We start from the raw sequence: 42726 nt of genomic DNA, 5'->3' as shown, positions 1-42726 counted from the left end.
CGTTCAATCCATGCTTGACGACGTTGTTCTCTCGTGGTCATGTGGCAACCTCCTTCATTGGGTTGCCTTCATTTTCTCATGAATGGTTTGGACGTTGAAGGTGGGCTGGATTTGACGCTTACTTTTGTTCGGTATTTTGGGAACGACAGTCATTGCGATTCTAATTGGCCATGTTGACGTGAAGGCAGCCTTTACGAATCAAACATGGGTGCCTGATTTTACGAAAATGAACTTCTGGCATTTTGATTTTGCGGGATTGTTCGAGGTTGGTCTCGTAACTGTCATTCTAACATTCACTTTCGTTGAGATGTTCGACACGTTCGGTACGCTTGTTGGTACCGCAAACCGTGCTGGTTACATGAAGGATGCGGAAAAGGGCAAAAAACGCGTTGGTAAAGCGATGTTCGTGGATGCCATTGGCGTCAGCGGCGGTGCGGTACTAGGTACAAGCACAGTGACTGCATTCGTAGAGAGCTCAGCAGGTATTGCACAAGGTGGTCGTACGGGCCTAACGGCAGTAACGACAGGCATTTGCTTTCTGCTCGCGATCTTCTTGTCGCCGATCGTTGCGCTTGTTCCAGGTGCGGCTACGGCTGCTGCGCTTATTATCGTAGGCGTACTCATGATGCAATCGGTAAAAGATATCGACTTCTCGGATATGGTTTATGCGATTCCTTCCTTCTTGACGCTGGCATTCATGCCGCTTACGTACAACATTGCAAACGGTATTTCGTTCGGTATCGTATCGTACGTGCTTCTTGCAACGGTTGCTAACTTGTCAGGCAAAGGCAAGTACAAAATACACTGGCTCATGTGGATTCTAGCAGTGCTGATCATTGGCCGTTATGTATTCATGGGCGGAGAATAGACGATATTGAAGAAGCAGTGCTGGACCGGCGCCGCTTCTTTTTTTTTGCATGTGAAGCGGCGGGAAGTCCTTTTTACGGCAGTCATTTGCTATACTTTTGAAAAAAGAATGCTGCGGCAGGAGGAAGGGTGAGCAATATGCATCGCATAGATTTGAATTGCGATATGGGAGAAGGCTTCGGCGTTTATCGAACAAGCTCAGACAGCGAGCTGATGAAATATATTACTTCTGCGAATATTGCATGCGGATTTCATGCGGGAGACGCTGCGACTATTCGCCATACGGTTAAGCTGGCGCTTTCACATGGCGTAGCGATTGGCGCGCATCCAGGGCTGCCTGATTTGGCTGGCTTTGGCAGACGCGCGATGGATATTACGCAAGAGGAGGCATACGAGCTGACGGTTTATCAGCTTGGCGCGATCTATGCTTTTGCCAAATCCGAAGGAGGCGCCGTCGCGCACGTGAAGCCGCATGGCGCTTTGTATAATATGGCTGCCAAAAGCAGGCCGCTTGCCGATGCGATAGCGGAGGCGATCTATAAGGTTGAGCCCAGTCTGCTGTTATTCGGTCTAGCAGGAAGCGAGCTCATTCGTGCAGGTGACGCGATTGGTCTGCAAACGATCAGCGAAGTATTTGCAGACCGATCCTATGAATCGGATGGATCGCTTACGCCGCGGGGAACAGAAGGGGCTGTCATTGCTGATCCTGCTCGCTCGGCAGAGCAAGCGGTAAGGATGGTTAAAGATGGCGAGGTTCGTACGCGGCAGCAGAGCAGCTTTATTTTGCATGCAGACTCGGTGTGTGTTCACGGAGATACGCCAGGTGCAGTAGAGCATGTTATGCAGCTGCGGGCGGCATTAGAGGCAGAAGGCATTGCCGTGAAGAAGGCGGGTAGATGAGTGTGGAGAAAGGGAGATCAGTGTTGAATGCTTCTTATGAAATGGTGCCGCTTGGCGATTCTGCCTTAATCATTCGTTTGGGCAGCGGCATTGACACGGAAACCAATCGGATCGTCATGAATTTAAGCCGTGCATTAGAGGAGCGGCCATTTGCCGGATTAATCGAATGCGTGCCGTCCTTCGTATCGGTAACCATTCACTATGACCCGCTGCTTGTGAAGAGAAGCAGGGCAGGAGGAGAGCGCCAGCATGCTGCGATTTTCGAAACCGTATGCGATAGAGTACAGACTTACCTTTCCAAAGAGCAGCTGTGCCCAACCGATCAACAGGCTAGAACGATTGAAATCCCTGTTTGCTACGGCGGGGAATATGGTCCCGATCTTAGTCTTGTAGCTGAGCTGAACGGACTTTCGGAGGAAGAGGTGATCGCTATTCATGCGGATGGACGCTATTTGGTGCATATGCTCGGTTTTGCGCCAGGCTTTCCTTACTTAGGCGGGATGTCGGAGCGAATTGCCGCTCCAAGACATCAGACGCCGAGAACGATCATACCGGAGGGCAGCGTTGGCATAGCGGGCAAGCAAACTGGCGTTTATTCAGTAGCAACGCCGGGCGGCTGGCAGTTGATCGGGAGAACGCCGCTTGCTTTATTTCGACCTCAGGACGAGATTCCGAGCCTGCTTAGACCGGGGGATGCGGTTAGATTCAAGCCAGTAACGGAGCAGCAATATAAGCTTTATATAGAAGGTGAATTATGAGTATACAAGTGATTCGTCCCGGCCTGCTCGTTACCGTGCAGGATCTTGGGAGGCATGGTTTTCAAAAATATGGCGTAGTCGCAGGCGGGGCTATGGATACGGGAGCGGCGCGAGCAGCCAATCTGTTGGTCGGCAACGAGGGGCATGAAGCGGTGCTTGAAATTACGCTTACCGGAACGGCGCTGGTTTTGGAGAAGGATATGCTGCTTGCGATTTGCGGTGCACGAATGTTCGTCACTGCAGGTGGCGAGGAGCTGCCTCTATGGCGACCAGCGCTCATTCGCGCGGGAACCATCATCAGATTTGGTGCCTGCGAATCCGGCTGCCGCTCTTATTTGGCGGTTGCGGGCGGACTGGATGTACCGGAGGTAATGGGCAGCAAAAGCACCTACCTGCGCGGCGCTATCGGAGGTTATCAGGGAAGGGCATTAAAGGCAGGAGATGCGCTGACTGCCAAAGCTCCCGGCTTGCTGTCAGAGCGATTGAAGCATGCTTTGAGCCGAGGCTGGGGGGGCAGCTTTGCGGTGCCGCTTTGGCATGCAAGTCATTTCGCCATAGCGGATAATCTGGCTGACCCGATTATTCGTGCGATGCCGGGTACCCATTACGAGTTGTTTACACAGGAGAGCCGGACGAGCCTATTTCGCCAAACCTTTCAAATATCTCCTCAGTCAGATCGGATGGGGTACCGACTCGAGGGCGCACAGAAGCTTATGCTCGCTGCCCCGCAAGACTTGCTATCGGAGGCAGTCGCAAATGGAACCGTACAAGTGCCTACTGATGGAAATCCGATTGTGCTGCTAGCCGATAGACAGACAACGGGCGGTTATCCCCGAATCGCGCAGGTTGCAACGGTCGACATTCCTGTTTTCGCCCAGTTGAAGCCGGGCGACCGCTTTCGCTTCGAATGGATTACGCAGCAGGAGGCCGAGGAGCTTTATTTGGACAGTGAACGGGATTTGAGCATGCTAAAAGAAGCGATAGCGTTAAAAGTTAACTCAGCTAAATAAAGCTGACTCAAGAAGAGTACTAGCTAGTTATAGTATAAGAGCAAATACGTGCTTACAGGGCCATTTCGAGCAATCTCACATACCGAATTTTCTCTATAGGCACGTATGGGTGCTTAATGATCACAAACACAAGCTACTTTTTCGCTGTAAGAACAAATACGTGCTTAAAGTGCCATTTCGAGCAATCTCACACGCCGAATTCTCTATATAAGCACGTATGGGTGCTTAATGATCACAAACACAAGCTACTTTTTCGCTATAAGAACAAATACGTGCTTACAGCTCCTATCCGAACTCTTTTAAGTTTATATACGAAATGAAAGAAAGCGCTGAAGCCGCCATAGGGGCAGCTCAGCGCTTAAGTACAGACATGTTTTTAAGAACCATCATAAGGTTGGCGGGCTTCTCGGCGAGCCGGCGGGTGAAGTAGGGGTACCACATGACGCCGTATGGAACATAGCAGCGGATTCGATAACCTTCCTTGGCTAGCTTGGCTTGCTCACTCATGCGTAGACCGTACAGCATTTGAAACTCGAAAGCATGTTTCGGAATTCGATGCGTGCGCGCGTAAGCCTTCACCCAACTGATAATCGCATCGTCATGCGAGGCGATTGCCGCATAGACGCCTCTGTCCAAATGCAGCTTGATCATGCTTTTAAAGCTTGCAATGACCTCGTCAGGCTTCTGAAATGCGACTTCATCCGATTCTTTATAGGCGCCTTTCACAAGGCGTAGGTTAATGCGCGCTTGCAGCATATCCTTAGCGTCCTGCTCCGTTCGGAACAGGTAAGCCTGCAGCACGGTTCCCACATTCGTTAAGCCTTCGGCATGCAGCCGCTTCACGATGTCGATCGTCGCCTGCGTATAAGGCGTATTTTCCATGTCGATCCGAACAAAATTGCGATGGCGGCGTGCATGCTTCACCACATCGCGAATGTTGGCATAGCAGGCGGCTTGGTCCAGAGCGAGACCCATTTGGGATGGCTTCAACGATACGTTGGAGCTTGCCTTGCAGGCAGCAATGCCTTCAATAAGCTTTAAATATTGCTCCTTATATACGGAAGCCTCGCTTAAATCTCGGATGCCTTCGCCAAGATGATCGAGCGTAGTCATAATGCCGAGCTTGCCAAGCAACTCGATTTCCTTCAAAGCTTCCTCAAGCGTTTCACCCGCAATAAACTTGCTGGCCAGCCTCTTGCCATAGGTCGTTGACAGCTTCTCTACAAGCGGAATGCCCGTGATCGTCAATAATGTTTTGCGATACCATGTTGCTCCGATGCCCATCACTGCTGCTCCTTTCCCAAAAAAAGCGTTAGCAGGAGTCTGATTCAGGGAGTTCGGTACTAGTATATTCACAAGTCAGCGCTATCGCGCTATCCGAGCCTAATTATTTAAAAAACAGAAAATGGGTCGGCAGCTTGCGAAGCTGACTATCAGAAGGCTTATTGATGACGCGCCCGTTAAAAATGAGCGAGGAAGAGCCGCCGCCATCCAAATTATAGCCGTCGACCGCACCGTAGCGCTGAAGCAGCAGCTGCATTTCGCCAAGCGTAGCGCCGGAGCTGCCGGATTCGTTATACCCATCAGCGACAAGAAATAGCAGCTGGTCATCCTTGTAGTTGGCTATAATGGTTCGCGGAGCGCGCTTCGGACTCGTTTGCCATTTAACCGGAATCGGCTGTGGAGAACCGCCGCGAAGCAGGACAGGCACAAAGGATGCGCCGAACTTCGGATTTTGAGCATCAAGCTGCTGCTTAGTCGCGAACTTCCCGCCAATCAGCTCATTCTTATCATTTAATCCGACAAAAAACAAATCCGCATGCGGCGGCTCGAAGCCGGTCGCATAGCTGCCGTCAACGATAGTCGTGCTTAGCGGATATCGCTTCCCGCGGCCATCGGCGAAGCCCCCTGCATTAATGCCGGCTACAGCCTGATGACGTTTAACGGCAGCCAGCGTAGTCTCAGCCTTGCCGAGCTCATCGCCGCCAAGCGTCATCGTCATCGCGTCTTTGCTCTTTAGCTTCACTTTGAGCGCATAGGCAGTAAAGTTTTCTGCTTTTATGTAGAATAGCTGAGCTCTCAGCTTGTCCGATTCGATTGTGGCGGAAGTATTGCCCAGCTTCCTCGTTATATTGCGATCGTAAATTTGGAGCGGCCTCATTGCTTGCGAGGCTGCCATCGATGTAATTTTTGCCATATCGGCATTCGTTTGTTTATACAGCTTTATTTGCCTTTGTATCGATTCACGAGTTTGTGACGCCGTTTCCTGGGCAAGATCAAGACCAGTCGCGGCAGGCTTAATATCCGTTTCCGGGAGCCTTATTTGTTCGGTTATAGGCTTCGGAAACGCTTCTGCAGGCAATTGAATAACGATATCGGATAATAACAGCCATATCATAATGCCGAGAAAAGGCGCGCAAGCGAGCAAGGCTGTGCGGTTCAACGCTTTGACGGTCAGATTCATTTGAGCACATCCAAGCTCTTCTGCAGCTCGTTCAGCTGCTTCTTCACTTCATTCAATTGCGTATACAGCTTATTGCTGTTGTCGGTCTTGGAAGCGGCGTTATCCTTCGTGAACGTAAGCAGCTCATTCAGCGCATCGACCTTGGCCTTTAGCTCGGAAAGATCTGTCGTGTAATTCGTTTCGAGCTGAAGCATGCGAGCCTCGTAGGCTTGCTGCATCGCCGAAATTTGACTGGCGGTTTGACGCTCCAGATCAGCGGACAGTGTCTGCTGAATCCGTTCGGTATACCATTTGGCGCCTAGTATGCCGGAGCATATAATAATGAGCCAAACGCAAACGAAAAGGAGGAAGGGACGGTTCCCTTTCTTTTTGCGCGTCTTCTTGTCGGATTGGCTAGCAGTGCGTTGTTCCAAAATCAAATCACTCATTCTATTCATTCACCTCTCTTGTTAGTCACTTGCACGAAAGAACGGATGAACGAACTGCAAGCATTGGGACTCATCGTTTTAGACATCTATTGCTGCTAAATAGTTGCGGATGTCATCTTATTGTAACAAAGAGAGATATAGATGTCCTCCGTGTCAGGTGGGAATTTTATGTAAATTTGATTTTTCACCGGAACATTCTACCCCTTACCTGCGTCTAATCATTCGGGATGCGGCAGTCGATGCCGCAAATCGGAAGGAGATCAGGATGAATAGAGAGAATTGGATCAAGCGATTTGCTAAGCGAGCAATCGTAGCCAGCTTGCTAGTAGCGCTTGTAGGCACAGGTTTTGGAGCAAAGGAACAAGCAGATGCAGCAGAGCGTCAGCCAATCAAGCTGGTGTTTGTGCACGGGTCGAAGCAAATGACGTTGAATGGCAAGGCGCAGCAAATGGCGACGCCGCTGCCGGTAGTAAAAGGAGTCACCATGATTCCGGTTCGTACGATGGCCGCCTCAGTAGGGGCAAGCGTATATAACGATAGCAAGGGCACTCATATCGATACTTATCTCAACAAAGTGACGTTAAACGTCAACATGCGCGGCGCGGTCCGCAACGGAAAATATATGGTTATGCCAAATGCGGCAATGCGCATTAATGGTACGATGCATGTGCCATTGTCCTCCGTTAAGCTGCTGTGGAACGCAGCATATGTGTACAATGCACAGCTCAAACAAATTACAATAACGATTCAGCCAGATCCGAACATCGCTCCGGTAGCGAATTTTAAGGCTCCGGTTCAAGTGAAGCTTGGCGAGCCGGTAGAATTTGAGGATCTTAGCTATGATCCTGATGGAAAGATTCTGAAAACGGAATGGACGGGTCGCAAAAGCGCGTACTTTGAGCCGGGGGTTTATGCGGTTACGCAATCCGTTTATGATAACGATGGCACTTGGAGTCCACAAGCGGTGCAGGATATTACGGTTACTGACGAAGTCATGTACACGCCTTATGAATACTACATGCGCTATGGTAATCCCGGCGATAAATTCGGCGTGGATGCAAAGCTGATGAATAGCTTTGAGGATGTTCCTACTTTTGAAACAAAAGGCTATACGACATTGTATATGTCCAACGCGCCGGAGCGGTTTTTTGGCGAAGGACTGCTGTATGAGGATGTACTGGATGGTCCAAGCCGCATGTTCATTCATCATCGGAACGGCGCTGAAGAACGGATGAAATTAGCAGTTGTGGTTACGAATATGCAAAGCGAAGCGATTACATTGACGTTAGGCAACCGAGGCTTAGCGGGTCCAAGCGTGAATGCGATGCAATTTGGATCTGCCGCAGTGACAAGATACCTGACGGGCAGCTTGCCTCGCGAGATGATTATTGAACCTGGTACATCGGCTGTGCTGCTGCCGGAGCTGGAGAAAATCATTATGAATCCAGGAGAAGGCTTCTCTGGTTTGCTGGACGTTGACTCGGATGGACCATTGACGTTCTCGACGATGGCTCTGAGAGAATGGTCGGACGCTTTAAGCTCGGTGTTCAATCTGGAGCAGCTAGAGAAGGTAGGCAATCGGGGAAGATTTTTGGATACGGATCAGTTGATTGAAGTAAATGAGACTATTGGCCTTAAAGAGGGCAAGCTCCGTCTAGGCAGCCGCGGCACCAGCATGGTTGGTGTAGATGCGCTGACTGGCGAATCGACATTCAACGGCGGGGAATATGGGGCAGTGACGACAATCAAGCTTAAGGATGTCACCTACGGAACCCGCATTATCCTCAATCCGCGCGCAGGCATCTTTCAAGGCGCGGTTTCTGTAAATGGCAATGTTGTATCTGTCCCGACAGGCGGGCACTTGAACTTGGGAGAAGGCGTATTGATTTATACGCAGAAGAAACCGGAGGATGGGCAATCGGCTCCTAAGCTGCCGCCGGAAGTTACCATTACGTATACATCACCGGGGGCTAGTTCGTTGCCGATCTTATTCGTATTTTTACCGGGTTACGATTTTGAATAATTGACTTCAGGAGGATATGCCGTTTAACAGCGGCAGTCCTCTTTTTTTGTGATTAGCAGCAGTCGTCATGTATAATAGAGGTGCTAGTTATGATTTGAACCAATTAGGAGGGTGATCAGCATGGATCAACCAATCACAAATAACGGCGCGAGCCGAGTTCAGGCGAAAGCCATGTTCGCAGGAGGCTGCTTCTGGTGCATGGTTTCACCATTCGAGGAAATGCCAGGCATTATAAAGGTCGATTCCGGATACACGGGCGGGCATACCGTAAACCCAACCTATCAGGAGGTTTGCTCGGAGACGACAGGTCATGCGGAAGCGGTGCAAATTACGTATGATCCGCAAATTTTCCCGTACGAGAAGCTGCTTGATTTATTCTGGAGACAAATTGATCCGACTGATGCAGGCGGGCAGTTCCATGATCGCGGCGAATCGTATAGAACCGGCATTTATTATTATGATGAGCAGCAGCATGCGCTTGCGGAAGCTTCCAAGCAGGAGCTTGAGGCTAGCGGCCGCTTTGATCGTCCAATCGTGACGGAGATCGAGCCTGCGCAAGCCTTCTATCCGGCAGAGGACTATCATCAGGGCTATCACAAATCGAATCCTTACCGCTATAAAATGTACCGTAAAGGCTCCGGCCGCGACGCGTTTATTTCGCAGAACTGGACCGTTAAGAAGGACCAAGCCGAGCTTAAGCAGCAGCTCACTCCAATCCAGTACGAAGTGACGCAAAACAGCGGAACAGAGCGTCCGTTCACCGGCGAATACTGGGATCACACCGAGGATGGCATCTATGTGGATATCGTCTCGGGTGAGCCGCTGTTCAGCTCCCGCGACAAATACGATGCGGGCTGCGGCTGGCCGAGCTTCACGAAGCCGCTGCAGGCTGCTGCGGTTTCCGAACACACAGACACTACGCATCATATGGTGAGAGTCGAGGTTCGAAGCAAAGAGGGGGATTCCCATCTTGGCCATGTGTTCGATGATGGACCTCATCCGACAGGACTCCGGTACTGCATTAACTCCGCATCGCTGCGGTTCGTCGGCAAAGATAAGCTGGAGCAGGAAGGGTACGGCGAGTACCTGCATCTGTTCGAGCAATAGAATCAGAAGACCCGTTAAAGTCATTTGATCGAAGGAGATTCGGAAGATGAACATTGAGGAAGCGATTCGCACGCGAAGAACGATAGGCAGAGTGAAGAAGGACCCCGTTGAGCGTGCGTTAATTGAAAGGCTGCTGGACGCAGCAGCGTGGGCGCCTAGTCATTTTAATACACAGCCATGGTCATTTATTGTTATGACAGGTGACGGAAGAGAGCGGCTTGCTGAAGGCTACGCACGTGTATCTGCTGCCGCAGTTCCTGAGCTGGTCGGGGAGCAGCTTGAAGAGCGATTGGCTAAGGAACGTACGAAAGCCTACCGATCGCCTGTCGTAATTGCAGCCATATGCTCGCCATCAGACGATCCGCGCGCGGTGCTGGCAGAAGAGCTTGCGGCTGCTCAGGCAGCCGTGCAAAATCTGCTGCTGGCTGCCCATGCAAATGGACTTGGAGCGATTTGGCGTTCCGGTGATCCGATGTATCATCCACTTATGAAAGAAACGTTTGGGCTTGCGGAGAAAGACCAAATCGTCGGTTTTTTATACTTGGGGTATCCTGACATGGTTGCGCCAGAGCCAAAGCGAATTCCTGCTACGGCGAAGACCGTATGGCTGGTGTAGCAGCTATGAAAAAAACCGCAGTGTTCGTCATTAACGAACGCTGCGGTCTTTTTTTGTCAAACGAGACTGGGCGCTAAACAAGCTTTTTAATCGTAAAGTTGGCTTGAAGCACATACCAATTTTGCGGGAACGGAACGCCAAGCACCCAGTAGCTGACGCCGCGCAGTTTATAGGTTTTGACCAGATTGAATTTGGCCTGTACGCTGCGCGCATCCTCAAACCAGACGATATGCTCGCGCCCTTCCTCATCATAATAGCTGTAGTAAGGCGATTGACCTTCATCGTCATATTTGATTTCAGCGCCATATTTGCCTGCACGCTCTACCGCTTCCTTCGGACTGACGGTTGGGGCCCATTTTGCTCCTTGAACATAAGGAAGCGTCCAGTCATAGCCGTATAACGGCATGCCCATTACGATTTTTTCAGCTGGAATGACGGTCAGGGCGTAGCTAAGCACCTTATTAACCTCGTTCAGCGGTGCGACGGCACGCGGGGGACCGCCAGACCAGCCCCATTCATAGGTCATTAATATGACAAAATCAACGATACGTCCATGAGCGGGATAATCATGTGCTTCATAAAGCGTGCCGGTCTGGGCGGCGCTTATTTTAGGAGCGAGGCAGGTGGATACGAGATAGTTTTCCGGATGAAGACTGTCGACAAGTCTTTGCAGAAATGCGTTGTAAAGCTCGCGGTCAGCGGGAAAGATGTACTCGAAATCTACATTTAGCGCTAGATAACCCTTTTGATTCATCGTTGCGAGAATGTTAGTGATAAGCTTCTGTTGAAGATCGGGATTGGCCAAAATCGTATGTGCGATATCCGAGCTGAACGTGCCGTTCTCGAAATTTGTAATTACCATCATTGGAGCGGCACGCTTGCTGTAGGCGGCGTTAATTATAGCTGAATCGTCTAACGTCGTTAAAGTGCCATCGGTCTGTACGCGGTAGCTGAACGGACTCAGGTAGGTTAAATATTCACCGATTTCCTCAACGATTTCGACGCCTGCGGGTCCAAATTTCTCCGTATAAGCATTGACTTCAATCGTTGGCCGAGCTGGCTGCGGAATGACGATCGTTTGGCCGGGATAAATAAGTGCAGGATTAGTAATCTGGTTGGCAGCCGCCAGCTCCTGCAGCGAAACGCCGTATCGCTGGGCAATTTGCCACAGTGTTTCGGAAGCACGTACCCTGTGACTGGCTGCTTCGGTTGGAATGATTAGCGATTGTCCAACGATGAGCACCGTTTGATTACTCAATCCGTTGGCTGCTGCAATATCATCTACGGAAACGTCATGGTTCTGTGCCAGCTTATAAAGCGAGTCACCTTTTTGCACGACATGGATCAGCACCTTCGCCGAACCTCCTTTTCAAAATCAATCTGCATGCTCAAGCGACCGCCCTTGCCTGCCGCTTCTTATTCCAAAAAACTCGCCGTTATAACTCTATTCAAAGAGAGCTATTCCTAGTCTGCTTATTACAAAGTATGAATGTATAAACGAACAGCTTTTTTTGCTGTAAAATTCTGAAAAATCATAGCCAATCGCGGAAGGAATACGGAGGATTGGGAATAATAAGCAAGCAGAGTGGAAAAACGGCGAAAAATGCCTTTTTTTCTTACGGTTGATTCTGTTCATTGTAATTGATGATCGACACTTTGCTGATGCTGCTGATTGCGGCAGTGAGGCTCAATGGGGATAAATACGGCGCGCTGCAGCAGGTAATCCCCTTTTTTTGGTTAAGCAGTTCTGAATTTCCGGTTCTTTTCTTCAAAAAAACGAACCTTTATAAAACATTCTCTTTTAATGTTCGTATTTCATTGACAGTAGTTTGGGGATTAGATAAACTAGAATAGGTTTGAGGCAGAGATACTGCCGAAGCGAAAACGGCTGTCGAATTTCCTCGAATGGAGGCGGCGGCGTTGCGCGTAAATTTATAACTGGAACATAAGGATGAATCTGATTATTTTCTTCCTATTTTATTTAAAGTCACCCTCGTATATATTTGGGATTAGGCCTGAATGTTTCTACCCGGAAACCTTAATTTTCGGACTACGAGCAAGATGAATGGATAAGCGAATCAAGCGAGCTGCATCAATTGAAACCAACAGGATCTCGGCTTGGATCGCCATATAGCAAGTTCGCAGCTCATATATGCCCTTTTAAGTTGGACATAGGTTGCCTCTCTTATGGGGCAGCCTTCTGTTGTCTCTCAGGCATATTGGCCCGGCTTGCTCGTCCTCATTGAAGTGAAGCTTAATGGATGTCCGCAGTCATTGCGATTGCTTGTTGATCCTTAATGCTTCCGCTCGAGTCCTGCGGCATTCCTATTTAATTGGTTGCTGGCGGGCTTTTTCTGTTTTTTACGGCTTTAAGTCATAGTCGCTTGATGGTTTATAAACTTATACATGAAAGTGGGTTTGATCGCATGTCTGCGAAGGTTGGCGTCATCATGGGCAGCAAATCGGATTGGGACACAATGAAACTAGCCTGCGACGTTTTGGAGGAATTGCAAATTCCTTATGAGAAAAAGGTCGTTTCGGCACACCGGACGCCGGACCTCATGTTTGAATACGCGGAAACTGCGGTAGAGCGCGGGCTAAAGGTGATTATCGCCGGGGCTGGCGGAGCTGCACATTTGCCCGGCATGGTCGCTGCGAAGACGATTTTGCCGGTTATTGGCGTTCCCGTAAAATCCTCAAATTTGAGCGGGCTGGATTCGTTGCTCTCCATCGTTCAGATGCCTGGCGGCATCCCGGTAGCTACGGTAGCAATCGGCAATGCGGGCGGAACGAATGCAGGACTTCTGGCAGCGCAAATGCTCGGAGCTTTCGACCCCGAGGTGCAAGCGCGCGTGGAAGCCCGCCGCGAGCGCATTAAGCAGGAAGTGCTTGAAAGCAGTGAAACGCTATGAGCAGCGAAGCGGACAAGCAGCCTATCCACACGCTGCTGCCAGGCAGCACGATCGGCATACTTGGCGGCGGGCAGCTAGGCCGAATGATGGCGAATGCCGGCAGTGCGATGGGCTATCGGTTCATCGCGATTGACCCAGTCGCGGACAGCCCGACCGGGCAGGTTGCCGAGCAAATCGTTGCCGCCTATGATGATCGCGAAGCGGCTCGCGAGCTTGCGAAGCGTTCGGATGTCATCACTTACGAATTCGAGAATGTGGACGCCGATGTGGCAGCGATGCTGATGGAGGAATCTTACGTGCCGCAGGGCAGCAAGCTGCTGTACACGACGCAGCATCGGCTTCGCGAGAAGCAAGCGATTGAAGCGGCAGGAGTGAAGGTTGCACCATATCGCGAAATTCGCAGCACTGATGAGCTTCGCGAGGCGGTTGCCGCTTTCGGTACGCCCTGCGTGCTGAAGACGGCGATGGGCGGCTATGACGGCAAGGGCCAATGGGTTATTCGCAGCGAGGACGAAATCGAGGAAGCGTACGAGACGCTCTCGCGAGCTAAGGTTCAATTGGTACTGGAGCAGTTCATTCGCTTTGACAAGGAATTATCGGTTATAGCGGCGAGAAGCCCGCAAGGGGAGATTAAAGCTTTTCCCGTTGCGGAAAACATACATGTCGATAATATATTGCATTTGTCTATTGTTCCGGCAAGAATCAGCGAGGAGCTGCAGCGCGAAGCGGAACGGCTTGCGATGCGGATTGCTAAAGGGCTTGGCGTAGTTGGCCTAATCGCAGTGGAGCTGTTTGTGACGGCAGATGGCGAGCTGTTCGTGAACGAGCTTGCCCCTCGCCCGCATAACAGCGGCCACTACACGATGGAGGCATGCCGGACGTCGCAGTTCGAGCAGCATGTGCGCGCTGTGTGCAACCTGCCGCTCGGCGATACGGCGCTGATGAGCCCTGTTGTTATGGTTAATGTGCTCGGCCAGCATGTCGAGCCTCTCCTTGCCCTCACGGCAAGCCAGGATGAGGCTGCAAAGCGTCTCAAGGTTGCGCCGAAGCTGCATTTGTACGGAAAGAAGGAAGCTGTCTTTAAGCGGAAGATGGGACATGTCAATGTCCTGGCAGAGAACATAGATGCTGCGCTTAGCTGGATTGAAGAAACAACTATTTGGAAGGTGTGAAGAATTAATGTTAGAGCGTTACAGCAGACCGGAAATGAGAGCGATTTGGACAGAGGAAAATAAATTTAGAGCGTGGCTTGAGGTTGAGCTTTGCGCATGCGAGGCTTGGTCAGAGCTAGGCGTTATTCCGAAGGAAGACGTAGTTGCGCTTCGCGCCTCTGCAGACTTCGATATTGACCGAATTTATGAAATCGAGCAGGATACGCGCCATGACGTTATCGCGTTCACGCGCGCCGTATCAGAGAAAGCGGGCCCTGAAGGCAAATGGGTACATTACGGCCTTACTTCCACCGACGTTGTAGATACAGCAATCGGCTACCTGCTGCTTCAAGCGAACGATATTCTTGTCAAAGATATCGAACGCTTTATCGAAATTTTGAAAAACAAAGCGCTGCAATACAAGGATACGCCTATGATGGGCCGTACGCACGGCGTACATGCTCAGCCAACGACCTTTGGTCTGAAAATGGCGCTTTGGTACGAGGAAATGAAGCGCAACCTGGAGCGTTTCCACCATGCGGCTGACAACGTTCAATTCGGCAAAATGTCAGGCGCTGTCGGGACCTTTGCTGACATCGACCCTTTTGTTGAAGAATTTGTATGCAAGAAGCTTGGTATCACTGCAGCTCCTATCTCTACACAAACGCTGCAGCGTGACCGCCATGCTGAATATATGGCGACACTTGCGCTTGTAGCTTCATCGCTCGACAAGTTCGCAACCGAAATTCGCGCCCTGCAAAAGAGTGAATTCCGTGAAGTGGAAGAGCCGTTCGCCAAAGGTCAAAAAGGCTCCTCGGCGATGCCGCATAAACGCAACCCAATCGGCTGCGAGAACATTTCCGGCTTGTCCCGCGTCATTCGCGGACATATGGTTACGGCTTACGAGAACATTGCCCTATGGCATGAGCGCGATATCAGCCACTCATCCGTTGAGCGGATTATTTTGCCGGATGCAACGATGCTGCTCAACTACATGCTGAACCGTTTGGGCAACATCATCAACAACCTGACCGTGTTCCCGGAAAACATGAAGCGCAACATGCAAGCGACATACGGCGTACCGTTCTCGGGACGCGTATTGACGAAGCTGATCGACAAAGGCTTCAGCCGCGAGAAAGCTTATGACACCGTTCAACCGCGCGCGATGCAGGCGTGGGAGACACAGCGTCAATTCCGCGACATCATCGGCGAGACTGAGGAAATTACAAGCGTGCTGACTGCGGAAGAAATCGACGATTGCTTTAACCCGGCTTGGCATCTCAAGCATGTCGATACGATTTTCACTCGTTTGGGATTGATTTAAGGGGAGGCTGGCCTGATGACCGCAACATCGCACGCTTTATCGACGGCTGTCGATTATATCAAAGCTCCGCTTATTTACAAAGGAAAGGTTCGAGAGCTGTATGATCTGGGCGAGCACTTTCTGATCGTCGTAACCGACCGCATCTCCGCGTTCGACTACGTGCTTGACCCGGCTGTGCCGGACAAGGGCAATGTGCTTAACCGCCTGTCGGCGTACTGGTTCGAGCAAACAGAGGGCATCCAAGTGAACCACGTTGTTCATACCGATGTAGAGAAGCTTGGCGAACTCGTAACCGAGCCTGAGCTGCTCAAAAACCGTATCATGGTTACTCGGAAAGCAGAACGCATCGATATCGAATGCGTCGTACGCGGCTATATCACGGGCGGCGGCTGGAGACAATACCAGCAAACGTCTGCAATCAACGGCATCGAGCTTCCGGCAGGGCTTCATAAAAACGAACGTTTTCCTGCGCCAATCTTCACGCCGGCTGCAAAAAACGACGTTGGCCATGACGAGGACATCCCGTTTGAGAAGATGGCTGAGATGGTCGGCGCCGAGCTTGCCGAAGAGCTTCGCGACCGCAGCATCAAGCTTTATGAATTCGCTCACGGCTATTGCGCCGAGCATGGCATCATCCTAGCCGATTGCAAATTCGAATTCGGTCTTATTGACGGAAAAGTCATTCTTATCGACGAAATCTTCACGCCTGACTCCTCCCGCTTCTGGGCGGAGGACAACTATGCGCTGGATATAGAGATCGACAGCATGGACAAAGAACCAGTGCGCACCTACTTGCTCGGCTCCGACTGGGACCGCGACAGCAAGCCGGCACCGCTTCCGGAGTCCGTAGTAGCCGAAACAACGGCACGCTACCGCGATATTTATCGCCGTCTTACAGGCGCTGAGTTGTAGAAGGCTTTCGCATTATTGACTGTTCTCTGTGCTGAACCAATTCGCTCACCATGCAGCGAGAGGTCAGGATAGCTCATTTCAAGCAAAACTGCGTCAAGCGTAAGCGACAACGTTAACAAAGGGGCGCAACAGCGTCTGAAGCAATGCAGAAGCTATTGGCATGCAGAATGCGTGCAGTAATAAGGCTCTTAGCATGCAGAATGCATGCAACGAGGCAGGCAGCCAGCGAGAGCGCTGCTGCACCCCATAAATGCAAGGCAGCCAGCGAAAGCGAAGGCTGCACAAATCAGCAGCCAGTGCACTAGCAAAGCTGCACTAATCAATCCGGTGGCCAGTGACAACGCGGCCACAAAAAATTGCTTCACCGACCACCCTCGCAAAAGGTCTTAAATGAAAATGTGCGAAGCTCGGAGAGCGGGGAGTTGTTGTCGTAGAGCGACAGCGATCGCTTCTTGAAGCCGGGAAATTACCGCTAAGCGTGTAATCAGAATTTCCCGGCTTCGAAAGCGACGAAGACAATAACCCCCGCGCCCGAGCGGCTGCCACATTTGACAATTAAGCTGCTGCGAGAAAAACCCACATTTTCAGGAGGCTATTATGAAGGCAACCGTCTACGTCACCATCAAGCAAAACGTTTTGGATCCACAAGGAACCGCTGTACAAGGCGCGCTTCACACACTGGGCTTCTCCGAAGTCGAAAAAGTACGCATCGGCAAATATTTGGAGCTTGAGCTTGACACGACTGACCGCGCGGAAGCGGAAGTACGCATCAAAGCAATGTGCGAAAAGCTGTTCGCGAACACGGTTGTAGAAGATTTCCGTTTTGAACTGGAGGGATAAGGCGATGAAGTTTGCGGTACTCGTATTTCCTGGCTCCAACTGTGACATCGATTGCTACAAAGCAGTCGAAGACACCATCGGCCAGTCGGTTGATTACGTATGGCACACAGCTACGGATTTGTCCGCTTATGACGCAATTCTTGTGCCGGGCGGCTTCTCTTACGGCGACTACCTGCGCTGCGGCGCAATCGCACAGTTCGCAAGCGTGATGAGCGAAGTGAAAAAAGCGGCAGAAGCAGGCAAGTATATCCTGGGCATTTGCAATGGGTTCCAAATTTTGACCGAGGCTGGCCTTCTGCCTGGCGCATTGATTCGCAACAACGGACTAAAGTTCCGTTGTCATCAATCGCCGCTTGAAGTGGTGAACAGCAGCACTCCTTTTACAAACCAATATTCGCAAGGCGAAATTATAAATATTCCTATCGCTCACGGCGAGGGCAACTACTATTGCGACGACGCAGCGTTAGCTGAGCTCAAAGCGAACGATCAAATCATTTTCCGCTATGCGGGCGACACGAATCCTAACGGTTCGGTTGAGAACATTGCGGGCATCAGCAACAAAGCAGGCAACGTAGTAGGAATGATGCCGCATCCTGAGCGCGCAATCGATCAATTGCTCGGCTCGGAAGACGGCAAACGGATGTTTACATCGATTTTGAATGCATGGAGGGAACAACATGGCGCAGCAGTTAACAGCTAAAGAACCGACAGCGGAGCAAATTGCCGAGCAAAAGATTTACAGCCAGTTTGGCGTATCCGATTATGAGTTTGAGCTGATTTGCGGATTTCTTGGCCGTAAACCTAACTATACAGAGATCGGCGTATTCAGCGTCATGTGGTCGGAGCACTGCTCTTACAAAAACTCCAAGCCGATCCTCAAGAAATTCCCGATTACGGGACCTCGCGTTCTTATGGGACCGGGCGAAGGCGCGGGTATCGTTGATATCGGCGACAACCAAGCGGTTGTATTCAAAATCGAATCGCATAACCATCCATCAGCGGTTGAGCCTTATCAAGGCGCTGCTACGGGCGTGGGCGGCATTATCCGCGATATTTTCTCCATGGGCGCTCGTCCGATCGCTTTGCTGAACAGCTTGCGTTTCGGTCGCCTTGAGAATGAGCGCGTAAAATATTTGTTCGAGCATGTCGTTAGCGGTATTGCCGGCTACGGCAACTGTATCGGTATTCCTACCGTTGCAGGCGAGGTTATGTTCGATGAGAGCTACGAGGGCAACCCGCTCGTTAACGCAATGTGCGTCGGCCTAATCGATCATGATAAAATTCAGCGCGGTGTCGCTAAAGGGGTAGGCAACCCGGTATTCTACGTAGGTCCTGCTACTGGCCGCGACGGTATTCACGGCGCTACATTCGCATCCGTCGAGCTTTCCGAGGAATCTGAAGAGAAGCGTACGGCGGTACAAGTCGGCGATCCATTCATGGAGAAACTGGTTATGGAAGCAACGCTTGAGCTAATCGATTCCGGTATCGTGCTTGGCATTCAAGATATGGGAGCAGCGGGTCTTACTTGCTCCAGCGCAGAGATGGCTTCCAAAGCGGGCAACGGCCTTGAGCTTTACCTTGACGAGGTGCCGCAGCGCGAGACAGGCATGACGCCTTATGAAATGATGCTTTCCGAGTCGCAAGAGCGTATGCTCTTCGTCGTAGAGCCGCAGCATGAAGCGCAAGCGAAAGAAATTTTTGACCGTTGGGGCATTATTTGCGCCAAAGTAGGTAAAGTAACGGATGACGGACGTCTCCGCTTGTTCCACCAAGGCCAAGAGGTTGCCGATATGCCGGTTAAAGCGCTCGTTGACGAGTGCCCTGTATACGACAAGCCTTCCAAAGAGCCAGCTTACTACAGCGAAAATGGTGCAATAGACACTTCGGCTTATGAAGAAGTAACCGATTTGACTGGCGCGCTGGAGAAGGTTCTTGCTTCCCCTACCGTTGCTAGCAAAGAATGGGTTTACAATCAATATGACTACATGGTTCGTACATCGACAGCTGTTCAACCAGGCTCCGATGCGGCAGTCGTGACGATTCGCGGCACGCGCAAGGCGCTTGCGATGACAACGGACTGCAACGGACGTTACGTATATCTAGATCCAGAAGTAGGCGGACGAATTGCAGTAGCGGAAGCAGCACGCAACATCGTGTGCTCCGGCGCTGAGCCGCTTGCCGTAACAGACAACCTGAACTTCGGCAACCCGGAGAAGCCGGAAGTGTTCTGGCAGCTTGAGAAATCGGCAGACGGCATGTCTGAGGCTTGCGTCGTGCTTAACACGCCGGTAATCGGCGGTAATGTAAGCTTGTACAACGAGAACGCTAAAGGCGCGATCTTCCCGACGCCGGTAATCGGTATGGTTGGTCTCGTACACGACATCGATCACATTACGACACAAGGCTTCAAAGCAGAAGGCGACGTTATTATTCTCGTTGGCGAGACGAAAGCGGAGCTAGGCGGAAGCGAGCTGCAATACGTATTGCAAGGCGCTGCTGCCGGCCGACCTCCTGAAATTGATCTTGCGACTGAGAAAAAGGTTTTGGATGCCGTGCTTGGCGCTATCCAAAAAGGTCTTGTAGCATCGGCTCATGACTTGTCCGAAGGCGGTATCGCGGTTGCTATTGCGGAATCGTGTATCAGCGGACGCCTTGGCGCGGAAGTGGCATTGTCATCTGAGCTTCGCGCAGATCACCTGCTGTTCAGCGAATCGCAATCCCGTATCTTGCTATCGGCTAAGCCGGAGCAAGCGGCAGCATTGCAAGCCCTGCTTGCAGAGCAAGGCGTTGTACATGCACAAATCGGCAACGTTAAAGGCAGCAGCCTTACTATAAGCGTCAACGGAAAAGCCGGTATTCAGGCGCCGGTACAACAACTGGAGAAGGTCTGGAAGGATGCGATTCCATGTCTGATGAAATAAGACAGGAGCCTTTGCTTTGGACAGGAGATCACTATAACGAAGGCATTGGCCGCGACGATATTTTTGATAAATTGCGTGAGGAGTGCGGCGTGTTCGGGGTATTTAACCTCCCCGAAGCGTCCAACCTCTCTTACTACGGACTTCATGCCTTGCAGCACCGCGGCGAGGAAAGTGCAGGGATTTGTACCGTTGATACAAGCAACGGCAACAAGTTCGCTTATCACCGCGGCATGGGCCTTGTAAAAGAAGTATTCGACAAAGAAAAGCTCGATATGCTTGCCGGCGACCGTTCGATCGGTCACGTGCGTTACTCTACAGCAGGGGAGAGCAAGCTTGCCAACGCGCAGCCGCTTATTTTCCGCTACAGAGATGGCGACCTTGCGGTTGCTACGAACGGAAATATCGTAAATGCGCCGGAAATTCGCCATGAGCTGGAGATGTCGGGCTCGATCTTCCAAACGTCCAGCGACACGGAAGTTATTGCGCATCTCATCGCACGCTCATCGAAGGATTTCGAGACGGCTGCGAAGGAAGCTTTGCAGCGCATTGTCGGCGGCTTTGCTTTCCTTATTTTGACCAATGACAAGTTGCTTGTTGCGTCTGATCCGCATGGCTTGCGTCCGCTCGTAATGGGCCGCATCGGCGATGGGTATGTATTCTCGTCGGAATCCTGCGCATTTGAGACGATTGGCGCTGTGTATGAGCGTGATGTTCAGCCGGGCGAATTGCTTATATTGGACGCTAACGGCATGCGCGAGGATCGTTACGCCAAGGTTGACCGCCGTGCGACCTGCGCGATGGAATATATTTATTTTGCCCGCCCGGACAGCGATATTAATGGCATTAACATCCACTCGGCACGCAAACGGATGGGACGCCAGCTTGCAACGGAATCGTTTGTTGATGCGGATATCGTAACGGGCGTTCCCGATTCGAGTATCTCGGCAGCGATCGGCTACGCAGAGCAAACGGGTATTCCTTACGAGCTTGGCTTGATCAAAAACAAATATACCGGCCGGACGTTCATCCAGCCTTCTCAAGAGCTTCGCGAGAAAGGTGTCAAAATGAAGCTGTCTGCCGTTCGCAAAGTAGTAGAAGGAAAGCGCGTCGTCATGATTGACGATTCAATCGTACGCGGCACAACGTCGCTTCGTATCGTGAATCTGCTTCGCGAGGCGGGAGCGACCGAGGTGCATGTTCGGATTACATCGCCTCCTTTCAAGAACCCTTGCTATTACGGCATCGATACGCCGGACCGCAAGGAGCTTATCGCTTCTTCCCGTACGGTCGAAGAAATCCGGAAGCAAATCAACGCGGATTCTTTAACCTTTTTGAGCGATCAAGGCTTTGTTGATTCGGTTGGCGGCAATGACGGAGCGTATAATCGCGGCATGTGTCTAGCTTGCTTCGATAATGACTACCCAACGCCGGTTAACGAAGAATCGGATAAAAGCTGCAGCTGTTAACAGCATAAATGATTAACCCTATGGAGCGATTGCTGCTCTTAAATTAGTTAAGGAGTTGACCGAGAGTGTCAGAAGCGTACAAAAAAGCCGGCGTCGATATCGCGGCAGGCAACGAAGCGGTTGAACGGATGAAGAAGCACGTAAAGCGGACTTACCGCCCAGAGGTGCTGGCAGAGCTTGGCGGCTTTGGCGGTCTGTTCAGCCTGAACAAGGACAAGTACGATGAGCCTGTGCTCGTGTCTGGAACGGATGGCGTCGGAACGAAGCTGAAGCTTGCTTTTGCAATGGACAAGCATGACACGATCGGCATTGATGCCGTTGCTATGTGCGTGAACGATATTATCGTACAAGGCGCGGAGCCGTTGTTCTTCCTCGATTACTTGGCATGCGACAAGGTTGTGCCTGAGAAAATCGAAGCGATCGTCAAAGGAATCGCGGAAGGCTGCGTGCAAGCAGGCTGTTCCTTGATCGGCGGCGAGACGGCTGAAATGCCGGGCATGTATCAAGGCGGCGAATACGATATTGCCGGCTTTACAGTTGGTATTGTAGATAAGAAAAAAATGATCGACGGCTCCACAATCGCAGCTGGCGACGCAGTAATTGGCTTCGCATCGAGCGGCATTCACAGCAATGGCTTCTCGCTTGTACGCCGCTTGCTGCTTGAGGATGCTGGCTACTCGCTGGATCAAGAGCTCGAAGAGCTTGGCGGCGCGAAGCTAGGCGACGTGCTGATCGAACCAACACGCATCTACGTGAAATCGGCGCTTAAGCTGGTTGAGCAAGTTGAAGTGAAAGGCATGGCGCATATTACAGGCGGCGGCTTCATCGAGAACATTCCGCGGGTTCTGCCTGATGGTGTGAACGTTGATGTGGAATACGGCTCTTGGCCGATTTTGCCGATCTTCGATTTGATGCAAAATAAAGGCGGAATTACGAATCGTGATATGTTCACGACTTTTAATATGGGTATTGGTCTAGTCGTTGTTGTACCGGCTGATCAAGCAAATGAAGCTCTTCGCATTGCAGCTGAGCTTGGTGAGCAGGCTTACCGTATCGGAACGGTTACGGAAGGAAGCCGCATCGTGACGTTTACGGGAGCGGACGTATAATGGGAACGCTTCGCATCGCTGTTTTCGCTTCGGGACAAGGTACGAACTTCCAAGCGATTGTAGATGCGGTGCAGGAGGGGAAGCTCGATGTAACCATCGAGCTTCTTGTTTGTGACAAGCTTGCCGCTCCCGTTGTGGAGCGCGCGAAGAAGGCTGGCGTGGACACGTTCCTGTTCACGCCGAAGGAGTATCCGTCTCGCGAGGCTTATGAGACGGAAATTATCGCCGAGCTTCAACGCCGCGGCGTGGAGCTTATCGTGCTTGCGGGTTATATGCGCATTATCACGTCCGTGCTCGTTGAGCCGTTCTACGGCAGGATGATTAACATTCATCCTGCGCTGCTGCCGGCATTTCCCGGTGTGAACGGCATCGGGCAGGCGCTGGCGTACGGCGTCAAGCTGACCGGCGTCACCGTACACTACGTGGACGGCGGCATGGACAGCGGTCCGATTATCGCGCAGCGCGCGGTTGAAGTAGCGGACGAGGATACGGAAGGCTCGCTCGCCGAGCGTATTCATGCAGCTGAGCAAGCGCTGCTGCCGTCCGTTATTCAGCAGATCGCGCAGGGCCGCGTCTCACTGAATGGCCGCCACGTAACGGTGAGCCGCTAGAGTGGCAGAAGGGTTGGATAGAGCTAGAAACTAGACCTAATGCCAGCAGTAGCGGCGGGAATGAGCTCATTCGGGGGGGTTGCGCCTGCCGAGCAGCGAGCTTGGACCGCATCAAGCGAAACGGGCGGTTTAAAGGTTTTCTTTTGAAAAAAAGCAAAGGTTTGGTCAAATAGATGAGGAGGTATTTGCGTGGCTATTCGTAGAGCGTTAATTAGTGTTTCCGATAAGTCTGGAATCGTGGAATTTTCAAGAGAGTTGGCAAACCAAGGTGTGCAAATTATTTCGACGGGCGGTACGTTCAGCCTGCTTCAAAAGGAAGGCGTTCCGGTTATCGGCATTTCCGATGTGACGGGCTTCCCGGAAATTTTGGATGGACGCGTGAAGACGCTTCACCCAGCCGTGCACAGCGGATTGCTTGCCGTTCGTGACGATGAAGAGCATCAGAAGGCGATGAAGGAGCTTGGTCTTGACTATATCGACCTCGTAATCGTTAACCTTTATCCGTTCAAAGAAACGATTGCGAAGCCAGACGTATCGTATGAGGATGCCATCGAGAACATCGATATCGGCGGACCAACGATGCTGCGCTCCGCTGCCAAAAACCACGCATTCGTAACGGTTGTTGTTGATGCTGGCGACTATAGTACGATTCTTGAAGAAGTAAAAGCACAGGGCGACACTACTCTTGAAACGCGCAAACGTCTGGCTGCAAAAGTATTCCGTCACACGGCGGCATACGATTCCCTAATCTCGGATTACCTCTCCAAGCAAATGGGCGAGCCGCTTCCTGAAACTTACACCGTTACATACGAGAAGGTGCAGGATCTTCGTTACGGCGAGAACCCGCATCAGAAGGCTGCTTTCTACAGCAAGCCGCTTGCAGCAGCAGGCAATGTAACAACGGCTGAGCAGTTGCACGGCAAGGAGCTTTCGTACAACAACATCAGCGACGCCAACGCTTCACTCGCGATCTTGAAAGAGTTCGACGAGCCAGCTGTTGTTGCCGTAAAACATATGAACCCATGCGGTGTAGGCATTGGCGCAACGATTCACGAGGCTTACCAAAAAGCCTACGCAGCAGACCCTACCTCGATCTTCGGCGGTATCGTTGCGGCTAACCGTACGATTGGCGCGGATACAGCTGAGCTGCTTAGCGGCATTTTCCTCGAAATCATCATTGCGCCAGACTTCGCGCCTGAGGCGCTTGATATTTTGACGAAGAAGAAAAACATTCGTTTGCTCAAGCTGGGCGAGCTGTCCGCAGCTGGCGAGCGCAAGCCGGAATGGCTTGTGACATCGGTTGACGGCGGCATGCTTGTACAAGAGAGCGACGTTCACAGCGTGACAGAAGCGGACCTGCAGTTCGTAACGGATCGCAAGCCGACAGCAGAAGAGCTGAAGCAGCTTCTATTCGGCTGGAAAGTTGTTAAGCATGTTAAATCCAATGCGATTTTGCTTGCGAAGGATGACATGACAATTGGCGTTGGCGCTGGTCAAATGAACCGCGTAGGCGCGGCTCGCATTGCGATTGAGCAAGCGGGCGAAGCAGCTAAAGGAGCAGCGCTTGCTTCCGATGCATTTTTCCCAATGGGCGATACGGTAGAGCTTGCGGCAAAAGCGGGCATTACGGCCATCATCCAGCCAGGCGGCTCCATTAAGGACGAAGAGTCTATCGCTGCGGCGAATGCAAACAACATCGCAATGGTGTTCACAAGCGTACGCCACTTCAAGCACTAGATTCGCGGAAAGCTATTCTATTGCAGCCGTTCGTTAACGACAGGAAGCTGGCGAAGGCGGCGGCTGCAGCTGTTTCATATAGTCAAATAGGGGGTTAGTGGATATGCGTATTTTGGTAGTAGGCGGCGGCGGACGTGAGCATGCCATCGTCTGGGCGCTTAAGAAGAGCGAGAAGGTTAAAGATATTTATTGCGCGCCCGGCAATGCCGGTATCGCACAGCTTGCGGATTGCGTGCCGATTGCAGTCAGCGATTTCGACGAGCTGATCCGTTTTGCGAAGGATGCATCGATTGATCTTGTATTTGTAGGCCCGGATGAACCGCTTGCGGATGGCATCGTTGATGCTTTCGAGGCAGCCGGCATTCAGGCGTATGGTCCTCGCAAAAACGCGGCGGAAATCGAAGGCAGCAAAATTTTCATGAAAAATTTGCTTAAGAAATACGATATTCCAACTGCGAAATACGAAACGTTCACCGATTACGAGACAGCTTCCGCATACCTTCGCGAGCAAACGGCTCCGATCGTAATCAAAGCGGACGGCTTGGCTGCGGGAAAAGGAGTAACGGTTGCGGCCACGCTTGAAGAAGCGGAGCAAGCGCTGCGCGAGATGATGGTCGATAAAGTATTTGGCCAAGCGGGCAGCCAAATCGTAATCGAGGAATGTCTGGTCGGACAAGAAATGTCGATTCTAGCTTTCGTTGATGGCGAAACGGTTCGGGCTATGGTTCCTGCACAGGATCATAAGCCGATTTTTGACGGTGACAAAGGCCCGAATACGGGCGGCATGGGCACCTATACACCGCTGCCGCATATCGATCAAGCGATTATTGATGAATCCATCCGGAACATCATTATTCCTACGGCAAAAGCGATGGTTAGCGAAGGACGACCGTTCCGCGGCGTCCTGTTCGCAGGCCTAATGATTACAAAAGACGGCCCGAAAACAATCGAGTTTAACGCGCGTATGGGCGATCCGGAAACGCAGGTCGTCTTGCCTCGTTTGCAAACGGATTTGGTCGACATCGTACTGGCATCGCTTAGCGGTAATCTGGACCAGCTGGACATTCAGTGGAGCGACGAAGCAGCCGTTTGCGTCGTTGTGGCATCGGAAGGCTACCCGGCTTCGTATCCGAAGGGCAGAGTTATTACTGGACTTGCTGAAGCGGAAGCGCAGGGCGCTCTCATCTTCCACGCAGGTACTGCCGAGAAGGACGGGGAGTTCGTTACTAACGGCGGACGGGTGCTTGGCATCGTGGGCCTTGGCCGCGATATCGCGGAAGCGCGTGCTCGTGCATACGAAGCCGTCAGCGTCATTGATTTTGAAGGCAAGCAAAACCGCACGGACATTGCGGCTAAAGCACTTATTTAAGCTATTTGCTTGCTATTAAAGCTTAAAGAGAGACCAACCCACTTCGAAGCTCGCATAGAGCATCGCGAGGGGTTGGTCTTTCGTCTTTTTAGGTCGGCCAAAGCTTTTTGGCTGGCCTTTTTTTTATTCGCTGAATATGTCAGATCCTCTCGAATGGTGTTACTTATTTGTAACTCTATTAATCAGCAGTAGAGTTACAATCAATCTATCAGCGAGGAATAGTAGGTGAGTGGAATGGCAAAAGCAAAAAGGCATCGTAGCATTATTTTTACAGGGATCATTATGGCTGCTGTGCTCCTGTTTATCAGCGGTTGCTCGGCAAGCGAGAGTTTCAGTTTGGCATCAATTTTGAGTAATGGGAAGTCCCCTGTTGTAAACGAGGGCAGCGTAGGGAAGGGACCGCAGTTGGAAGACGGCGCAGACGCCAAAGGGGATGTCGTTATCGTAGGCAATAGCGGAGTGGCAGAAGGCGGAATTATCCAGGGCAGTTTCGAGGGAGAGCCATCCACAGGCGAGGCGACTGATCCATCTAAAACGGAAACGGACGGAGATGAGCCGGACGCATCGGCAACGGACAAGCCGGACGCATCGGCAGCGGACAAGCCGGATGCATCGGCAACGGACAAGCCGGATGCATCGGCAACGGACAAGCCGGATGCATCGGCAACGGACAAGCCGGACAAGGTTGTTGACAAGCTGGATAAGCCCAATCAGCCTGTAACGGAAACGAAGCCGGGCAAGGAAGAGATGTTGATCGCGCTCACGTTCGACGACGGGCCGGATAAGCGTTACACGACCGATATTTTGGATATCCTGAAGGAAAAAGGAGTAACGGCTACTTTTTTTGTAGTCGGACAGCAAGTGACTAAAAATCCAGAGGTGCTCCAGCGCATCGTGGACGAAGGGCATGCGGTTGGCAATCATACTTATCATCATAAAGATTTATCCAAGCTGAATAAGCAGCAAATCATCGAGGAAGTCAAAACAGGTGATGCGGCAATCAAGAAAGCAATAGGCTATACACCGTCCATGGTCCGCGCACCATATGGAGCCGTATCGGATACGCTGAAGGTGTTATTGAAATCGAATCATCGTGAACTAGTCGGTTGGAACATAGATACGCGTGATTGGGCAGGCACTTCGTCAGCCGATATCCGCAAAATGATTAAGAACGAGGCGAAGCCTGGTGGTATAATATTAATGCATTCTTTTGGCGGCAAGCATATTAAGAACACGGTACAAGCTCTGCCGGACGTCATTGATGATTTGGTGGAAAAGGGTTATACGCTCGTTACCGCCGATCAAATCGCTTAACACGGGTACTTGCACGAGGAGGCTGCAGAGTTGAATGACGGAAGTGATACAAATGCCAAGCATAGGCGGGGGAAAATAATGCGATGGAGCTTTCTGCTCAGCGGTGCTATCTCACTCCTATTCTTGTCAACTGGCTGTCGTTATACAGCCGCGCCTGCAGATCTTCTGCAGAAGCCAGCCATCTCGCCTGAGAAGCAGGCTATTGTACAAGCAATTGAAAAAAATCTGCCTGTTTACAGCAAGCTTACACTTCCCCTTAGGGAAGAGCATATGGAAGCGATCCGCCTAACTGATGTGGATGGAGACAGCACGAAAGAGGCTATCGTTTCTTATTACAATGAATACAGTTCACCTGAGCTTATGGTGTTTAAATATACAAAGTCCTTATGGAAGCCTTGGGTGCTTGTGCAGCAGCCGCTGGCAAGAATGATCGATTGGCTGAAAATAGAGGATCTCGATAAAGATAGGCGTATGGAAATGTTGATCGGGTGGATCGGCGCATTCGACAGTCCGAACGTGCTTGAGGTTTACTCATTTGACTCTACGCCAGTACGCAACGAGGCGGGCAAGCTGACGTTGAAGCCAGTGGAGAGCATCCCCTATTCGTACGGGGATACAGGAGACATTAACGAGGATGGACGGCTGGAGCTCGCGATTATCTCAGAGCATGGGACCAATCAGGAATTGGCGCTGCCTGAATATCATTTAACCCTCTACAATTGGAAAAAAGGCGGCATGAAGGAGATTTATACGGAAAAACTGTATGACGGTGTCAATAGCTATGATCGTTTGCTGATCGGAAAAATCTCGGAGCGTCATAGAGGGATTGTTTTGGAGGCATCTACGGGGGCTCAGGCTACTTACACGGCCATGTATGTCTGGGAGAGAGGCAAGCTGCGGCTCGTATACCCAAACTTCGATACAGAGTATGAAGGGTTTAGCGGTACGCCTACAATGAGCAAGGATATTAACAGCGATGGCATCTTGGAGCTGCAGTGGACGAAGGAGGCTCCGGGTTACCCGAACGTCTCTTATGCGGAGTCCAAATGGTTGAATGAATGGGTGCAATGGGATGGCAAAAATGATTTTGTGAAGGTTAGAGAAGATTTTACCGATTATCGATACGGCATGCAGCTTCAAATTCCCAAGGAATGGATGGGACGCTACACGCTGCACAGCTCGGATGAGCAATACGCCTTCGTGGCGGTTAATTATTGGAATGAGAAGACAAATGTTACGGCCAAAATGGCTACTTTATATGCTGTGCCGCAGAAGCTTTGGGAAAGCGTCGAAAACGCTTGGAAGCAGGAAACGAAGCCATATCGCGAGCTTCTGACGGACAGCGGCAATGTGTTTGCGGTATCTTTCGTAAAAGAAGCGCCGACGGGCTGGCCCGAGGCGGAACGGCAAGCATTTCGCGATATGGTAGGGGTTGAAGCAGCGTTCGCTTCTTCTTTAACGATTCGCAACGATTAAGAGAGAAAAGCGGGTGCTCTAAGCTATGCGAATATTATTGTTGGAGGACGAGGAGTCCATCCGCGGCTTTGTCCGTATTAATCTGAAGCGCAACGATATGGAAGTGATTGAAGCAGAAACTGGCGAAGAGGCAATCGCGCTCGCCAATACGGAAGGTCCTATCGATATCGCGCTTCTGGACGTTATGCTTCCTACGATTAGCGGCTTCGAGGTATGCGAGCAGCTTCGCTTGCAATATCCGCGCATGGGCATCATTATGCTCACGGCGAAGTCGCAGGAGGAGGATAAAATACATGGGCTGGAGCTTGGTGCCGACGATTATGTGCAAAAGCCGTTTAGCCCGGGTGAGCTCATCGCGCGTATCAAATCTCTCTACCGTAGAATGAAGCCGGACATTGCCGCACCGGAGCGGGAGGCGTCAGCCGCTCAAGAAGGAATTGCGGCGGCCAAGGAAGGAGCTGCAGAAGCCGACGAGGCAGCGGCAGCTGGACATGACGATGCATCGTTCGCACCCTTTGCACAGCAGCTTATACCGATACAGCAGATGTCCGCTCCTCATGCGACGAGTTTCCATCAAGAGCTCCGCGTGGAGCCGTTTCGCTTGTCCGTTGCAGAGCGCAAGCTTTGGAAGCAGGAGCAGGAAATAATTCTGACGCCTACGGAATGGACGCTGGTCAGGCTGCTGATGGAGCGCGTAGGCGAAAGCGTCAGCCGCGATCATATTTTGACTGAGGTATGGGGCCGGTATTATGTTGGCGACCTTAAGGTGGTTGACGTGAACATACGGCGAATCCGCCAAAAAATCGAGAAAAACCCGTCTGATCCCGCTTTTATTGAAACGGTTTGGGGTTATGGCTATCGGTGGAAGCGGGGATGCGTCGAATGAAAAGCGTGCAAACGAGAATGGTGTGGAGCTATTTGCTGCTCATCGTGCTTGTCGTCAGCGTGCTCGGCGGCGTGTTCGCAGCTTTGATGTGGAACTATTATTACGGAAGCGCGCAGAGCTCGGTCAAGCAGAGAGCAGAGTCGGCATTATCGCTGCATAGTCGTTCGCTTTCATCGCTCACCGTGCAGGATCAAGGCGATTACATGCTGCAATATATGGTAGAGAGCAGTACAAGGCTGCAATTGCTCGACAGCACCGGTCAAATACGGATTGATTCGGACGGCTTTGCGCCGAATATTCATTATACGACAGCTGATGTGAAGGCGGCTATTGCCGGGAAATCCGGCAGCTGGCGCGGCGTAGATCCGTACTATGGCGAGCGAGTCATGTCGGTGACCATTCCGCTCTGGAATGAAACGCGAGTCGTATCTATGCTGCGTTATTCAGCTTCATTGAAGCAAGTGGATGCGATGGTCAGCCTGCTCATTCGGATGGCTGCCGCTGTTGGTGTAGGAGTCGTGCTGTTGTTTCTTGGCTTAAGCTTGTTTCTCGCGCAGCGTATTGTAAAGCCGATTCGCGAGCTGACGCGAGCGGCGCGCTATATGGCAGAGGGGGACTGGACGCGGCGGGCGATACAGCGCAATGACGATGAGATCGGACAGCTGGCTGAAACCTTTAATGTGATGGTCATGGAGCTGAGCAAGCGGGAAAAGCTTAAGGATGATTTTATATCATCGATTTCGCATGAGCTGCGTACCCCTCTGACATCGATAAAAGGATGGAGTGAGACGCTGAAGGAAAGCGAGCCTACCGAGGATGACGAGGAGGTTAAGCTAGGCCTCTCGATCATTAGCAAGGAGACGGAGAGGCTATCGGGGCTGGTCGAGGATTTGCTCGATTTCTCAAAGCTTTCTGCGCGAACGATGGAGCTGCACAGCGAGGTGCTTGATTTCAACGGTCCGGTTAAGGAAACGGTTAATCAACTGGCTGTACGCGAGGAGCATACACGGGTACGGATACTTGCCAATTATGGAAAAAGCCCGATCGTCGTGCGAGGAGATGCGAATCGGCTCAAACAGGTCATTATTAACTTGATTGACAATGCGCTCAAGTTTACACCCGCGGGCGGAACGATACGAGTCGCCACTACGATTGAGCAAGACCAAGCAATGCTCACTGTAGCGGATACCGGCTGCGGAATCGAAGCGGAGGATCTTCCGCATGTAACGGAAAAGTTTTATAAGGCAAACACGGGTCAAGGCGGTTCTGGGCTTGGGCTGGCGATTTGCAAGGAAATCATAGAGCTCCACGGCGGCCGGCTTACGATAGACAGCGAGCGTGGAGCCGGTACCATTGTGACGATTCGAGTGCCGATCATGCATGAGGAGTAATCCTCTGCCCGTAGGTGCTTGGATCGTCATTCTTTATAGAACAGCATTTTCCGATCGGCAATCACATAAATAACGGCAACAACAGTTCCTAAAATAAGCAGGAAGGAAAGCCAATGTTCCTTCAGCCAAGCAATCCACAAAGGCATGGAAGCACCTCCTAAAAGTTTTGTGAAGCAAAACTGACTTCGTAAGCATGAGCTTTAAAGTTTTGTGAAGCAAAACTGACTTCGTAAGCATGAGCTTTAAAGTTTTGTAAAGCAAAACTTGCTTCGCGTTATTTCATGTGCATAGTATGTCCTGAATAAGCGGCAAAATAATGATGACGTGCCTTATATGGTATAATAACCGGGGACAAATTCGCGAACGGTTTTATTTTCCTATGTATCATTGACAGTCTGAGAGCAGTGATGCTATTATGGTTCTATTGTTAATTCAAAGTATACGGGTAGGAATTATTATATATAAGCTTTCAGGAGGTTATCGGGATGGAAAAGCACTTGACGCTGCGACACGACGGGCTTGAGCTTGCGGCAACGCTGCATTACCCCACTGACGGGAACAAAACCGATTCAGAGAAAAGGCAAGCCATTATTATATGCCATGGATTCATTGGCTCCCGTATAGGAGTTGATCGTTTATTTGTGAAGACGGCGCGCGCGCTTGCAGCGCAAGGCTCTTACGTCCTGCGCTTCGATTATGGCGGCTGCGGCGAGAGCAACGGTGATTACGGCGCGCTTGGCTTTGATTCAATGGTCGATCAAACAAGAAGCGCAATCGATTATATGGCAAGCATGGAATGCGTGGATCCGCTGCGAATCGTATTGCTTGGCCACAGTCTTGGCGGGGCGATTGCGATTATGACTTCCGTTAAGGACAAACGGGTGAAGCGGCTTGTGCTCTGGTCGCCGGTTGCTTATCCTTTTAATGATATCGTCCGTATCGTAGGCCGCAGCAGCTATGATAATGCGGTTACGACAGGCAGCTCGGATTACCAAGGCTATACGCTGCAGCCTGTGTTCTTCGAATCTTTGCTCCAACATCAGCCGTTTCAAGCGGCGACTAGATTTGGCGGCGAGGTGCTGCTGGTTCACGGAACGAGCGATGAGCTTATTCCAGTCGACTACAGCTTCCTCTACCAGAAGGTTTTCTGGACGCGCAGCGAAGGGTTATGCGACAAGGAAATTATTTTTCAAGCGAATCATACTTACTCTGCCCGCGAGCATCAGGAGGGAGCGATTCACGTTACCTCCGAGTGGTTGAGCGGTCTCGATAAGAAGCAAGAGGAATGGCATCACTGGAGTATTTAAGCGAGTTGAATAGGGATAGCAAGATGGAGCGAGCTTTTTTGATCATAAAAAAAGCTTGCTCCTTTTTTTTATATCACCGAGAAGAACTTATTTGTCGAGACATACGTCCTTAATTGTGTTTAAATGGAAGTTAAGTGTAAACGAATACAAGCTGAGCAAAGCTGGAAAAGGCAGGGTTTGCGCATGGATAAAAAGATTAAAAATTCAGCATTTTTGCTATTATTGACGCTCATTCTATTCCTAACAGCATGCAGCGGGGGCAACGGAGGCAGCGAATCCCCGCAGGAAACTAGTGACATGAGCGAGCCGACTGGCATAGCTGAGCCCATTGCTACGTCTGTTCCGCTTCCCTTTGATGCACCGTTAACGGGCCTAAAACTTGAGAAGGCTGCAACAGCAAGGCCTATCGTCGTTATGATTAATAACTTTGCTGCAGCTCGTCCGCAATCTGGGCTGTCGAACGCTGACGTCATTTGGGAAGTGCTTGCGGAAGGCGGCATTACAAGGTTAATTGCCGTATTTCAGAGCACAAGTGCATTAACGGATACGATCGGACCGATTCGCAGCATCAGGCCTTATCTTATTGATATTGGAGACAGCTTCGGAGCTGTGCTCGCCCACGCAGGCGCCAGCAACGATGGCTATGCGGTTTTGCAGCGGCAGGGCAAGCCTTATTTGGATGAAATCTCGAATGCGGGCAGCTATTTCTGGAGAAGCAAGGAAAGGAAAGCGCCGCATAATCTCTATTCGAGCTTGGAGAAGCTGCGTACGGGCGCTGAGAAGAAGAAATACAGCATGGATAAGCAGGTACCGCCTTATACATTTGCGGAAGCGGGTTCTACGGAGATCGGTGTTCCGGCAAGCGACATTACGGTATCATTTTTACTCAACAATTATAGTGTGGGCTACAAATACGATTCCGATGCTGGATTATACAAACGTTCCATCGGCGAAAAGCCGCATATTGATCTGAACAATAACGAGCAGCTATCGGCGGCGAATCTGGTCGTGCTTGGTGCGGATCACAAGACGCTGGACAATGAGGGGCGGCTTTCCGTGGACCTGAATGAGGGAGGTTCGGCGATTTTGTTCCAGAAGGGCAAAGCAATCGAAGCGGAATGGGTACGGGCTTCCGATGGCATGATTCGAATTGTAATAAACGGAGAAGAGCTGCCATTTGTTCCGGGCAAAACGTTTTTCCATATCGTGCCGAACAATCCGACATTCGAAGGACATGTCAAATGGGTACAATCATAGCAGATTGGAAACACTGTTAACAGACGTTAACGGATGAGCTTCCAAGGATAGAAGAGGACGCAATCTTGTTTCGAGATTGTGTCTTTTTTATTTTTTTTATGAAAATCAAAAAAGTTTTCTTAAAACCTTTACATTCTCTTAACAATTCACATGTAAACTATGTTAAGATATTGTGGGCTCACAACAGTACGCCTAAACATCAAGTCGGATAAAGGGGATTACGATGTTCAAGAAAAAGGATATTTTCTTTAAGACGTTCGAAGAAATGGCTGACGCCATTGTAGAGGCAGTTGAGTATTTCACCAAAAGCCTTTCAGATCTATCGGATGTATCAGCTTTCGCTAAGACGATGAAGGAATACGAGAGCAAATGCGACAAATACGTGCATACGATTTTGAAGGAATTGAACAAAACGTTCATCACTCCGATCGAGCGCGAGGATATTATGGCCCTTACGACTTCGCTTGATGATGTGCTTGACGGCATTGAAGCTTGCGCGTCCCGGTTTGAGATGTACAACATTCGTGAAAAGGATGAGTACATAACGCTGTTCGGTGACATTCTTGTTCGTTCCTCTCACCAAATTAAGAAGGCAATCTACTTGTTGACTGAGCGTAAGCTGCTTGCGATCCGCGAGCCGAACATTGCTCTTAACGAGCTGGAGAACCAAGCGGATGACCTGCTTCGGGTTTGCATCAAGAGCTTATTTACAAATGTCAAAGATCCAATTGAGCTGATGAAGCGCAAAGAGATTTACGAGATGCTGGAGCAAACGACCGACTTCTGCGAAGATGTAGCGAATACGCTGGAATCGATCATTATGCGTAACAGCTAATCTGAGGAGTAGGAGTATTACACAATGGATTTAATGGTTCTATGGATTGTTGTCTTTTTGGCGCTTTCGTTTGATTTTATAAATGGGTTTCACGATACGGCGAATGCAATTGCAACAGCCGTATCTACGCGGGCACTAAAGCCTCGCGTCGCAATCGTTATGGCTGCCGTTATGAACTTCGTCGGTGCAATTACGTTTACCGGCGTTGCAGCAACAATTGGTAAAGGCGTCGCCAATCCGGCGGAGCTGGAGCACGGCGTTCCAATCGTTATCGCAGCGCTGTTGTCGGCAATCGCTTGGAATTTGATCACATGGTGGTTTGGCATTCCTTCCTCATCCTCGCATGCTTTGATTGGCTCACTTGCAGGTGCAGTCATCGGCGGTGCAGGCTTGAGTGCTATTAACTCCGGCGGTCTAATCAAAATCGTTCAAGCGTTGCTTTTTTCACCGCTGATCGCTTTCTCTGCCGGTTTTATCATCATGTGGATATTGAAGCTGATTTTTGCCAAATCAAGTCCGCATCAAGTGAATAAAGGTTTCCGGTTTGGTCAAATTCTTACGGCTGCGTTCCAATCGTTCTCACACGGTACGAATGACGCTCAAAAAGCGATGGGCATTATCGTATTTGCCCTTGTTGCTTCTGGCCTTCAGACGACGATGGACGTTCCGCTTTGGGTTAAGATTTCCGCTGCGACTGCAATGGCGCTCGGTACATCTGTAGGCGGCTGGAAAATTATTAAGACGATGGGTACAAAAATTTTCAAAATCGAGCCGATCAACGGTTTCGCTGCAGATATCGGTTCTGCTGTCGTCATCCTAACGGCAACGATGATCCACTTGCCAGTTAGTACGACTCATGTTATTACTTCGTCAATCCTCGGTGTTGGTAGTGCAAAGCGCTTCTCCGCTGTAAAATGGGGAGTAGCAGGCCGCATCATTGTAGCCTGGATTATTACGATTCCGATTACCGTTTTGATGGCGATGTTCTTCTATTGGATTATTCACTTCTTCTTCCTATAAAATGGAGTGACAATGCGATAGTGAGGAAAACTTCACTCGCCGTGAGCTTATGCTCATGGGGATTGAGATTTTTCTCACTATTTTTTGCGTTCTCTGCAGGTCGAATAGAAGGGCTGCAAGAAGTTAAACACTGTGGACAACCATTGGCGAAACAGGGCGAAAACTGCATGTATGCACATAATTAGTAACAGTTGTGTACGAATAACGGGAATTTGCGCATCTTTTGAATGTACAACGTTTTGGCGACCTTTGTGGGATGGGAATGTGTATAGGGTGAAGGCTGCCGAAACATGTCGAAGGTTGCACTGTGCACAGGTGAATTGTTTTTTTATGCGTGAAAAGGGAGAAATGCTGTGGATAGACTGGAAATATTCTTTATCCACAACCGGATAACTCGTTAATAGATGTGTGAAACGGTGCATAAATGAAAAAAGTGTCAGAATAATTTGATTTATGCACAAATCGACCACAGCTGTGGATGAAACGAAAACACCCTGATTGCGGCGCAAGGCGCATGGCAATCAGGGTGTATGACTTCAAAATGATTAACGGCGCTTTGGCTTGCGGCGGCGAGGCCCGCTTTTGCCTGCGCCGCTGCCAGAGGTAGGCTTGCGACGCTTGCGGCGTTTTGGCTTCCATTCGATTTCATCATCGTCATCCGATTTTTTGGTTTTTTTGAAGGAGCCCATGAGCACTTTGACAAGTGGCGCCATTTGAGAGACGCTGGACATCACCTTCTGAACTTTCGTAACCGTTGTAAGGATTCCGTCGATGCCGCCAATACGGTCGACGAAACCTTTGATTTCATCTAGTTTAGGTAAGTTGGCAAGAGAGAAGCCGCCTGCTTTGGCACTGGCGGTCGTTTCGATTAGCTCAGCTGCTGTCTCCGGTATGACGGCGGGCAGGATATCCTGCGTTGGCGGCGTCACTGTTGCTGGCGGCATGGTGGGCAGGTCAGCGGCAAAGCTGAAGCCGGTTGACTTTGCGCCAGATGATTTGCTCAGCTGCTCTGCCGTTAGGCGTTGGCCGCCGTGCCAATCATAATGCTGGTTGCCGGTACCGGGGTTATTGCGATAATTCACACGGATCACAACCCTTCTTTTATAATAGTCTATGGGGTAGGCGAACATAAGGATTGGACGAATGTCCCGAGTGCGGAATTTTTTTCTAGATAATGCCCTGTGCTTGTATGAGTGATTGCTTCAAAAATCAGTTGCTTGGTTCTTCCGTTCTGTAAAGCGTGAATACGGTAATGTTTGAAAAAAACGGGTAAAAAAGATACAATAGTAACATTAGTTTTAATAGGAGTGAATACGAATGCAGCTTAAAAAACTTAACGATAAAGCAATAGATCAATTATTCGAAGCGATTCTTACATTGAAATCAGTTGAGGAATGTTATGTGTTCTTTGACGATTTGTGCACAGTGAATGAGATTCAATCCTTATCTCAAAGACTTGAAGTTGCGCGTATGCTCGGCAAGGGCAGCACATACAATGCAATTGAGGCGGAGACAGGTGCCAGCACGGCAACAATCTCTAGAGTGAAGCGTTGTTTGAATTACGGCAATGACGGGTATAAAATGGCTTTAGAGCGTCTTGGAAGGTAGGTTCCTTCAATGAAGCCAGGCATTCTCGTTATTAGTCACGGCTCTAGGGAAACCGCCTGGGTACAGCTAGTCGATCATGCGATTGCGGCAGCGGCTTTGTCGCCTCGTTTGTCAAACGTTCCAATCATGTCGTCCTTTCTTGAAATTGTCGAGGGAAGGCTTATTCAGGATGGAATCGATTCGCTTGAGGAGCAAGGTGTGACGGATCTATTCGTTGTGCCGCTATTCGTATCTTCAGGAAGCACGCATGTGGATGAAATCGGGCAAGCCTTCGGCTTTCCATGGGTTTCGGATTTGGAAGGCGATCTAGGCATGTTCCGCGTTGCTGCTAACGTTCATTATGGAGAGCCAATCGATGATGATCCGGAAATTGCAGAGCTGCTTGCGATGAATATAGCAGAGCTGTCCTCGGAGCCAGAGAAGGAAGCTATATTGTTGATCGGCCACGGAAGCAAGGAAAAGGTATTCCATGAGCGCTGGCAGGAAGGGCTGATGAAGCTCGGCGAGCGTCTTCGTGTGCTTGGCGGCTATAAGCGTGCCGAATATGCGATGCTTTTGCCCGATCAAGCAGCGGCTAAGCTTGCAGCGATGCAGGCGGCTAATCCGGAGGAAGCGGTTATTGTGGTGCCGCTGTTCCTGAGCCAGGGTTATTTTACGAACCATGTCATTCCGACGCGTCTTGCTGGGCTTGCTTATCGGTATAACGGCAGAGCGATGCTGCCACATGCTGCGATTGAACGATGGCTGGAGCGCCAGATGTACAAGGGCTTGCAGCGTTTAAATAAAAAGTAGACATATCGTCTGGACCATAGAAGATTGGGTGATTGGATGGTTAGGAGTGAACCGGGATGGCAATCAAACGGGCGAGATTAATCTATAACCCGACATCGGGAAGAGAAGAAATGAAGAAACGTCTGCCTGATATTCTCCAGCGGCTTGAGCAGGGCGGTATAGAAACGAGCTGCCATGCGACGATCGGTGAAGGAGATGCGACCATTGCGGCAGCGGATGCAGCGGATCGCGGCTATGATATGATTATTGCTGCTGGCGGCGACGGTACGCTGTACGAGGTCATTAATGGTTTGGCGACTAAGGCGAATCGGCCTCCGCTTGGCATTTTGCCGGTGGGAACGACCAATGATTTTGCACGGGCGACAGGCATTCCGAAGCATTGGGAGTATGCGGTCGATCTGATCATTCAGCAATATACGCGGCCGATTGATGTCGGCAAGGCGAATGAGCGTTATTTTATAAATATTGCCGGGGGCGGCTCCTTGACGGAGCTGACCTATGATGTGCCGAGCAAGCTGAAGACGATGATCGGGCAGTTGGCTTATTATATGAAGGGTATGGAGAAAATGACCCGCCTTCGCCCGACCGAGCTAACCTTTCAGGCGGCCGGCGTTGGAGAATTTCATGACGAGTTTATGATGTTCCTCATTTGCAACAGCAACTCGGTCGGCGGCTTCGAGCGCCTTGCGCCAGACTCCAAGCTGGATGACGGCTTATTGGATGTTCTGCTTATCCGCAAGTGCAACCTGCCGGAATTTATTAAGCTGGTGACGCTCGCGCTGCGCGGCGAGCATTTGAACGATCCGCATGTGATCCACTTCCGCACGGATGAGCTGAAGGTCACAACGCCGGATTATGTGCAAATAAACCTCGATGGCGAATATGGCGGCGTGCTGCCGTGCACATTCTCGGTGCTGCCGTCGCATCTGCGTATTTTTGCGGATGAGACTGGGGAGTCGACGTACCGTTAGGTGCGGAGTTCGGGTGAAACTAGGGAGTTCTACGGACCGCTAGGCGCGGATCTTCGGATGAAACAGGTGAGTGTCGACGTACCGCTAAGCGCGGATGGATATTGGAATTAGGGAATAATGGAATAGTGGTATAGTAGAACGATGGAACAATGGAATAGTGGAACAATGAAACAATGAAACAATGAACAATGGATAGTTTTTGATAAGCAACAGCATTGAAGATAGAGCGGAGAGAGTTTATGAATAAAGGTAGAAGCAGAGGCGGCAAGGGGAGATCGCGCGGCGCGGCAGGTACGAATGCAGCGGCGATACCAGTAGATGCGCCTTTTCAAAAAAACGAAGAGGTCACCGTCGATATTATCGGCCTGACGCATGATGGTGAAGGGGTAGGCCGCGCTGACGGCTTTACCCTTTTTATTCAGGGAGCGCTCCCTGGTGAACGCGTGCGAGCGAAGGTCATGAAGGTGAAGAAGCAGTATGGATATGCACGGCTCGAGGAGCTGGTGCTTAAGAGTCCATCGCGCGTGGAGCCGCCATGCGACATTTTTAAGGAATGCGGCGGCTGCCAGCTGCAGCATTTTGATTATCCAGCGCAGCTCGAGTGGAAGCGGCAGCATGTCGTAGACAATTTGGTCCGCATTGGGAAGCTGAAGGTGGCTGGAGAGGACAATGCTGAGGGTGAGGGCATTGTTGTGCACAAGACGGTTGGCATGGACGAGCCTTGGCGATACAGGAATAAGGCTTCGGTACCTATAGGTTTAAGTTCCGATGATGGACAACTAATTGCAGGTTTCTATGCTCGCGGAAGTCACCGAATCATCGATATGGACGATTGTCTCATTGAGCATGAGCACAATGACGAGGTCATACGCGTCGTGAAGCGCATCGGGCGCGAGCTTGGCATTGCGCCTTACGACGAAGCTACGGGCCGCGGCGTGCTGCGCCATGTGATGGCGCGGACTGGCGTCGTAACAGGCGAGATTATGGTTGTGCTTGTAACCAACGGCAAGAAGCTGCCGATGGCGGATCGCTGGGTTGAGAGAATCCGCGAGGAGCTGCCGGGCGTGAAGAGCATCGTTCAGAACGTGAATGAGCGCGACACGAACGTTATTTTTGGCGATGTGACCCGCGTCCTATGGGGCAATGAGGTCATCTATGATGAGCTCGACGGCATACGATTCGCCATATCGGCGAGATCGTTCTATCAGGTGAACCCGATGCAGACGGTCGAGCTATACCGCAAAGCGGTTGAATATGCGGGCTTAACGGGCTCGGAAACCGTAATTGACGCCTATTGCGGCATAGGTACGATCTCGCTGTTCCTCGCTCGTCAGGCAGGGCGCGTCTATGGCGTGGAAATTGTGCCGGAAGCGATTGAGGATGCGGCGCGGAATGCTGAACTAAACGGCATCACGAATGCGTCGTTTGAAGCTGGACCAGCGGAGGTTGTTATACCGCGTTGGCGCAAGGAAGGGATTACGGCGGATGTGATCGTCGTCGATCCGCCTCGTAAAGGCTGCGATCCGGCGCTGCTCGAGACGATTCTGGCTATGCAGCCGGAAAGAGTGGTTTATGTGAGCTGTAATCCATCTACGCTGGCAAGGGACTTGCGAGTGCTAGAGGATGGCGGGTATAAGACGGTTGAGGTGGTGCCGGTGGATATGTTTCCTTGGACGGTGCATGTGGAGTGCGTGGTAAGGATATATCGGGGGGATTAAAATCAGGGAGGAAATATATCGTGAGTATGCTTGAAAAGTATAAGAAATTTAGAAAAATGCAAGTTGATCTGCACATGAAAATTCTAAATGAGTTTGTTAGTGGCGAAGACTTCAAAAATTCTGCCGAAACCGTGGGTATCCTTAACAAAAATAAGGTTATGATAGAATCTGATGCAGAAAAAGATGCTCTCTACGACTTCAATGTATATGAAAATATTAGAGAAGGTAGAAGTGCTTTATCTGAGTACATAGACAAATATGCACCTTCAAACGAAGAGGAAGAAGAACTATTTCAGGCAATGAAGCGATCAGAAACAATTCTATACGAGGTCGTAGATATCAACAAGGAAAACTCAGTGGTCATGCTTAAAAGTTTGTTCGATAATAATCAAGTTATTCATATGGTGGATATTGCGCTGAGCGATTGTTTGAAAACCGGTATGCTTTTGTTTTCAAGGCTGATTCATCTTAATGGGTTTAGTATGACATCAGGACTAGGCTATGGGTTTTCCGTAAACCATAAAGATTACATTGTTAATCGAAGTCGGAAATTGCTCAAGAAAATAAAAAGTGGAGACGATTCGGTGGATAGATTTGTCGCTTTTTTTCATATTAATAGATCAGATGGAGTTTCCAAATTATTAGAAAAGGTAGAGTAAAGTGTGATACGTGTCATGATGGAGGTTAAAGAACTATGAGCCATAAACAAACAGAAAGCAAATCTTCTTTACTGACTGCTACTCAAATTAAGCACAAGGTAAAAGAAATGACCAAAGATGAAATTACCGAGCTGCTTATTGATGCAGTCAAATCGAATAAAGCCGCACATTCTATAGTCTCTATCAAACTTCAAGGCGAGAGTGGCATTATCCAATTCTTAGAAGATTGCAAACAGAGCATCTACAAAGAATTTTATCCGACAAGAGGGTTTCCTAAATTACGAGTAGCTGCTGTAAAACAAACGATTTCCGATATGAACAATGTCGGAAAGGGAACCATTTGGCCTTTTGAATTAAGGGTATATTTCTGTGAAATTGTCGTTCAGTATATTCATGAAGAAGGCGATATCTTTGAGAATATGGGCGATTTTTTCACGGATGCTTATGATAAAGTGATTCAAACACTCAATAAAGAGAAAACGCCTGATATATTTGAAAAATATAAAGATCGCGTCAAAGCTATTGTCAATACACCTGGTTGTGATTGCTGGGGAATTCATGACTCGTTAGGATGTTCCTATTCTGAACTAAAATGGGTAGATCACGATGAGGAATAAGAAGACTTCCCAGACCCCAGTAGCAAATGTTCAAGCGCAACTACTTTAGTAAACTTTTCAATAAGTTTGGATGGATATGTACTTTTCTTAAATGGCTGCTGTAATAAATGCAATAACGCTGCATTAATAGTTATTGAAACGGATTAGGCCTCCCCATCGCGGTGGAGGTTTTTTCATGTGAACATACGCTTGTATGCGGAATATTCAATCCCATTCCACCTCCCACAATAAAGTAATGTTTTCTCCCGTTTTCTCGCTTATTCTCAGTATTACAACATTGACACCTTGTGTGGTAGTGGTGGAGAATGTAGACTCTACATCATTTTCTGTAAGGACGTAGGCGGGAACAG

General features: G+C 50.3%; 37 protein-coding genes, 1 pseudogene and 1 riboswitch. Of the genes and pseudogenes, 33 read left to right on the top strand and 5 right to left on the bottom strand.

Annotation, left to right across the window (positions count from 1 at the left end):
- Window positions 1-121: 121 nt before the first annotated feature.
- From AC2TDN_RS24005 to AC2TDN_RS23990, 4 genes and pseudogenes are all read left to right on the top strand, one after another.
- A pseudogene (locus tag AC2TDN_RS24005) lies at window positions 122-868 on the top strand (solute carrier family 23 protein); the annotation flags it as partial.
- Between the two features lie 137 nt (window positions 869-1005).
- Entirely contained in the window at window positions 1006-1767 is a 762-nt protein-coding gene (locus AC2TDN_RS24000) for a 5-oxoprolinase subunit PxpA (protein WP_484690439.1), read from the top strand.
- Window positions 1764-2525: a 5-oxoprolinase subunit PxpB gene (gene pxpB, locus AC2TDN_RS23995; protein WP_484690437.1), complete on the top strand. Its 762-nt coding sequence runs from the start codon at window positions 1764-1766 to the stop codon at window positions 2523-2525. The genes AC2TDN_RS24000 and pxpB overlap by 4 nt, the downstream gene beginning before the upstream one ends.
- Window positions 2522-3535: a 5-oxoprolinase subunit C family protein gene (locus AC2TDN_RS23990; RefSeq protein WP_484690436.1), complete on the top strand. Its 1014-nt coding sequence runs from the start codon at window positions 2522-2524 to the stop codon at window positions 3533-3535. The genes pxpB and AC2TDN_RS23990 overlap by 4 nt, the downstream gene beginning before the upstream one ends.
- 351 nt (window positions 3536-3886) lie before the next feature.
- On the opposite strand, the gene AC2TDN_RS23985 is transcribed toward AC2TDN_RS23990, so the two are convergent.
- The 3 genes from AC2TDN_RS23985 to AC2TDN_RS23975 all read right to left on the bottom strand — a co-directional run bounded on the left by AC2TDN_RS23985 (window position 3887) and on the right by AC2TDN_RS23975 (window position 6427).
- Window positions 3887-4819: a proline dehydrogenase family protein gene (locus AC2TDN_RS23985; RefSeq protein ID WP_484690435.1), complete on the bottom strand. Its 933-nt coding sequence runs from the start codon at window positions 4817-4819 to the stop codon at window positions 3887-3889.
- A gap of 103 nt (window positions 4820-4922) precedes the next feature.
- Window positions 4923-5999 carry a phosphodiester glycosidase family protein gene (locus AC2TDN_RS23980; protein WP_484690434.1) on the bottom strand — a complete coding sequence of 359 codons (1077 nt, stop codon included), beginning with the start codon at window positions 5997-5999 and terminating at the stop codon, window positions 4923-4925.
- A complete protein-coding gene (locus tag AC2TDN_RS23975; protein ID WP_482069264.1) occupies window positions 5996-6427 on the bottom strand; it encodes a hypothetical protein in 432 nt (143 codons plus the stop codon). Before AC2TDN_RS23975 ends, AC2TDN_RS23980 begins: the two co-directional genes overlap by 4 nt.
- 265 nt (window positions 6428-6692) lie before the next feature.
- Between AC2TDN_RS23975 and AC2TDN_RS23970 the strand changes: the two genes are divergently transcribed.
- From AC2TDN_RS23970 to AC2TDN_RS23960, 3 genes are all read left to right on the top strand, one after another.
- On the top strand, window positions 6693-8450 hold the full coding sequence (locus AC2TDN_RS23970) for a stalk domain-containing protein (protein WP_484690433.1): 1758 nt from the start codon (window positions 6693-6695) through the stop codon (window positions 8448-8450).
- A gap of 120 nt (window positions 8451-8570) precedes the next feature.
- On the top strand, window positions 8571-9557 hold the full coding sequence (gene msrA, locus AC2TDN_RS23965) for a peptide-methionine (S)-S-oxide reductase MsrA (protein WP_484690432.1): 987 nt from the start codon (window positions 8571-8573) through the stop codon (window positions 9555-9557).
- Window positions 9558-9603: 46 nt separating this feature from the next.
- Window positions 9604-10173: a nitroreductase family protein gene (locus tag AC2TDN_RS23960; protein WP_484690431.1), complete on the top strand. Its 570-nt coding sequence runs from the start codon at window positions 9604-9606 to the stop codon at window positions 10171-10173.
- Window positions 10174-10246: 73 nt separating this feature from the next.
- Here the strand turns inward: AC2TDN_RS23960 and AC2TDN_RS23955 are convergent, their stop codons facing one another.
- A complete protein-coding gene (locus tag AC2TDN_RS23955; RefSeq protein WP_482069268.1) occupies window positions 10247-11524 on the bottom strand; it encodes a glycoside hydrolase family 18 protein in 1278 nt (425 codons plus the stop codon).
- A 622-nt stretch (window positions 11525-12146) separates the two neighbouring features.
- Window positions 12147-12246: riboswitch (purine riboswitch) on the top strand.
- Between the two features lie 353 nt (window positions 12247-12599).
- Between AC2TDN_RS23955 and purE the strand changes: the two genes are divergently transcribed.
- From purE to AC2TDN_RS23855, 20 genes are all read left to right on the top strand, one after another.
- On the top strand, window positions 12600-13085 hold the full coding sequence (gene purE / locus AC2TDN_RS23950) for a 5-(carboxyamino)imidazole ribonucleotide mutase (protein WP_053377464.1): 486 nt from the start codon (window positions 12600-12602) through the stop codon (window positions 13083-13085).
- A complete protein-coding gene (gene purK, locus AC2TDN_RS23945) occupies window positions 13082-14257 on the top strand; it encodes a 5-(carboxyamino)imidazole ribonucleotide synthase (protein ID WP_484690430.1) in 1176 nt (391 codons plus the stop codon). Before purE ends, purK begins: the two co-directional genes overlap by 4 nt.
- A 7-nt stretch (window positions 14258-14264) precedes the next feature.
- Window positions 14265-15560: an adenylosuccinate lyase gene (gene purB / locus AC2TDN_RS23940; protein WP_482069270.1), complete on the top strand. Its 1296-nt coding sequence runs from the start codon at window positions 14265-14267 to the stop codon at window positions 15558-15560.
- Between the two features lie 15 nt (window positions 15561-15575).
- Window positions 15576-16472, top strand: a complete 897-nt coding sequence (locus AC2TDN_RS23935; RefSeq protein ID WP_482069271.1) for a phosphoribosylaminoimidazolesuccinocarboxamide synthase — start codon at window positions 15576-15578, stop codon at window positions 16470-16472.
- A 594-nt stretch (window positions 16473-17066) separates the two neighbouring features.
- Window positions 17067-17312 (top strand): phosphoribosylformylglycinamidine synthase subunit PurS, encoded by a 246-nt coding sequence (gene purS, locus AC2TDN_RS23930; protein WP_175598164.1) that lies wholly within the window; start codon window positions 17067-17069, stop codon window positions 17310-17312.
- A gap of 4 nt (window positions 17313-17316) precedes the next feature.
- Complete coding sequence (gene purQ, locus AC2TDN_RS23925; protein ID WP_482069272.1) at window positions 17317-18012, top strand: phosphoribosylformylglycinamidine synthase subunit PurQ; 696 nt, start codon at window positions 17317-17319, stop codon at window positions 18010-18012.
- Complete coding sequence (gene purL, locus AC2TDN_RS23920) at window positions 17990-20233, top strand: phosphoribosylformylglycinamidine synthase subunit PurL (protein ID WP_484690429.1); 2244 nt, start codon at window positions 17990-17992, stop codon at window positions 20231-20233. The genes purQ and purL overlap by 23 nt, the downstream gene beginning before the upstream one ends.
- Entirely contained in the window at window positions 20218-21699 is a 1482-nt protein-coding gene (gene purF / locus AC2TDN_RS23915) for an amidophosphoribosyltransferase (protein WP_484690428.1), read from the top strand. The genes purL and purF overlap by 16 nt, the downstream gene beginning before the upstream one ends.
- A 65-nt stretch (window positions 21700-21764) precedes the next feature.
- On the top strand, window positions 21765-22808 hold the full coding sequence (purM, locus tag AC2TDN_RS23910; protein WP_053372682.1) for a phosphoribosylformylglycinamidine cyclo-ligase: 1044 nt from the start codon (window positions 21765-21767) through the stop codon (window positions 22806-22808).
- The gene (purN, locus tag AC2TDN_RS23905) at window positions 22808-23419 is read left to right on the top strand and encodes a phosphoribosylglycinamide formyltransferase (RefSeq protein ID WP_482069275.1); all 612 of its coding nucleotides are present in this window, start codon (window positions 22808-22810) and stop codon (window positions 23417-23419) included. Before purM ends, purN begins: the two co-directional genes overlap by 1 nt.
- A gap of 189 nt (window positions 23420-23608) precedes the next feature.
- A complete protein-coding gene (gene purH, locus AC2TDN_RS23900) occupies window positions 23609-25156 on the top strand; it encodes a bifunctional phosphoribosylaminoimidazolecarboxamide formyltransferase/IMP cyclohydrolase (protein ID WP_484690427.1) in 1548 nt (515 codons plus the stop codon).
- 103 nt (window positions 25157-25259) lie between these two features.
- Window positions 25260-26525 carry a phosphoribosylamine--glycine ligase gene (gene purD, locus AC2TDN_RS23895; protein ID WP_484690426.1) on the top strand — a complete coding sequence of 422 codons (1266 nt, stop codon included), beginning with the start codon at window positions 25260-25262 and terminating at the stop codon, window positions 26523-26525.
- Between the two features lie 234 nt (window positions 26526-26759).
- Complete coding sequence (locus AC2TDN_RS23890) at window positions 26760-27839, top strand: polysaccharide deacetylase family protein (protein ID WP_484690425.1); 1080 nt, start codon at window positions 26760-26762, stop codon at window positions 27837-27839.
- 30 nt (window positions 27840-27869) lie between these two features.
- A complete protein-coding gene (locus AC2TDN_RS23885; protein ID WP_484690424.1) occupies window positions 27870-29315 on the top strand; it encodes a hypothetical protein in 1446 nt (481 codons plus the stop codon).
- A gap of 25 nt (window positions 29316-29340) precedes the next feature.
- A complete protein-coding gene (locus AC2TDN_RS23880; protein ID WP_484690423.1) occupies window positions 29341-30201 on the top strand; it encodes a response regulator transcription factor in 861 nt (286 codons plus the stop codon).
- The gene (locus tag AC2TDN_RS23875; RefSeq protein ID WP_482069281.1) at window positions 30189-31592 is read left to right on the top strand and encodes a sensor histidine kinase; all 1404 of its coding nucleotides are present in this window, start codon (window positions 30189-30191) and stop codon (window positions 31590-31592) included. The genes AC2TDN_RS23880 and AC2TDN_RS23875 overlap by 13 nt, the downstream gene beginning before the upstream one ends.
- Window positions 31593-32077: 485 nt before the next feature.
- Window positions 32078-32899, top strand: coding sequence for an alpha/beta hydrolase (locus tag AC2TDN_RS23870; protein WP_484690422.1), 822 nt, complete (start codon window positions 32078-32080; stop codon window positions 32897-32899).
- A 183-nt stretch (window positions 32900-33082) separates the two neighbouring features.
- The gene (locus AC2TDN_RS23865; RefSeq protein WP_484690421.1) at window positions 33083-34156 is read left to right on the top strand and encodes a DUF3048 domain-containing protein; all 1074 of its coding nucleotides are present in this window, start codon (window positions 33083-33085) and stop codon (window positions 34154-34156) included.
- A 223-nt stretch (window positions 34157-34379) separates the two neighbouring features.
- Window positions 34380-34991, top strand: coding sequence for a DUF47 domain-containing protein (locus tag AC2TDN_RS23860; RefSeq protein WP_484690420.1), 612 nt, complete (start codon window positions 34380-34382; stop codon window positions 34989-34991).
- Window positions 34992-35015: 24 nt separating this feature from the next.
- Window positions 35016-36011, top strand: coding sequence for an inorganic phosphate transporter (locus AC2TDN_RS23855; protein WP_482069284.1), 996 nt, complete (start codon window positions 35016-35018; stop codon window positions 36009-36011).
- A gap of 545 nt (window positions 36012-36556) precedes the next feature.
- Here AC2TDN_RS23855 and AC2TDN_RS23850 read toward each other — a convergent pair.
- The gene (locus AC2TDN_RS23850) at window positions 36557-37093 is read right to left on the bottom strand and encodes a tyrosine protein kinase (RefSeq protein ID WP_484690419.1); all 537 of its coding nucleotides are present in this window, start codon (window positions 37091-37093) and stop codon (window positions 36557-36559) included.
- A gap of 235 nt (window positions 37094-37328) precedes the next feature.
- On the opposite strand from AC2TDN_RS23850, the gene AC2TDN_RS23845 reads away from it, so the two are divergent.
- The 6 genes from AC2TDN_RS23845 (at window position 37329) to AC2TDN_RS23820 (ending at window position 42376) form a co-directional block, all read left to right on the top strand.
- A complete protein-coding gene (locus AC2TDN_RS23845; RefSeq protein WP_053372669.1) occupies window positions 37329-37619 on the top strand; it encodes a YerC/YecD family TrpR-related protein in 291 nt (96 codons plus the stop codon).
- Window positions 37620-37628: 9 nt separating this feature from the next.
- The gene (locus tag AC2TDN_RS23840) at window positions 37629-38411 is read left to right on the top strand and encodes a sirohydrochlorin chelatase (protein ID WP_484690418.1); all 783 of its coding nucleotides are present in this window, start codon (window positions 37629-37631) and stop codon (window positions 38409-38411) included.
- A gap of 62 nt (window positions 38412-38473) precedes the next feature.
- Window positions 38474-39382: a diacylglycerol kinase gene (locus AC2TDN_RS23835; RefSeq protein ID WP_482069299.1), complete on the top strand. Its 909-nt coding sequence runs from the start codon at window positions 38474-38476 to the stop codon at window positions 39380-39382.
- Between the two features lie 239 nt (window positions 39383-39621).
- The gene (gene rlmD / locus AC2TDN_RS23830) at window positions 39622-41100 is read left to right on the top strand and encodes a 23S rRNA (uracil(1939)-C(5))-methyltransferase RlmD (protein ID WP_484690417.1); all 1479 of its coding nucleotides are present in this window, start codon (window positions 39622-39624) and stop codon (window positions 41098-41100) included.
- Window positions 41101-41126: 26 nt separating this feature from the next.
- Window positions 41127-41759, top strand: coding sequence for a DUF7986 domain-containing protein (locus AC2TDN_RS23825; RefSeq protein ID WP_484690438.1), 633 nt, complete (start codon window positions 41127-41129; stop codon window positions 41757-41759).
- Window positions 41760-41794: 35 nt separating this feature from the next.
- On the top strand, window positions 41795-42376 hold the full coding sequence (locus AC2TDN_RS23820) for a hypothetical protein (RefSeq protein ID WP_484690416.1): 582 nt from the start codon (window positions 41795-41797) through the stop codon (window positions 42374-42376).
- Window positions 42377-42726: the final 350 nt, after the last annotated feature.

The sequence above is a fragment of the Paenibacillus sp. Y660 genome (assembly GCF_057221575.1).
The sequence above is the reverse complement of the archived record's forward strand: the minus strand, read 5'-3'. Positions and strand labels throughout refer to the sequence as shown.

Coding starts and splice junctions, on each gene's coding strand:
- AC2TDN_RS24000 (WP_484690439.1), top strand. CDS start 1,006: ATGCATCGCATAGATTTGAATTGCGATATGGGAGAAGGCTTCGGCGTT.
- pxpB (WP_484690437.1), top strand. CDS start 1,764: ATGAGTGTGGAGAAAGGGAGATCAGTGTTGAATGCTTCTTATGAAATG.
- AC2TDN_RS23990 (WP_484690436.1), top strand. CDS start 2,522: ATGAGTATACAAGTGATTCGTCCCGGCCTGCTCGTTACCGTGCAGGAT.
- AC2TDN_RS23985 (WP_484690435.1), bottom strand. CDS start 4,819: ATGGGCATCGGAGCAACATGGTATCGCAAAACATTATTGACGATCACG.
- AC2TDN_RS23980 (WP_484690434.1), bottom strand. CDS start 5,999: ATGAATCTGACCGTCAAAGCGTTGAACCGCACAGCCTTGCTCGCTTGC.
- AC2TDN_RS23975 (WP_482069264.1), bottom strand. CDS start 6,427: ATGAGTGATTTGATTTTGGAACAACGCACTGCTAGCCAATCCGACAAG.
- AC2TDN_RS23970 (WP_484690433.1), top strand. CDS start 6,693: ATGAATAGAGAGAATTGGATCAAGCGATTTGCTAAGCGAGCAATCGTA.
- msrA (WP_484690432.1), top strand. CDS start 8,571: ATGGATCAACCAATCACAAATAACGGCGCGAGCCGAGTTCAGGCGAAA.
- AC2TDN_RS23960 (WP_484690431.1), top strand. CDS start 9,604: ATGAACATTGAGGAAGCGATTCGCACGCGAAGAACGATAGGCAGAGTG.
- purE (WP_053377464.1), top strand. CDS start 12,600: ATGTCTGCGAAGGTTGGCGTCATCATGGGCAGCAAATCGGATTGGGAC.
- purK (WP_484690430.1), top strand. CDS start 13,082: ATGAGCAGCGAAGCGGACAAGCAGCCTATCCACACGCTGCTGCCAGGC.
- purB (WP_482069270.1), top strand. CDS start 14,265: ATGTTAGAGCGTTACAGCAGACCGGAAATGAGAGCGATTTGGACAGAG.
- AC2TDN_RS23935 (WP_482069271.1), top strand. CDS start 15,576: ATGACCGCAACATCGCACGCTTTATCGACGGCTGTCGATTATATCAAA.
- purQ (WP_482069272.1), top strand. CDS start 17,317: ATGAAGTTTGCGGTACTCGTATTTCCTGGCTCCAACTGTGACATCGAT.
- purL (WP_484690429.1), top strand. CDS start 17,990: ATGGCGCAGCAGTTAACAGCTAAAGAACCGACAGCGGAGCAAATTGCC.
- purF (WP_484690428.1), top strand. CDS start 20,218: ATGTCTGATGAAATAAGACAGGAGCCTTTGCTTTGGACAGGAGATCAC.
- purN (WP_482069275.1), top strand. CDS start 22,808: ATGGGAACGCTTCGCATCGCTGTTTTCGCTTCGGGACAAGGTACGAAC.
- purD (WP_484690426.1), top strand. CDS start 25,260: ATGCGTATTTTGGTAGTAGGCGGCGGCGGACGTGAGCATGCCATCGTC.
- AC2TDN_RS23890 (WP_484690425.1), top strand. CDS start 26,760: ATGGCAAAAGCAAAAAGGCATCGTAGCATTATTTTTACAGGGATCATT.
- AC2TDN_RS23880 (WP_484690423.1), top strand. CDS start 29,341: ATGCGAATATTATTGTTGGAGGACGAGGAGTCCATCCGCGGCTTTGTC.
- AC2TDN_RS23875 (WP_482069281.1), top strand. CDS start 30,189: ATGCGTCGAATGAAAAGCGTGCAAACGAGAATGGTGTGGAGCTATTTG.
- AC2TDN_RS23870 (WP_484690422.1), top strand. CDS start 32,078: ATGGAAAAGCACTTGACGCTGCGACACGACGGGCTTGAGCTTGCGGCA.
- AC2TDN_RS23865 (WP_484690421.1), top strand. CDS start 33,083: ATGGATAAAAAGATTAAAAATTCAGCATTTTTGCTATTATTGACGCTC.
- AC2TDN_RS23860 (WP_484690420.1), top strand. CDS start 34,380: ATGTTCAAGAAAAAGGATATTTTCTTTAAGACGTTCGAAGAAATGGCT.
- AC2TDN_RS23855 (WP_482069284.1), top strand. CDS start 35,016: ATGGATTTAATGGTTCTATGGATTGTTGTCTTTTTGGCGCTTTCGTTT.
- AC2TDN_RS23845 (WP_053372669.1), top strand. CDS start 37,329: ATGCAGCTTAAAAAACTTAACGATAAAGCAATAGATCAATTATTCGAA.
- AC2TDN_RS23840 (WP_484690418.1), top strand. CDS start 37,629: ATGAAGCCAGGCATTCTCGTTATTAGTCACGGCTCTAGGGAAACCGCC.
- rlmD (WP_484690417.1), top strand. CDS start 39,622: ATGAATAAAGGTAGAAGCAGAGGCGGCAAGGGGAGATCGCGCGGCGCG.
- AC2TDN_RS23825 (WP_484690438.1), top strand. CDS start 41,127: ATGCTTGAAAAGTATAAGAAATTTAGAAAAATGCAAGTTGATCTGCAC.
- AC2TDN_RS23820 (WP_484690416.1), top strand. CDS start 41,795: ATGAGCCATAAACAAACAGAAAGCAAATCTTCTTTACTGACTGCTACT.